Genomic DNA, 41,423 nt, shown 5'->3' on the forward strand with positions numbered 1-41,423 from the left:
CACACCCGCCCCTTGTGGCACGGCGCGAAAAGGATCAGTCTGCTCACCCGTCCCGGCCGCACGCGAAAGGGCGCCGCCATGAAAGACCGCCACCTGCCCCGCACCGACGATCCGGAGCTGACCGAGCCGCCGGGGCTCGAGTTCGTCTGCGCGGTCGGCTTCAGCGTCTCCGACATCTCGGATGTCCGAACGCTCGCGCCCGGGCGGCGCATCACGCTCCAGGTCGAGCCGGGATCGCAGATCGACGGGCCGCGCCTCAGGGGCCATTTCCTGCCCGGAAGCACCTTCGTCCAGATGGGGCGCGCCGACAATGTCGTCGAGGTCGAGGGGCGCGCCGTGATCGAGACGCATGACGGCCACCATATCGTCGCGCGTTCGCTGGGCGTGCTCTCGATGCCGCTCGACGCGGCGGCCGCGCTCGCCGAGGGCGAACGCTACACCCCGTCGCTGCTCTATGCGCGCGGCGCGATGCTGTTCGAGGCCGCCGAGGGCAGCCCCTATACCTGGCTCAACCGCGGGCTTCACGTCTTCCGCACCCATTGGACGGGCGCGGATGCCTTCACGGCGCTGTGGCGGGTGTTGTAGCGCGTGGCGGACGTCAGGGTCCAGGGATCCTGCCATTGCGGCGCCGTGCGTTTCAGCGTACCGGCGATGCCGCGCGAGGTGAAGAGCTGCAGCTGTTCGATCTGCCGCAGGCTCGGCAATCTCATGGCCTATTGCAGCCCCGAGGACTTCGCGCTCGCCCCGGGCAGTGAGGAGGCGCTGTCGGCCTACAGTCATGGCGACCGCATGATCGCCTTCCGCTTCTGTTCGATCTGCGGATGCAGCGTCCACTGGCACGCGCTCGAGAACATGGCCGCAGAATGCTTTCCCGAAGGCAGCGAGCCACGGGTCGGCTACAATGCGCGGCTGCTCGACGGCTTCGATCCGGGGGCGGTGACGGTGATCGCGACAACGGGGCCGGACTGAGACCGACCGGCACGTCCTGCGGCTCCGGGCCAAACGCGTCTCAGCCGCCGCCCAGGGCATCCCGGCTGCGTTGGGCGGTGGCGGCGTCGCGCGCGTGGCGTTCGGCGGTCACGCGCTCGGCGCGGGCGGCGAGCGCTTCCCAGACCGCCAGCGAGCGCAGGCAGCGTTCGCGCACATTGGCGAGCGTCGCGGCCTCCGCGTCGGCGCGCGCACGCGCGGCCTGCGCGCGGCAATAATCCGCCTGGCTGGGCGTATGGGGCTTCATGATGCGCGCATCCGCATGCCCCCCGGGCTTGGGCGTGCGGGGGGTCACAGCCCGCACGCCCGCCCCCAGGGCAGGGGATCAGGCTTGCTGGAGGTTCGCCGCGGCCATCTTGCCACGCTTGTCCGCCTGCAATTCGTAGGAAACGCGCTGGTCCTTATCGAGCGTGCGCATTCCGGCGGCCTCGACCGCGGTGATGTGAACGAAGGCGTCTTCGCCGCCGTCTTCAGGGGCAATGAAGCCATAGCCCTTGTCTGCATTGAAGAATTTTACGGTGCCGATGGGCATGGGTATTTCCTTGGGTAGAGCCGCGCCGCCGCCGCGAAGGACGAACGGGCACGGTAGGCCGGGGCCGGAATATCGATTGACCACTGCACCGCCCGGCCCCGGCCGGCGCAGGGAAAGCGGATCAGGTGGCGGTGAGTCCGGTCGCGCCCGCGCGCCGGAAGCGCGCGATGCGGTCGCCATAGGCGCGCGCGAGCCGTTCGTGCGCGCGGCGGCTGCACCCGTCGACGGCGGCGCGCGCGTTCATCAGCGACACCTGTTGACGATGATAGAGATAGTTGAGGTCTTCCATTGCATGCTCCGGCCGGGACAAGCGGGAGCGCGAAGGTCTCTCAGCCGCGCGATGGCTTGAGGCATTTGTCGCGCGATGGATACGCTGTAGCAGGGTTGGCGGGGAATGTCGCATGGATTCGGCCGGGGTGCCAAGGCCATGCCGCGGTGCGGCGCGGTCCAAAGGTCAGTAAGGTCAGCCATGCGGGAAAAAAGTTCATTCGCCGCCGCGCCCCGCCCTGCGCCCCGATTCCGCGTCCCCGAAATAGCGCGCCCGCGCGGCGTGCGCTTCCGCCTCGGCCGCGGCCTGGCGCGCCTGCTCGGCCTTCAGCTCGGCATCGGTGAGCCCGCGAAAATAGCCGGGCTGGCCGAAGACCTTTTCCTGGTAATGGAAAAAGCGCGGCGGAGGCGGATAGTTGGTCCACCACCCGATTTCGTCGCGCCAGACGCGGAAGCCCCCGGGGGTGCGCCCGCAACCGGCACGTCGCCAAGCGCCTCCATCGCGCCGTCCAGTCCTCGCCGAGCCTGCGGCGCTCCTTCGCCCGCCCCAGCGCCTCGCGCCCGTGGCTGAGCAGCCAGAGCAGCAGCCGTTCGGAATAGACGCGCTCCTCGGCGACGAGCTCGCCATGATACCAGATGCGCTTGACGGTGCCGTTGATCGCGCGTTCGAACGCCATCGAGGTCAGCCGCTGCAGCCCCTTTTCGAGCGCAGCCTCCCACGCGGCGTAGAAGGCGGCGGCATCGCTGCGGCGGCGTAGTCGATAGGCGCTCGCCTCGCTCATCCCCACGCGCCCCGCGGCTTCCTTGACGCAGCCGGTGTCGGCGAGATGCTCGATGAAATCGCGCTGCTTTTCTGGCGTCCAGCCGTCGCGGCGCGGCTTGACGGGGACGAGCGCGGTGGCGGGGGCGGGAAGCGCGGACGCGCGCCCGGGCAAGTCGGCATGGTCGGTCATGCCGGCAACGCTAACCTATCTGGTACGCTGTAGGACAGCGCAAATCGAGGACGTCATGCGATCCACGGGATGCCGTGCCCGCCCATCGCAAAGTCGGTCAGCGTCGGCGCCGTAAAGGTGAAGACATAATGCCATGGGTGGAATTGGGCCCAGGGCAGGGCCGGTCCGGTGAAGGACACGCCTTCCACGCCGGTGCCCAGGGCGGTGTCAACAATGAATGGCGGCAGCGGTGCGTCGCGAAACAGTACGATGTCGGGATTCCCCGTATACGGGATCACCATCGACCAGGTCCACCAGACCCGGGGAAGGACAAAGAAGAGGGGCGAAACCGGCGGCACAAACAGCACTGGGAACCAGATGCCCCAGTACGTGCCCTCTCCTTCGGTCGGCCGCAGATAGACGACCACGCTGTCCTTGAAATTGTCGGGCGTGGCGGGGGGCTTGCGGTCGCGCAGCGTGAGGATGTCGTCGAGCGATGGCGCGTCGAACCTGCGATCCCCGATATGCTTTTTGAGGAAGCACTTCGACATTTCCTCGGCTTCCTCGGCGCGGGCGCCCGGCGCGATCTCGATCTCGAAGTCCGACTTCTCGAAGGCCTCCTCGATCGCCGCGCCGGGCCCGGTGATCGAAAGCTCAAAGCGTGTGTTGCCCTTCACATCCGCAATCGGAGCGGACCAGACGGGGCGCTCCTCTCCCGAGCGCTTCAGATCGGCGAGTTTCATGGTCCACCTCCGGCGGCACCGCGCGCGTGAGTCGCGGCTCACGCAGCAGGGGAGTATATCCGAGCTTCCCGCGGCCGGCCGCACGGTGATTTCGCCCGCGTAATTTTCCGGCGGGCGCGGGCGGGCGGCGATGCTATGCTGGCGCGGGGGCGGATGGAGGCGCGCAATGCTCCAGACACTCGATACGGCCTGGCTCTATTGCTTCGTTTCGGAGCCGGGCGCGCACAACAAGACCTATTTCACGCTGTTCGTCGACCGCGAGGGATCGAACGGGCGCGAGATACTGGCGACGATCTCGCTCTCCTACCTCTATACTGATCGCGGCGGCGCGGGGGCGATGGTCAAGAGCTACACCCCGCCCTTCGGCCCGCCGTTCGAGCACAAGGATTTCGCGGTCAATTCGCTCTGGGCGCCCAACGCGATCGCGGTGACCTATTTCCTCTCGGTCAACGGGGCCGAGGCCTATGCGCAGGCCAATCTCTTCTATCTGAACTGAGGAGCGCGGGATGCAGGAGAAGGAAGACACGGACCCCGATCAGATCCCGCTGCAGGCGGCCAGACGAAACCTGATGATCGTGCTCATACTGATGTTCGCGGTCAGCGTCGCGGTGCTCGGCCTGATGTGGGCGAAGCCCCCCGCGGCTGACACGATCGGGATGGAGATCGCCAAGGCCGTGATCCAGATCGGACTGGTCTCGGTCGCGGGCGGGATCCTCGCCATGCTGAGTTTCATCCACCAGAGCGCGCGGGCGAAGGCCGATCGGGACAATGAGCGCGAGCTGAACAACCGGGAGAAGGAGCGCGACCGGTGGCGGCGGCAGGTCGAGTATCGCGATACATTGCTGCAGGCGACGCTCGAACAGACGACTGCAAGCTACAACGACGTCAAGAGCGTCCGCCGGCTCATGCGTGCACGTGGCCTGAAAGAGCGGGATGGCCGGACGCTGGTACAGGCCGCGAACTATGACGAGGCGATGGTGCTGATCAACGACCGCCAGCTCGAATTCGAGCGGCTGGTGAGTGACGTCGTGACGAGCAGCAAGGCGTTTTCCTCGGACACCGAACTGCGAGGCGCCCTCCGCCGGATGGAGGCGTATCTGGGGGCGGTGATCAAGGAGTATGAGGGCAAGAGGAAATTGTTTGCCGGCGATCCGCCCGAGCTCGCTCTTGAAGAGCTGCCGCAACTCTCGCACTTCCTGGCGCGCGCGAAGCAGGGGTTCAGCAGCGGCTTCGCACGCCACCACAGCGAGGTGCGGCGGATCATCCGCGCCGACCTGCTCCACCCGCAGTTGCCCGAAGCGCTGATCGCGGAACAGGACGGCTCACTGGAGGGCAGGACATGACGAAGTCCCAACAGAAGCGCGAGCCCCGCCCCGGCGGCATCCAGCCGCAGGCGGCGGTGATTCTCTACGCGGTGGAGGACGGCTCGATCGTCTCCACCCATTATTTCGCGGCGACCGGGCGCGGCGAACTGCCCCCGCCCGAGGCGCTGGAAAAAGCCGCCTTCGCGCAGGCGGCGTCGGACGGGATTGGTGAAGCGGGGGCGCTGGCGGCGCTCCATGTGCGGCCCGAGGCGATCGAGCGGGGGAAGGTGTATCGGGTTGAGGGAGGGGCGTTGGTGGAAATCGCAACAGCCTCTGTCGAGACTTGAAAAGAGTAAACGCAGTGCCGTTGGGCGCGCTTCTCCCTTGACTCCATTGTAACGCGCTATTCAATCACTCGCAGAACACGGTAATAGGGACAGTGGATCGAGTGCATATCGGTCCAATGGGGGGATTTAATGCGTAACACGCAGGTTGAAGAGATTACGGCTTACTCAGGCCGCAACCAAGCGATTCGACGCCTTCTTGTCCGCACTATCTAAAACGGAAGATATAAACAAGAATGTCTTTGATATTTCAAGGACGATACCAAATACTGATAGTTCTATTTCCGATATTCGTGCACGATTTGCGGCCATAGACGGACTTGTTCGTAAGCTTGATGATAAATCTGGCAATCTTGCACCTTTATCGTATTTCAATTCATTTAAATCATCTACGAACGCTGCCATTTCTAGTATGGATCAAGTTGAAACGCTCTACGGCTCGGTTCCTAGGCGGGCTTGCCGCGCCGCAGCGGGCCCGCGGGCGGTCTTCCGCCCGGCGGGCCGTGCCGGATGTTACTTGCCGAGCTGGCCGCGTACCGCGCCCGCGGGGTGGGGGGCGTTGTGGACGTTCACGTAGAACGCCGCAGGGGTCTGGATCAGCTCCTTGGCGAGCGCGCGATCGATATCGGCGCAGCCCTTGCTGGTGCCGCTCGCGGGGGCGTCGAGCGGGACCACGACCGGGCCCGCGACGTCGGGCGCGCCACGGTGGATATGTGCCGCGGTGGCGGTCTCGATGTTCTTGACCGCCAACTCGTAGCAGACCTGGGTCTGGCCGGGATTGATGCGGAAGCTGGCGGTGCCGCTGCCGTCGGCATCGCCGGGGCCGGGCACCTCGGCGGCGCCGGTCATGCTGACCGAGATCGGCCGGCCACCCTGCTGGGCGGGCGCGGCGGTGCCGGCTGCGAGCGCAACGGGCGCGAGAAGCAGGGCTGATAAGAGGATTTTCATGCAAACCTCCTTTTGCTGAAGACGGCGGGACGATCGCAATCCGCCCGCCCTTCTTTCGCTGCAACCCCCGGCGCCGCGCAACTGTTCCACGGGGGTTCTACCCGGCGCGGCGCTTGCCAGCGCGCGCCGCGGGCCAGTATCGACGGGCGGATGCAAGGCTGCGTATCTTCTCCCACCACGGGAGAAGGATCATTCGGCCGCGGCCTCGTCGAACTGCAGCTCGGTCGCAGGCGCCTTCTTGCCGCGCTCCAGCAGCGGCTTGAGATAGCCGCCGGTGAAGCTCCGCGGGTTTTCGGCGACCTTCTCGGGCGTGCCCTCGGCCACCACCTCGCCGCCCTTGACGCCGCCTTCGGGGCCGAGGTCGATGATCCAGTCGGCAGTCTTGATGACGTCGAGGTTGTGCTCGATCACCACCACCGAATTGCCTTGCTCGACGAGCGCGTGGAGGACTTCGAGGAGCTTGCGGACGTCCTCGAAATGGAGGCCCGTGGTGGGCTCGTCGAGGATGTAGAGCGTGTTGCCCGTGGCGCGGCGGCTCAGTTCCTTGGCGAGCTTGACGCGCTGCGCTTCGCCGCCCGAGAGCGTCGTCGCCTGCTGGCCGACCTTGACGTAGCCGAGGCCAACCTCCGCCAGCATCGCCATCTTGTCGCGGATCGGGGGGACGGCCTTGAAGAACTCGACCGCGTCCTCGACCGTCATGTCGAGCACGTCGGCGATGCTCTTGCCCTTGAACTTCACCTCCAGCGTCTCCCGGTTGTAGCGCGCGCCGTGGCAAACGTCGCAGGTGACGTAGACGTCGGGGAGGAAGTGCATCTCGATCTTGAGCACGCCGTCGCCCTGGCACGCCTCGCAGCGGCCGCCCTTGACGTTGAAGCTGAAGCGACCCGGCTTGTAGCCGCGCGCCTCTGACTCGGGGAGGCCCGCGAACCAGTCGCGGATATTGGTGAAGGCGCCGGTATAGGTGGCGGGGTTGGAGCGCGGGGTGCGGCCGATCGGCGACTGGTCGATGTCGATCACCTTGTCGAGATGCTCGAGCCCGGTGATCTTCTCATGCCGGCCCGCGATCATCCGCGCGCCGTTGAGCGCGCGGGCGGAGGCGGCGTAGAGCGTGTCGACGGTGAAGCTCGACTTGCCCGAGCCCGAGACCCCCGTGATGCAGGTGAAGGTGCCGAGCGGGATGCTCGCGGTGACGTTGCGCAGGTTGTTCGCGGTGGCGTTGTGGACGGTGAGCTTCCTGCCCGAACCCTTGCGGCGTTTCGCGGGGACGGGGACCTCACGCCGGCCGGTCAGGTAATCCGCGGTGATGCTCGCGGGGTTGGCGAGCACCTCTTCGAGCGTGCCCTCGGCGACGATCTCGCCGCCATGGACGCCCGCGCCGGGCCCCATGTCGATGATATGGTCGGCGTGGCGGATCGCGTCCTCGTCATGCTCGACGACGAGCACGGTGTTGCCGAGATCGCGGAGGCGCTTGAGCGTCTCCAGCAGCCGGTCATTGTCGCGCTGGTGGAGGCCGATCGAGGGCTCGTCGAGGACGTAGAGCACGCCCGACAGGCCGCTGCCGATCTGGGAAGCCAAGCGGATGCGCTGGCTCTCGCCCCCCGAGAGCGTGCCCGAAGTGCGATCGAGGTTGAGATAGTCGAGCCCGACATTGTTGAGGAAGCCGATGCGCTCGACGATCTCCTTGAGGATGCGCTCGGCGATCGCATTCTGCTGGGTAGTGAGGTGATTGGGGAGATCGAGGAACCAGGGGAGCGCGTCGGCGACCGAGAGGCGTGTGGTGGTGCTGATGTCGGTGCCCGCGATCTTCACCGCAAGCGCCTCGGGCTTGAGGCGCGCGCCGCCGCAGGTCTCGCACGGGTGCGCGGCCTGGTATTTGCTCAGCTCCTCGCGCATCCACGCGCTCTCGGTCTGGAGCATGCGGCGGTTGAGGTTGCCGATGACGCCCTCGAAGGGCTTGCGGACGTCGTAGCTCTTGCGCCCGTCGACGAAGGTGAGCGTGACGGGCTTGCCCCCGGTGCCGTGGAGGATGATCAGGCGGACCTCGCCGGGAAGATCCTTCCACGGCGTGTCCAGCGAGAAACCGAACTCGCGCGCGAGGCTCGCCAAGACCTGCATGTAATAGGGGCTGGGCGGGTTGGACTTGGCCCAGGGGACGACCGCGCCCTTCTTCAATGAGAGGTCGTGGTTGGGGACGACGAGATCCTCGTCGAAGAGCAGCTTCTCGCCGAGCCCGTCGCAGGCGGGGCACGCCCCCTGCGGCGCGTTGAACGAGAAGAGCCGCGGCTCGATCTCGGCTATGGTGAAGCCCGAGACGGGGCAGGCGAACTTCTCGGAGAAGACGATGCGGTTGTCGGGGGCGGCAACATTCTTCATGTTGCCGCCCTTCATGCCGCCCTTGAGCCCCTCCTCTTCAGGGGAGGGGCTTTGAAGCGCCGCGACCGTCGTGTCCGCCAGATCCACGTATGCCAGCCCTTCGGCGAGCTTGAGCGCGGTCTCGAAGCTGTCGGCGAGGCGCGTCTCGATGCCTTCCCTGACGGCTATACGGTCGACCACGACCTCGATGTCGTGCTTGAACTTCTTGTCGAGCGCGGGGGCTTCCTCGATCTCGTAGAAGTCGCCGTCGATGCGCACGCGCGTGAAGCCCGCCTTCTGCCACTCGGCGAGCTCCTTGCGATACTCGCCCTTGCGGCCGCGCACGACGGGGGCGAGCAGGTAGAAGCGCGTGCCCTCGGGGAGCTGCATGACGCGGTCGACCATCTGGCTGACGGTCTGTGCGGCGATGGGGAGCCCCGTGGCGGGCGAATAGGGAATGCCGACGCGCGCCCAGAGCAGGCGCATATAGTCGTAGATCTCGGTGACCGTCGCGACGGTCGAGCGCGGGTTGCGGCTCGTCGTCTTCTGCTCGATCGAGATCGCGGGGGAGAGCCCCTCGATATGGTCGACATCGGGCTTCTGCATCAGCTCGAGGAACTGGCGCGCATAGGCCGAGAGCGACTCGACATAGCGGCGCTGCCCCTCGGCATAAATGGTGTCGAAGGCGAGCGAGGATTTGCCCGAGCCCGAAAGCCCGGTGATCACGGTGAGCGTGTCGCGCGGAATCTCGACATCGACGCCCTTGAGATTGTGCTCACGCGCGCCGCGTACGCTTATGTGAGTCAGCATTCGGAACACCGACGCTTCGGTATATGTGTCAGCATGGTGGCATCTGTTCCAGATTTGTTCGCAGGGCGCAAGCGCGGGTGCGGCGGGCTGCGCGACCCTGCTGCCAGATAGTGTCAGCAGCGCGAAGGGCAAGACGTGCGGCTGGCGGGTTGGCTTAAGACCTTGCGCAGTAGCTTCATGTCGATCAGCGCGAAGTCTCGCCGCGACGCCAGACCGGCGTCGAAACCGATGGCGGTCGCGCCGCCGAGTGCTTCCAGCGGGATATCCTGCGCATAATAGCGGCTAATGTGTCGACGGAGCTTGGGCACGTAGACGTCATAATAATAGGCGGCAACGACCTGACCCGAGGGGCCCAGCGTCACAGTGGTCTCCCCTTTCGTTTTGCGGGTCACGTTTCGGCGTGCCGCGAGCATGAGTTCGATGTTCGAATCGCCGGGCAGCGGCTTTACAAGCAGCGTAAGCGGATCGTCCGGCGTGCCATATTCCCGCATGGCGACGCACATCGAGTCGGCGAACTCGACGGTCCATTTTTCCGAGGGTGAATGTGTCGCGGCCGGCTGCGGGGCGGCGGCGGCCACGAACATCAGAATCGGGCTTGTACCCATCGCCCTCCCCCGGATGCAAACGCCTAAATCGGGTGACAATTCCGCAGCCAAGCGCGACCGCCTGGGCCGACGAAGATGGAATACGTCTCGCGACGGGACGCAAGCCGCTGAAGCTGCTCGATGCTTTCAAAATGGGGCCAAAATGGCGGGTTGCGCGCCGCGTGCGCTCTGGCGCCGTGGCCCCGACGCGCTAGGCTCGCAACTGCATCGGGAGAGGAGCTTTTCGGTGCCGTGCGCTTCGGGGCGCAGCCTGTGTGGGGGCACAGGCGAAGATGATGTGCGTTGCGTCGGCCGGGCGCAAGCGTCGTTGCAGGGGCGGGTCATGACAGAACGCGCCGCAGCGACGGACACGGGGCCGAATGCGGACGTCATCCAGGCGGTCGACGCGGGCGCGGCAATGCCGCACGCAAGCCGGCGTCCGCGTCGACCCCTATTTTTTGATATTAAGGGCGTATCAGGCCCAGTGGGCGCCGCCCGCGACCGAATCACGGATCGCGAGCCACGCGTCGAACAGCGTCTCGATCCGCGAACAGCCGAGCGGGGTGAGGTGGACGATGGTGCGGCGCCGGTCGCGCCGGTCGCCCGAGAGCGTCACCAGTCCGTCGCGCTGGAGCGTCTGCAGCCAGCGATGCGCGGTGGCGGGCGGGACGAGCGAGGCGATATAGGCGTCGTTCTGATACACCGTCCGCCCCTCGCAATGGCAGGCATAGAGGTCGAGCAGCATGTCGAACGCCGCCTCGCCGAAATAGTCGCGGTTGAAGAGTTCGAGGCGCAGCTGGCGCATCTGGAGCAGTCCGCGCGCGAGCTTGAGTCGCGCATCGGCACGATCGCCCATCGCCGCCGGCACTTCCGCTACCGCCATCGGTGTCAGCGCCCCGCTCCCCTCTGCCATCGCGCCGATGTTAGCCCGAAACGCGCGCAGGGCAACCGGGTATGGCAGGGCGAAACGCAAGACGGGGGCTAGCGAGGGCAGGTTATGCGCCACGGTGCCTTTCCTCACCCTGCTGACGGTGTCGCGCAGATGATCCCGGCCGGATAATCGCCGTCTATAGGCCTCTGTCCGAAAAAGCTGTTCCAACTCGCTCGGGAACTGCCCTAGACACGGAAGCCTGACCATCGGGGGGGACGTGAATGCCGCAAGCGTGGCGGATATTGATTGCATTGCTGGCCGGTCTCGCGCTGGGCGCGGGGGCGGCATGGGCGAAGCTTGCGGGACTTGACCGTGTGGTCGCGATCGCGGGCCCGATCGGCGGGCTATGGCTCGACATGCTCAAGATGACGATCATCCCGCTGGTGGTGGCGTTGCTGATCACGGGGATCGCGAAAACCGCGGACAGCGCACGCGGTGGCGGGCTGGCGTTAAAATCGGTGCTGCTCTTCATCGGTCTGCTTTGGCTTTCGACCGCGATCGCGGCGGTGCTCATCCCCTCGCTGCTCGCGCTCTGGCCGATGCCGGGCGAGGCGGCCGCGGCGCTAAGGGCATCGCTCGGCCAACCGCACTCGGCGGTTCCGGCACCTCCCGGCTTCGCCGACTTCCTGGGCTCGATCGTTCCCACCAACCCGATCGCGGCGGCGGCGGGCGACGCGATGCTGCCGCTGATCCTGTTCACCGCGCTTTTCGCGGTCGCGATCGCACGTCTGCCTGCAGCGCAGCGCGAACCGCTCACCGGCTTCTTTGCGGCGATCGCGGATGCGATGCTGGTGATGGTCGGCTGGGTACTGTGGCTCGCGCCGATCGGCGTCTTCGCGCTTGCGCTCGCGCTGGGGATCCAGGCTGGCACCTCGGCGATCGGGGCGTTGCTTCACTACATCATCATCGTGTCGTCCGCGGGCTTGGCTGCCTGGGCACTGGCCTATCCGATGGCGGTGTTCGGCGGGCGGCTGCGGCTTGGCGCCTTTGTCCGCGCGGTCGCGCCCGCACAGGCGGTCGCGCTGTCGACACAGTCCTCGCTCGCCTCGCTGCCGCCGATGCTCAAGAGCTGCGAAACGCTCGGGGTGCCCGCAAGCGTGGCGAGCGTTTCGCTGCCGATCGCGGTTGCAATCTTCCGCGTGACCAGCCCCGCGATGAACCTCGCGGTCGCAATCTATGTCGCGCACTGGTTCGGAATGACGCTCGATCCCGCGACGATCGCGACCGGGGCAGTCGTCGCGGCGGTCACGACGATGGGATCGGTGAGCCTGCCCGGCCAGATCAGCTTCCTGACCTCGGTCACCCCGATCGCGGTGGCGATGGGCGTCCCGATCGAGCCGCTTGCCCTGCTCGTCGCGGTCGAGATGATCCCCGACCTGGTGCGCACGGTCGGCAATGTCACGATGGATGTCGCGGCGACCAGCGCGATCGCGCGTCACAGCCATGTCGCCGACGAACTGTCGGCGGCCCGCGTCACGGAATCGTAACAAACGCAACGAATCTGCCATTTCTGACGAAATATTCAGAAAGCTTTCGACGCTCGTCGATATTGATATGTCGTTCGTCGTGCTGCGAGCCGTTCGCAGAGCGTCCCGCGCCGCCCGTCGAAGTGCGCGTGAAGCCCCATCGGGACAATTGTAATCAATAGTGGCGCGGCGGGTCGACGACGTTCCCAGAGTCGACCGATCCGCCCGCACCCCCCGACGCCGCTTCCCCCCGGCGGCGCCCGACGACCCGAAGGTTTCAGGAAGGACCAGACAATGTATGTAAAGACATGTGCGGCCATTGCGGCCGCGCTGGCCGGCGCCACATTGCTTCACGCGGCGGCCTTTGCCGGCGAGACCGAACCCCTTATTGCCACCGCGCCTGCGGTCGAGACACGCTCGATTGTGGTCAGCTATAGCGACCTCGACCTGACCGAAGACAAGGGTGTCGACCGGCTCAATACGCGTGTCCGCAGCGCGGCGCGCACGATCTGCGAGGTTGGCGGGATCAAGCCCGTCAAGATGATCCAGCTCGCCGGCGCATGCTATGACGATGCGATGGGGCGCGCGAGCCGCGACATCGAGGTCGCGGTAGCCGCTGCGCGCGGCGGCGACCAGCTCGCGAGCAACGGCGCGACCGGCACTATCGGCGTCAGCCGCCAGTAGAGTCTGATCGGTTGAGGTGGAAGCGCTGCGCGCTTCCACCGAAAGCGTGAATCAGGCTCTCCTTAAAGGAGTTGAGGCCTTGATTCACGTTTCAGGCTGATCAGCCTGAAACGATCAAGGTCTAGCCCGTTTGCGGGGGGCGGCACCGCGCTTCGCCCGTCCTCCGCAGCTGCCCGCAAGGGCACACGCACGCCCCCGGCTGTCCCTTGGGCCGGGGGCGTTGCATTTCGGGGTCGAAATGAATCGACAGGCCTGGCCAGGTTCAGCCGAAACGGCTGAACAGCCGCAGCCGCTATCGTCCCGCGATCGCCTTGGCCGCGGCGAGATAGGTACGGCCGATACGCACCTCACCCTCGTCGCCCATATCCGCGAACCACACACCGCAGCCGTCGTGACGGAGTCGTGCGATGCGATCGCGCCGCACGATCGTCGAACGGTGGAGCCGGATGAATCTGGCCGGGTCGAGGCGTTCCTCAAGCGATCCGATCGTCTGGTGGAGCAGGAAGCTGCGCCCGCCGACATGAAGCCGCATATAGTCACGCTCGGCATCGATCCTGTCGATATCATCGGCGGCGATACGGACGAGTTCGGCGCGGTGCGGTACCCAGAATTCGGTCGCGAAGTGCGATTCGCTTTCGGGTGCCGGCGCTTCGCGCGCGATGCCGCGGCGTTCGGCGACGCGCCTGACCGCGCGCGCCAGCCGGTCGGGCGCGACGGGCTTGAGCACATAGTCGACCGCCTCGATGTCGAACGCCTCGACGGCGAAGCTGTCGAACGCGGTGACGAAGATGATCGCGGGGGCGCTGCTCTGCCGCGAAAGCGCGCGCGCGACGCCGATGCCGTCGAGCTCGGGCATCGCGATGTCAAGCAGCAGCAGATCGGGCTCCAGTGCCTCGACCAGCCGCAGCGCCGCAGCGCCGTCCGAAGCGGTGCCGACGACCTCGATCATCGGCTCGCGGGCGCAGATCAGCTGCAGCCGCTCGATCGCGAGAGGTTCGTCATCGACGATAAGTGTTCGCATCGGCGCTTCTCTTAGCGCCTCTTCAACCTCCACGATAGACCTCAGGCATGGTCAGCCGGACCACGAAACCGCCTTCTTCGGGCGCGAGCCATTCGATCCGCGCGGCATCGCCGAAGCGCGCCGCCAGCCGATCGCGGACATTGGCCAGGCCGATACCATTGCCCTGGATGTCCTCGCCCGCGGTGGCACCGTTGCCGTTATCGGCGACGGTGAGGATGAGCAGGCCATTTTCGGCGCGCGCGGTGATCGATACGGTCACCGGGCGACTGGCGCGCGAGACGCCGTACTTGATCGCGTTCTCGACCAGCGGCTGGAGGATCAGCCCGGGGACGCAGGCATTGAGCAGCGCCTCGGGAATTTCGATCCGCGTCTTCAATCGCTGCGGGAAGCGCACGCCCTCGATATCGAGATAGAGGCGCTGGAGCCGGACCTCTTCCTCGAGCGTGACGTCGTCGAGCGGATCGCCCGACAGCGAGGTGCGATAGAAGGTCGAGAGGTTGATGATCATCGTCTCGGCCTCGGCGCGGCTGTCCTTCATCACCAGCGAGCTCAACGAGTTGAGCGTGTTGAACAGGAAGTGGGGATTGACCTGGTAGCGCAGCGAGCGAAGCTCGGCCTGCTGCGCGGCGCGCGCATATTTCGCGGCGCGGCGCTCGGCACCCCGAACCTCGCCCGCATAGGAGATGGCGAGATAGAGCGCGGCCCAGGCCGAAAAGAAGAAGAAGCGCGAAAGCCCCTGTTCGCCGATCTCCTGCCACAGCGTCCAGCTTTCGGCCTTCATCGCGAGATCGGCCTCTTCGAACAGGCTCGACGGGTCATAGACGTTGAAGACGTAATAGTTGAATGCCGCGACCGCGATCGCACACGGGATCGCGCCCAGAAAGGCCGTCGTGATGCGGATCCACAAGGGCTGGCGGTCGAACAGCCTGAGCAGCAGATAGAGCAACCAGGTGAGCACGATACCCGCCGCGGTCACGACCATCCGGCGTTCGGCCATTTCGGCCTGCGCGGGGAAGTCCATGACGACCGCGCGGAGGCTGACGATCAGCGCATAGAACAACCAGAAGCCGATGATCGAGTAGAAGGCGATGATCGGGCGAACGGTGTGGTGCGGCTGTTCCTGTGCATGCGTTTCAAATTCCATGCGACCTTGTGCGCTGAAATCACGGGAAACACCATGTCCCCCCTTGTCGTCCGTCGAAACGGGGTTCGGCTTGGTCGAAAGCGGAACCCGGTAAAGCGCCCGTCCGTTGGTCGGTCATGGAGTTCGATCGAGTTCGAGGTGGATGATGGCCAAGACGAAGACCCCCCGCGGCGATGCCGGCACCGACAAGGCGATGGCGGAACGACTGAAACGCGATCCTGAGAGCGTGGAGGCGCGGCTGGATGCAGCGCTCGACGAGTCGATGGACGCATCGGATCCCCCGGCCCTTACCCGGGCGCAAGGTCCGCGTGGAAAGCGGCGCGATGCCCCGGCCCCGGCTGGCAACGAGGCACATCTGCGGGCACGCTGATTCCGCGCTGCGGAATCACAACTGTTGCTGAAAGGCAACGCTGATATGTCAAATATTGTGCGTTGCACCCATTTCGTCGCAAGATTCTTGTGCCGAGCCCCACACTCTGATTCGATACTGAATGGGGACGGAATGCGCCGTTAAAGCGACGTCAACCATAACCGGCGCATGATCGGATTCAGGGCAAAAGGTCTGGAGAAAGGACATGGGCACGAGGGCACGGCCGGCGGACGGGGCGCTGACATTGGCCGAGATGAAGGAGTTTGCGAGCTTTCCCGGAGCCACGCAGCGCTATATCCGGCGCTCGCTCGATGTCGGGCTCGAGCGCCACGACGCGATCGACCTCTGGTCGCGCGACGTGGTGGAGGCCGCGAGCATCAACGCGCAGACGCGTATCTACGAACGCCTTGCCGAAATCCGCGCACTGGTGCCCGACGATAGCGGGCTCGATGCGATGGAGCCGCTGATGGCGCCGCTGGTGACCGTTTCGGCGTTCGATCTGGGGCAGGATCGGCTGGTGAGCTTCGGCGCCTATCGATTCCTCTATGAAAGGCTGATCGGCGCGAGCGTGCGGCCGTGGCTGCCCGGCGCATTCTGCGCGGCGGCGGCGCTGCCGCACCTGCATCCCGACAAGCGCCGCGTACTGCTCCAGTCGATCAGCGAGGCGGCGGCGACCGCGATCGGCTGGTCGACGCGCGAGCCCTCCTTCTACCCCGAGTGGGTGGACAAGGTGGAGCCCGACGCGCTGCCCAACTAAACGGGCGTGCGAGCCAGGTCATTTGATCAGGCTCTCCCGAGGCGCGCGATTAGCGCCTCGGCTGCCGCGGGTGCGCGGAGCTTGGCGCCGTTGATCATGAAGATGAAGACGTCGCGCGCGCCCGCCGCCCAGCCGCGGGCTTCCTCCGTCCACCGGTCGAGTTCGGCGGGGTTATAGCCCGTCTCTTCTTCCGCGCGCGCATTCTGCAGCCGCGCATAGGTGAAGCCCGCGGTCTGTTCGGCGATGACGGGATATTCGGGCTTGTCCGCGAACACCACCGCCGCGCCGGCATCGCGCGCCATCGCCAGGAAGGCGGGATCCTCGAAGCTCTCGTGCCGCACCTCGAGCGCGTGGCGCAGCGCGATGCCGTCGTGCCGTGCCGGCAGCAGCTTCAGGAATGCGCCGAAGTCTGCGGGGTCGAAGCGCTTGGTCGGCATGAACTGCCACAGGATCGGGCCCAGCTTGTCGCCGAGTTCGGTGATGCCCTGCCCGACGAAGCGCTCGATCGCCTCGCCAGCCTCGCCGAGCACCTTGCGGTTCGTGCAGTAGCGCGACGCCTTGATCGTAAAGACGAAATCCGCGGGCACGGCGGACGCCCATTTGCGGAAGCTCTCGGGCTTCTGCAGGCTGTAATAGGTGCCGTTGATCTCGATCGCGCCGAGCCGCGACGCGGCATGGTCGAGCTCGCGCGCATGGGGCAGTCCGCCGGGATAGAAGGTCCCGCGCCACGGCTCATAGGTCCAGCCGCCGATGCCGACGCGGATCCTGCCGATGCCCATGACGCTCGCTCCCTGCCCGTGGCCCATGTCACCATGCCGTCGCAGGCCGCGCGTTGCAAACCGCACAGGCTTGTCGAGGTCCCTCAGGCGACGCGACCGGCAAGGACGCGGTAGTCGGTATCGGGCACGCGGGCCTCGGCCTTGTGTTCCTGCCGCAGCTCGAGCCCCGCGTCGAACAGCGGGGTCGCCGTCCGCACGAACGCGCTCGGAGTCATCGCGATGAAGCGCCGGAATTCGCGATTCAGGTGCGACTGATCGAAATAGCGCAGCGTGGCGAGATCGGCATCGCCGGGGTCGGCCATACCGCGCATCACTGTCGCCATGTCGAGAAAGCGGCTTCGTCTGAGCACCGTCTTCGGCATATGGCCGAAGCTGGCGAGGCAATGCCGTTCGAACTGCCGCTCGGATATGTGGAGCCGCAGCGCCACGTCATGCACCCGCGCCGTGCTGTCGTTGCGCGCGACCTGCTCGAAGACGCGCATCGCTTCGTTGATGCGCGGACGTCCGCGCCGCGCCAGCACCGCGGCCACCACGGCTTCGGCGGCCGCGACGATGGCATGATCGTCGCGCGCGCGCTGCGTATGGGCAAGCAGCCGGGCCGCCAGATCCTCGTCCCAAAGATCTGCCAGGGGAAGCATGAAGTCAGCAACCGCGCTTGCCGGGCAGCCGAACAAGGCGCTCCAGCCGGATGGCCGGATCGCCAGGCCGACCACATGGAACGCGCCGCGGCACCGCACGGTCAGCGGTATGCCGTTGGGGCCAAAGAACACCGCCTGGGGCGCACGATGCCACCGGCCAGGCGCCGTCTCGGCCGCCCAATCGCCGGACAGCAGGATGCTGACAAAGGCCGTCTCGGAAAGCACGCGGTCCACCAGTTCGAAATCGTCGGGCAGCGCTGCGGTAAAAACATAGTATCGCGCAATATAGGGCGCGAGGGCCACCGACGGCCGATAGCTGCGCGACAAGAGCATCGAAGCCATGCCCTGTTTCGATCTGCGACCCTGTAATGAAACTATGCCTCGTGCCGCCATGTGGCAAGTGCGGCGAGCCAGTCGCTGCCTGCGATCGGGTGAAGCCCCTCGATCGGTCGGTTCCAGACATAGCATTGCGCCGCGACCGCCGCGCCATCCGCGCGCTGCACGGAGCCGGGGACCCTCGCATAATCATGCGGCGGCGGGTCACCGGGGCCGCAGCCCTCATAGGCATCGAGCCAGGCAAGGCTTGCCGCAGGATCGGCGAGCCGCACCAGATCGCCGGCGACGGGCGCGCCGACGTCGTCGAGCACCAGCGCGGGATACCAGTCGACACGATAGAGCCGCCCGATCACTGTGGCGGGGCCGAGCCACACCGATTGCCGGGCGAGCCGCTGCGCCATCGGATGCGCGCTGCCGCGGCGCAGCGTGCCATAGACAAAGAGCAGGGCGGCGTCTGTCACGGCCCGTCGATCCCGTTCGCGATGAAAGGCCGTCTCCTAGCACGGGACGGACGCACCGATACAGGCGACCTGATCAAAGGCGCAGCAAAAAGGCCGCGGGCGCGGCGCTCTCCGCCAAGCGCGGCGACACCAGCAAGACCAAGCTGAAGGGCGCGTCGCGCGACATGTATGAATCGATGTCCGAAAAGCAGCTCGAGGAGTTCGCCGCGACGAGGCGCAAGGGCAAGCCCGAGCGCGTGCAATAGACGCGGTGCCATGCTATGTCGCGTTCGTACCGACCGGGAGGCCGCTATGCCCCGTTATCTCGTCGAACGCAGCTTTCCTGACGGCTTGGGACTGCCCGCCACCGCGGAAGGCGCCGAGGTGGTGACCGGCGTCGTCGCGCGCAACGCCGAACGGGGGGTGACCTGGGTTCACAGCTATATCACCCCCGACAAGCGCAAGACCTTCTGCATCTATGACGCACCCGACGAGCAGGCGATCCGCGACAGCGCACAGGCCAATGGCGTTCCCGTCGATGCGATCCATGAGGTGCGCGTGCTCGATCCCTATTTTCATCACTAGACCTTGATCAATCGATTAGGCTCTACCCCACGCTGGCCCTCGAACGCTGACAAGGCTAGAGCGTTGCCGCGAAGGAGATCGGTATGGCGGGCGATGATGAGGATTTCGTCTATGACGAAACGACCGGCGAGTGGATCAGCGCGGGCGAGGCGGCCGCGAAGGCCGGTGCGCATGCAGTCATGGTGCGCGATGCGGTCGGCAACCTGCTCGCCGACGGCGATAGCGTCACGCTGATCAAGGACCTGAAGGTCAAGGGCGCCAACCAGACGCTGAAGCGCGGCACCTTGATCAAATCGATCCGGCTCACGGGCGATGCGCAGGAAATCGATTGCCGCTATGAGGGGATCAGGGGCCTCGTGCTGCGTGCCGAATTCGTCAAGAAGCGCTGAACGCCGACGATGACCGCGGGGTGCATCCAGCGTGGCATAGCGGCGGTGTTCCTGGGACTGCTCGACGCGGCGGGCAACGCTATCATGCTGGCGCCGTGCGTGTCCGGATGGCAGCGCGCGGCCGAATGACGGGAATCGGAAAGCTGGATGATGCGCGCGCACTGATCGAACGCCTTGGCCTCGTGCGCCATCCCGAGGGAGGCTGGTATCGCGAGACCTGGCGCGCGACCGCCCGCGCGGGCGAGCGTGCCGCGGGCACCGCGATCCTGTTCCTGCTCGAAGCCGGACAGCGATCGCACTGGCACCGCGTCGATGCCGAGGAGCTCTGGTTCTGGCATGCCGGCGCGCCACTGACACTGAGCATCGCATCCGATGATGCCGGCCCGGTCGCGCAGCTGCGCCTCGGCGCTGACGTGCTCGGCGGTGAAAGCCCGCAGGCACGCATCCCGACGGGTCACTGGCAGGCGGCGCATACCGAAAGCGGCTGGACGCTGGTGAGCTGCGTCGTCGTCCCCGGCTTCGAGTTCAGCGGCTTCACGCTGGCGGCGCAAGGCTGGGAGCCGGGCGGGCGCTGAGCGATCCCGTATGCCGGCGCTCGATCAGCCGAGGGCCCCGCCAGTCTCAAAGCAGCCGGAACTGACCGTCTTCCTCTTCATCGCCCCCGTCGGCGCGGAAGCGCCAGCGTGCGAGCACGTCATGATGGCCGCGGCCGACGCTGGAATGGATCAGGACGAATTCTTCCGCCTGCCAGCTCACGGGCTGGATGGCCCGGCTGAAGGGCTGGCCGCTCCGATAGAACAGCGTCATGTGCGGGGTGGGACGGTAACCCTCGCGTCCCGCGATCCCGGCCCGTGCCCGCGCGGCGGCGATCGACCGACAGGCCTTTTCGAGCCCCTTGAGCTTGCGGCGGGAACGCAGCGCAACCGACGTGCCGCTCCCCGCGATCTGGTCAAACTCGACGACGCATGGCGCGGCAGCGACTGTATCGCCCGCCGCGATCAGCGCATCGGCCGTGTCGCGCGGAAAGGCGTCAAAGTCGTCGAGGATGTCCATCGTTACGTGGAGCCGATCGGGGTTTACATCAGCGCCCTCGCGTCCGAACCATATCGCGGACTGCGCGTCTTGGCGTGCCACCACCAGCGGGGGCAGTATCGCGAAGAACAGGCGATGACACAGGATCGGGCGACGCGCGGCATTCTGGGACATGGGAACCTCCGACTCGGAAATATGTTCCTATTTTGTTCTCATTTGCGATGTGAGTCGAGCCCCGCCGCGTTGGCCCGTACAAAAGCTCAGCCCTCGTTGTCGGGGCGTGGTGCGCCGCCCTGCGGGCCGCCTTCGAAATTGCCGATATTGACGGTGCCGAGCGAGCCGGACCAGCGGCGTTCCGCGGGCGTGCCGTCGCCGGGGACATCAATGCTGCCGCGTGGCGAGAACCCCCCCGAGCCGCGCGGATCGGCGAGTACCGAGCAGCGCGTGGGATAGCCTGTGCGGCTGGTGATCGTGATGACCGATTCGCCCCGCTCGACGCGGTAGCGCACGACGACGGCGTTGGGCGCCGGCCGGTCGAGGTCGGTGGGGACGAGCAACTGATGGCTGTAGCCCTGTGCGAGCGTGAAGGCGGCGCTTTCGCCGGGGGCGAGCGTGACGCGCTCGACACCGGGCTCGGCGGCGGCGAACAGCAGCAGCATGACGGCGAACAGCAACGGGCGCATGGCACTTCCCCTCATGCGAGCAGGGCCGAGTCGGCGCAGGCCGTTCCGGTGGCGCCAGTGTCGCTCTTTCGGGGGCTCGAGGAAAGGCAGCATGCGGCGATGGTTGTCAAGCTGCTGATATTCCCGCATTCATACCAATGACGGTTGGCTGCGGGGGCTGCCGATCGTCATGGGTGGCGCGCAACCGCTGGAGCGGCCGGCGCAGGGCAAGACGTAAACGGGGAGGGCATGAAACGACGGGGGATTGGGGCGGCACTGGGCGTGCTCGCCATGCTATCGGGCTGTGGCGGCGGCGGAAACGGCAGCAGCGGGGGTACCATCATCGATGCTCCGACGCCGACGCCCACCCCGACGCCTACCGCGTGCTCGTTGCGCTCGCGCCAGGACTGGGCGGCGGGGCAGTTGCAGGAATGGTATCTGTTCGCCGAGACGCTGCCGGCCGCACTTGATCCCAGCCCCTATGGCACCGTCGGCGCCTATGTCGACGCGCTGACCGCGACGGCGCGCGCGCAGGGGCGCGATCGATACTTCACCTATCTGACCTCGATCGCCGAGGAGAACGCCTATTACCAGTCGGGATCGAGCGCGGGCTTCGGTTTCCGCCTGCTCTACGACACGCAATCGCGACGCGTGTTCGTCGCCGAGAGTTTCGAGGGCACGTCGGCGCTCAGTGCCGGCGTCGATCGCGGCGCCGAGATCGTCGGGGTCGGCACCAGCGCGGCCAATATCCGCACGGTTTCCGACATCATGGCTACGAGCGGGGCGCAGGGCGTGGTCGACGCGCTCGGCCCCTCGACCCCGGGTACCGCGCGCGTGTTGCGCGTGACCGACGCCATGGGCACGCGGACGGTGACGCTGACCAAGACCGATTACAGCCTGACCCCCGTCTCGACGCGCTATGGCGCGCGGATCCTCGACGATGGCGGGCGCAAGGTCGGCTATGTCAACCTGCGCACCTTCATCAACACCGCCGATCCCGCGCTGCGCGAGGCCTTTCAGGGCTTCCGCACCGCGGGCGTGACCGAGATCATCGTCGACCTGCGTTACAATGGCGGCGGGCTCGTCGCGATCGGCGAACTGCTGGGTGACCTGATGGGCCGCAACCGCTTCACCTCCGACGTCCTGTCCTACACCACTTTCCGCCCCCAGAAATCCTCGGAAAACGAGGTCAGGCACTTCATGCCCCAGCCGCAATCGGTGGCACCGACGCGCGTCGCCTTTATCGGCACGCAGGGGACGGCGTCGGCGAGCGAGCTGGTGATCAACACCTTCATCCCCTATCTGCGCGCCAATGCCGCGCTGATCGGCACCAACACCTATGGCAAACCCGTGGGCCAGATCGCGGTCGACCGCGCCGCATGCGACGACCGGCTGCGCATCGTCGCCTTTGCGGTCGAGAATGCCGCGCGCAACGCCAACTATTTCAATGGCCTGGCGGGATCGATGGAGGCGAGCTGCCAGGCGCCCGACGACCTGACGCGGCCGCTGGGCGACCCGCTGGAAAGCTCGGTCCGCCAGGCGCTCGACTTCCTTGCCGGGCGGACCTGCACCCCGATCGCGACGGGCCAGACCGCGCGCGCGCTGACCGCGCGGCAGGAACTGCTCAGCCCGCTCCGTCCCGACACCACGCAGCGCGAAGCCCCGGGATCCTTCTGATCAGGGCATCCCGGTGGTCCGCGCGAAGGCGTAGGAGTCGAACATCTCCAGCATCTGTACCGCCTTGCCGTCTTCGAAGCGCCATATGTCGACCTTGGGGCTATCGATCTCCCTGCCGCTGGGTTTGTGGCGCCAGTGGCAGCGGCCGATCCACACCACGGTGTCGCCGTCGGCCACAACCTGCTCGGTGGGAAAGTCGATCATCTCCCAGTCGCGCGCGATGGCGTCGAAATAGCCGCGCGCGGCGTCAATGCCGACATTTGCGCCCGCGATCGGATCGGGCGTCTCGGGTGCCATCACGCTATGCATCACTATCCCTGGCGCCATCAGTTCGAGAAAATCCTCGGCCGACTGGCCCCTGGTCTGTTGCCAGCGCGCATAGGCGGCGCGGATGCGTTCGGCGGGGGAAGCATTGGCGTTCATCGAGCGGCTCCCTTGAAGCGAATGCAAGCATAGCATCGCGCGCAACCGCGCCGCAAAACGCACAAGGGGTAACGCAAGCGGAACAACCTGCCGGCAGAGACGGGCTCCGCGAAAGCTGTTAGTATCGTGCCGCTTTTCAGGGAGAGGAGGGCAAGATGGCGACTGACATGAAGGCCAGCGGGCGCCCCTGGCACCTGTGGCTGGTCGGGGCAGCGAGCCTCGTGTGGAATTGCGGCGGCGCGTTCGACTACATAATGACCAAGACGCGCAATCCGGCGTATCTGGCGCAGTTCACCCCCGAACAGATCGCGTGGTTCGACAGCTTTCCGCTGCCGATGAACGCGGGCTGGGGGCTGGGCGTGTGGACGGCGCTGGCGGGTTCGATCCTGCTGCTCGCCGCGAGCCGCTGGGCGGTGCACGCCTTTGCGCTCTCGCTGATCGGCATAGCGGTGACGACCGTCTATCAGTTCGGCCTTTCGAACATGCCCGAAAGCCTAAACACCACGGCGGGCGCAATCTTCGCGGTGGCGCTGTGGATCGTCGCGATCGCGCTGCTGTGGTACGCGATCCGCATGCGGGCGAAGGGCGTGCTGCGCTAGGCGACGGCAGAGACGCAAGGACGGCGAACTTCACGAAGCTCACGCATATGAGGAAAAACTTATACGCGTAGTGGGGCGCCATCGATCGGGCTGGCCGATCGATGCGGCGGTGATGATCTCCACGGTTCAATGAGCGGCAATCGCGCGCCCACCGTGACAGTTTCGGGGCATGTAGGACAGCGGCGAACGCCTCCGCGGCGCGAGGAAAGTCGGCGCCGCAAGCCCCGACTTTTGCATCCGATTGGGATGCGTTTCGCGACGGCGCGGCCGTGTATCAGGCGCAGATCCGGCCGTGCAGGAAGTCCCCCGCCGCGATCAGCGCGCTCACCGCGATCTTGCCGAGCCCGCCCAGCTGATCGCCGAGGAATTTGAGCACGCCCTTGATCGACGGCCAGTGCTTGCAGAAGAAATCCTTGGCATTCGCGACGTCCACCGCCTCGATCATCGCGGCGGCCGAGGCTTCGGTCAGCAACGCCTGCCCCACGATGCGCGACAGTTCCTCGCGATCGGACGAACTTAGCTCGGCCATGACAACCTCCTTGCTGGCGCGGGGCGTGCGGAGATGCGGCCCTGCGAGGCTGGGCATACAGCGCGCCGCGGACCGACGCGCCGGGAGACTGGACCGGAATCGAGCGATTAATTGGCCGGGCGGCGGCGTTCGATCAGATCCCGGAGATTGCCGCGGCGATCGACAAGCGCGATCTAGGCCACCGCAAGTGCAAGGATCACTTGGCAGCAGAGGCCGTGGGGCGCGCCGCTATGCCCCATTTCGCCGCGAGCACATCGTTGAAGAGCAGGAATGCGACGATATAGGTCAGCAGCAGCAGGGTGACGACGCCGAGCGACCAATATGCCGGCAAGCCGATCGCGGCGATCGCGGCCAGCACCGAGAGTCCTCCCAGACATTGATAGAACGCATCCTTCATGCGCTCGCGGCCCGTCCGGTGCAGCATGCGGACCATGACGGGCCAGACGAAGATCAGGAACAGCAATATGCGCAAGGCTGCGTCGGGGCTGACCCAACCAGGGTGAAGCTGCCAGCCGGGCACCAGCCCGAGCGCGACAAAGGCGCTCACCATCAGCACAATCTCGACGACATCGCCGAAGCATTCGAACCCGTGGGCATAGCGGCGGGCGATTACCCCCTCGCCATGCTGGCACATGAAATAGACCGAGAGCAGGACGCCCCAGCCCCAATTCGACGGATCGTCGATCCCGCTGAGCGCGAGGGCAACAATGAAGCTCCCGAGAAAGGCCGGGTAAAGCTGCTCATAGACCCAGACATGAAGTCGCTCGTGCATGGTTTCCCCCCGCTGGATGTGCCAAGGCATGGACAATTACGCGACCGTTATGATGGCGTTATCGCTCAATCGCGGGACGATATCCATCAAGAACGGACGGAACCGCGGACGATCCTGTGCCGGGCGAGGCAAGCGTGGCGAAACTTCGCGTGACGACGAGCCCTGAGCGCGGATGGCAGAGCGCGGGGTTCGGCGGCGTGTTCAGACCGGATCGAACGCCTTGAGGATCGGGCATGGGCCCCGCTTCCCGCCCGCGCACTCGGCGGCGAGGCGGGCGAGCGCGGCGCGCGCCTCTTGAAGCTCGGCGATCCTGGCGTCGAGCGCGACGATCCGCTCGGCAGCGAGGCTGTGCGCACGCGCGCGATCCTCGGTCGCGTCGAGCGCGAGCAGCTCGGCAATCTCGTCGAGCGTGAAGCCCGCGCCTTGCGCGCTGCGGATGAAGCGCAGCCGGCGCAGGGCATCGTCCGCATAGCGCCTGATCCCGCCCGACAGGCCCGATCCGCCGCTCCGTTCGGGCGTGTCGAGCAGCCCGCGCCGCTGATAATAGCGCACCGTCTCGACCCCCACGCCCCCCGCGCGCGCAAGTCCCGATATCGTCATCGCTTTCATCGCTTGACTCCGTACCATGGTACAGAGCGCATATAGGGCGGGCCCGATCCCGGGCAAGAAGGAGAATCGCGATGGAAAGCCAGAAGACCCCGAACGCCGCCCCCCAAAAGACGGGCGGCTGCCGCTGCAATCCCTGCACCTGCAAGACGTGCCAGTGCTGACGGGACGGGGCCGCATCCGAAAGGGTGCGGCCCATTTTTTCGCCGGCGTCATTCGACGAAGCGCGCGAGGTTCTCCAGCGAGGATTTGAGACCGGCGTCATGATCGGCCTTGGCGATTCCGTGCGGCACGTTGGCGGCGGTGACGGAGACGCGTGTGCCTTCGGACACCGCCTCGAACGCCCATGTCATCACCATCACGCCCGCAAAGGCGGGATCATCGGATTCGAATTCGACCGACTGGACGATGCGCGCATCGGGCACGAGTTCGAGGAAGCGGCCCGTGCTGATATCTGTGCGCTCGGTGGTCTTGGCCACGCCCGTATCGGGCGCGCGGTTGTAGGTCAGCTCGATCCGGTAGCGCCCGCCCATATCCGGCTCGAAGGTCAGCGCCCGGCCGGTCATGCCCTCGGGCGGAAGCCACGTCATCAGCGCGCCAGCATCGACAAAGGCGCGGTAGATCGTGTGCGGAGAGGCGCGGATCACGCGGCTGGCGGTATCGGTGCGAGCTTCGGACGGGAGCGCAGGCATGTGCGCAGCGTAGAGCCTGATCGGTTGAGGTGGAAGCGCTATGCGCTTCCGCCGAAAGCGTGAATCAGGCTCTATTCAAAGAGTTGAGACCTTGATTCACGTTTCAGGCTGATTCAGCCTGAAACGATCAAGGTCTAGTGCGCTCGGGCGCATCGCACGAGATCCCGGGGACGGAGTCCTTCCGAATTCGGGCGCATCTTCGCGGCAAAGCGCCTAGGCTGCTCACGGGCACTCCGCCCGCTTTAAGGAAAAGATCATGGCGAAGGGCCAGAAACGATCGAACCGCGAGATCCGCAAACCCAAGGCCGAAAAAGCGAAGAAGACCAACGCGTCCAATCCCACGCTCAAGCCGGGCGGACTGGGGATCGTAACGCTGCACAGCTGACCGTTGGGGGGCGGTCAGGCCGGGGCCGCCCCGGTTGCGCGCGCGACGTCCAGCGTATCGATATATTGCTGGAAGCCGATCGCCTTGCCGCCCGCGATCGTCCAGACATGCGCCGCCTGCGGGTGCATCGCGCGGCCGGTGCCCTTGAACGTCCCCGCATAGCGGCCGAGCGCGACGACACGGTCCCCCGCGTCGAGCAGATCGTCCATCACCACCGCAAAGCCATCCCATTCGCCGACGCAGCGCGCGAACACCCCCGCCGCAACGGCTTGGGGCTCGACATAGGGATTGCCATCGGCATAGGGGAAGTTCTCGGCCTCGTTCCACACGATATCGGGGCTCATCAGCCCGAGCACGGTGGGAACGTCGCCGGCGGCGAAGGCTTCGTAGATGCGGCGGACGACCGCGACATTCTCGCTGGACATGAGGGCTTCCTCTTCGGGCGGTTTTTTGTGATCTCGTTTCGAGCGTGCACCGATCGAGCCCGGATGTCACGCGTACCGGCCCTACGAATGCGCATTGCATAGTTCTGTCATCGGTCTAGACCTTGATCCTTTCAGGCTGAATCGGCCTGAAAGTTGAGTCAAGGTCGCAACTATTTGAAAAGAGCCTGATTCACGCTTTCGGCGGAAGCGCAAAGCGCTTCCACCTCAAACGATCAGGCTCTAAGCATCGCAGCGTTGCGTTGCGTCCCATGCAGTCGGGCTGCAGCATGCAAGGGCGTCGTATGCCCCTGCCCATCCCTGCGGCCATGGATCGAGGGATACACTCATGAGCCCCATCATCGCACTGAACCGCAGCGCATTGGCCGGCATCGCGCTGCTCGCCGCTGCCTGCTCGCCGTCCGCCAGCGACAACGCCGCGAACGGCACCGCCGCCGCGCCACCGACAGAGGCCGAAGCCGCCGCCGCCATCGACAAGGTCGAAGCGACCTTCACCTCGGGCAATGCGCAGACGATCATGGCGAACTATGCCCCCGGCGCGGTGTTCTTCGATCCCATGGTCGCAGAGCCCACCGACGACCGCGCGACCGCCACCAAATGGACCGAGGGTTTCGTCGCGATGAAGCCCAGCGCCTTTTCGCCCGGTGCACGCAAGATCCAGATACTCGACGCCGACACCTTCATCGCGTCGGGCGTCGGCACGGTCGACGCCATCGTGGACAACCGCCCGGCCAGATTGGGAATGCGCTATACCGACGTGTACCAGAAGCAGGACGACGGAAGCTGGCAGGTGGTGCACGAGCATCTGTCGGTGCCGCCCAAGGGCGAGGCAGCGCCCACCCCCGCGGCGGAGGCGGCGCCCGCCGCGAACGTCACCAAGGCCGAGAACGCAGCGAATGTGGCGGCGGGGAACAACGCCAGCGAGTAGCGAACCGCACCGGACGTGGACGATGAGGGCAATGTGGGCGAGTTGGGGCGTGGCGCTGATCCTCCCGGAAGTTCACAAGGTTCACATCGTCCAACGCGTGCGCGGCATCGTCGGAAGTTCACAAGGTTCACACCGTTGAATCGAGAGGCTGCGCGCCTGCTTTGCTCAATTTGCGCAAGCGGATCAGATAGTCGAGGGGTCCCGCGGCACGTCCGCCAAGCGCATCACGGATTGCGCGGTACGACGCGGAGCGGCGGGAAAAGGCCTGATCCCGCGCGGCATCCCAGGCGAGCCGAAAACCCTCTGCATCCGATCGGTCGCGAAGATTGTACGCACTTCGCCGCGACAGGCCGACGCACGCGCAAGCGCGCGCGACGGAGCCGCTGCGGGCAAGCGCTTCCATGAACGCGATCTGGCGTTCGGACGTCCACCCGTCATGACGCGGACGGCATGGCACGGGAGTGAAGCGGGGGGCGAGGCCGGGCGCGACGGTGGTGCCCGGCGCCTCGGGCGGCACGGGGACGAAGCCCGGCGAATCGGATGTGCTGCTCATCCGACAGTATAGAACATAATGGGAACATTGTAGGAAAGCAGAATCCTAAGGCGGCGTGGCCCTTCGCTCAGCCTCGCTCCGCGTATTGCACCAGATCCCAGAGATTGCCGTAGAGATCGGCGAACACGGCCACCGTGCCATAGGGCGCCTCGGCGGGCGGTCGGACGAAGACGACGCCCTTTTCCTTCATCGCGCGATAGTCGCGCCAGAAATCGTCGGTCTGCAGAAACAGGAAGACGCGCCCGCCCGCCTGGTTGCCGATGAACTCGGTCTGCTGCGGGGTGGAGGCGCGGGCGAGGAGGATGGTGGTGGCGCCGGGCGGCGCGCCGGGCGGGGCGATGACGACCCAGCGCTTGTCCTGCTCGGGCTGGTACGTGTCTTCGACGAGCGTGAAGCCGAGCTTGGCGGTGAACCACGCGATCGCCTCGTCGTAGTCGCGGACGATGAGGGCTATGTGGGCGAGCGATTGGTTCATATAGTCGAAGACACATTCCTAGGCCAGGAACAATGGAATTACCAAGAAGAGCACAGGTATAACAATGCATCCGAGCATACATACATAAAAGCTTCTCTTGGCAGATCTTTTCCTCCCTCCCACACCGAAATCGAACTCTACCTTAGGAAACATTTCCCTAAACTTATCCCCAAACGCCGCGCAAATAAAAGTAAATATTACAAGCGGAGCAACTGACCAGCTAATAACAATCTCCTTGAAATTCGGATAGATGGATTTGTCTATTTTGGATACCGCATATATGTAGGATGAAAACAGAATTAGCGACATTATTATTGCAATTGCGAGAGACGGCCATCTCTTATACAACCAAGTATGGGTCGATTCAGCATTATTAACCATTTTATCGACTAACACCCGAAGGTGATTTACATCAGATTCTTGTCCGTGAATATCATATCTTATCGATTTAGACGCCCAACCTCCGACGTTAATTTTGACATGAAGAAAGTTGTATCGACCGATCGTACCCTCGAAGGATTTTGGTTCCGACGTCTCTGACGACAAAGCTAACTTAATTTGCTCAATTTCAGTAGTTTCAATTGTTGTTCCACCTTCAAATGACAATGCATAAGAGGGATGCAAAAAATCCTGTATATACGACTGCGCTCTTCCCAAATTTTCCCAATTTTTATTATTAAAATTTACAGATCCTCCTTTCTCTAATACCTCAAGTTGCTTTTCTGTAATCTTAAACTTAATACAAGTTAATCTGCGCGCAATACTTTGAACATCTTTGATAATGTGATCTAAGGCCACAAAGAACTGACCATCTATGGTCAACGGTCCATCGTCTTGCCTAGAGTGTTTTACGAGCATACTCCCCCTCCGTGATCAGTGCTCAGCATACTCAGAGGCCGTTTGGAAAATCGGACAGGGGATTCCCGAAGCGCTGGAAGTATGATTCAGGGCGTGGATGTGAACCGAAGAGAGCCGAGGCCGGGAGGCTGCGATTGCGCGCAAGACGAAGCGCTATCCGTGTGATTTGACCGATGAGGAATGGGAGCGGATCGCGCCGCTGATGCCCAGGCCCGGACGGCGTGGCCGTCCGCGCGAGGTGGATTTCCGCGAGGTGATCAACGCGGTGCGCTATCTGGTGCGCTCGGGGTGCGGATGGCGGATACTGCCCATTCATTTCGGGCCGTGGCAGACGGTCTACAGCTGGTTTCGCGAACTGGCGCGGCGCTTCCTGTTCCAGACGATCCACGATGCTGAGATGATTCTCGACCGCGAACGGCAGAGCCGCGAACAGAGCCCAAGCGCGGCTGTCATCGACAGCCAGTCGATCAAGGCGCCTCATGCACAAGCACGGGGCTATGACGCGGGCAAAAAGATAGTCGGGCGCAAGCGCCATATCGCGGTCGACACCGACGGACGGCTCTTGATGACGTGACCCCCGCCGACATCTCCGACAGCGCGGGGGCACAGGCAATATTGGACGGCATCCGCAAGCGCTGGCCCTGGGTCAAGCAGCTCTTCGCCGATGGGGCCTATGGCCACCTCAAGCTGATGGACAAGGCCAGCTATCTCGACTTCATCGTCGAGATCATCCGCCGCTCGGATGACCAGAAAGGCTTCAGGGTGCTGCCCCGTCGATGGGTCGTCGAGCGTACATTCGGCTGGATGATCAGGTGGTGGCGCCTTGTGCGTGATTACGAGCAGTGCATCGACGTCTCGCAGGCCATGATCATGGTCGCCATGGGCGGCATCATGCCACGCAGAAACGCTCACCCGTGATTTTCCAAACAGACTCTCAGCGGCTGATGAAGCGCAAACAGGTAGGTAAGAGTATCAAGGTATGCTGCAGCTTACGTTCGGCGTTTATCGGTCCCGGAGTGCATCAACCTTGGCCGCAACGTCGCTCGACGATTTCGCGATCGGGGCAGCCATGTTGCTCGCGAACCAGCTGGCGGGGAGTATGCCTTCGGAGCGCGGCTCAGCGGTACGCGGTCGTTATCGCCGCTGAGGAAGCTCGGCGCGCTTCACTTGATTTTTGCCGGTTGGCAGCAATTCACGAACTTCCTGCGTGATCTTCATCGAGCAGAACTTCGGGGCCGCACATCAGCAGAAGTGCGCCGTCTTGGCGCCCCTCCAAAGCGCCCGGCCCTGACATTCACCCCTGCCGCCGCACCATCTCGCCGATCCACGCGGGCGCGAAGGGTGAGGTGCAGCCGGGGGACACGGGATAATCGCAATAGACGCCGAGCGCCTCGCCGATCGCGAGCGCGCGGGCGCGGTGTTCGGGGTGGTGGATGCCGATGGCGGCGAGCGTGTTGTTCATCGTCCATTGCGGCAGGGGGTGGGCGCTGGCGAGCTCGGCTTCGATCCGGTCGAGCAGCGCGGGGAGGTCGAGGCCGTCGGCATTCTTCGCGACGCGTTCGGCGGTGAGGCTCCAGCCTGCGCGGGCGGCCATGGGGTGGTCGGTTTCCATCCATTGCTGCCTGAGCGCCTCCTTGTCGGGGTGCGCCTTGACGACATAGGCATTGAGCCAGTCGGACACCTGCGCCACCGCGTTCGAGCGCACCAGCCGGTCGAGCTCGTCGGCCGACAGCGCCTTGGGCTTCATCAGCAGGATGGCGAGGAGGCGGGCATCGAGATTGCCCGTCTCCCACAGCTGCAGCGCGAGCGCGTGGTCGACCTTGATCGCCTTGGCGAGCGTGCGGATGTCGCCCAGCTTGACGCCGAACTGCGCGTCGCCCGCGCCGTTCCGGATGTTGAGCGCGCGGACCTTTTCATTGCCGAGCGCCTCGAGCTTCGCCATCGCCTCGTCGCGGGTCATCGCGGTTCTCCTCTTTCGCGCCCCGGTGATGCCCCCAAAAATGGCGCGATTCACCATTTAAACACCTGCGCAGGCTATGGGATTTCTCGTCAACTGGGGGAAAAATCGCAATGCAATTTCCCAACGAGATCCAGGCCGCGCTGCTGTTCGACGGGCGGGTCGACGACCTCGAGGCGATCGTGCGGGATTTCGTGCGGATCGAGGAGGCGCGCACCGGAGCGCGCTTCAACCTCCCCGAGGTGAATCCCGGCGTCTTCTATCGGCTTTATGGCGGCGACGAGCTGATGATCACGCTCGAATATATGGATCGTCCGGCGAATGTGGAGGTGTTCCAGCAGACGCTCGCTTCGACGATCACCGGGATCGTCTGTCCCGACATACGCGAGCGGCTGATCCGGAACCGGTCGCACATCCTGATCAACGTGTCGCACGGCGTGCTCGGCAACGCGCCGGAAGTCATGAAGCTGTTGCAGCAGATCGACTATCCGCTGGAGGGCCACTCGCTGCCCCAGTTCATGCGCCGGCTGGAGGTGTGCGCGCTGATTGCGCGGATCGTGTGCGACCATGCGCCGGCCCAGGCCATTCACTGGACGCAGAGCAACCAGCTTTTCCCCGGCGAAGCGATCGAAACGGTCGCCGCGCTGGAGACGCCCAGCCCGCTGCACGTCCACCCCTATCTGTTCGGCAATGCCGCGGCCGCGGACGGCAAGCCAAGGGTGGGCATCCGCACCTTTGGTGCGCGCCACTTCATCGGCCGCGAGATCCTGATCGAACCGCACATCCTGCCCTGGGCCGTCAATTACGAGACGATCCTCGCCTTCCTCAGGGTCGCGACGATCAGGAACGGCTATGTCATCCCGGACGGCGACAGCTTCGGGCCGGAAGATCGCAGCCTGTCCTATCGCGTGCTCCACCGGCCGGCGGAAGAGGGCGATATTCCACTCTACGAGCTTCAGCCGCTGATGCACCGCGAACACGGCTTCGTGTCGGAGGATTATGTTCCCCCCGAGCGCGTATTCGACGATCGCATGCCGCCGGCCGACCTGATGCCCGAGGACGGCGAGGCGAAGATGGAGCTCGTCAACGAATGGCGCGAAAAGCGCGCGATGGCCGAAGGCATCGGCGGCCGCTTCGAAGTGCGCGCGCGAGGCCAGAACGGCGGAGGCGCGCCTCCAGCCCGCCCCGGCGGCCCGCCCCTGCCCGGCGCGGGCTTCGCCAACCGCCCGGTCTTCGGTCGCAAGAAAGCGTAGCTGGCCGGTCGAAATCGTTTTCGCGGCTTGGCGGTGCCTCAGTCGTGCTCGCGCCCGCCCGACCCCATGTAGAGTTCGCTGCCGGTTTCGCGGAAGAGCTCGCTCATTTTCTGCATCCCCTTTTCCGCGTCCTCGGCGGCGATGAAGGTGTCAGCCTCCTGGTTCTGCTTGGCCGCGAAGTCCCTGACCTCCTGGGTGATCTTCATCGAGCAGAATTTGGGGCCGCACATCGAGCAGAAATGCGCGGTCTTGGCGCCTTCGGCGGGGAGCGTCTGGTCGTGATACTGCTCGGCCGTATCCGGGTCCAAGGATAGGTTGAACTGGTCGCGCCAGCGGAATTCGAAGCGGGCGCGGCTCAGCGCGTCGTCGCGCAGCTTGGCGGCGGGGTGGCCCTTGGCGAGGTCGGCGGCGTGCGCGGCGAGCTTGTAGGTGACGACGCCGACCTTGACATCGTCGCGGTCGGGGAGGCCGAGATGCTCCTTGGGGGTGACGTAGCAGAGCATCGCGGTGCCGTACCAGCCGATCATCGCGGCGCCGATCGCCGAGGTGATGTGGTCATAGCCCGGCGCGATGTCGGTGGTGAGCGGCCCCAATGTGTAGAAAGGCGCCTCTCCGCAGGCCTCGAGCTGCTTTTCCATGTTCACCTTGATCTTGTGCATCGGCACATGGCCGGGGCCCTCGATCATCACCTGGACGTCGTGCTTCCACGCGATGTTGGTGAGCTCGCCCAAGGTGTAGAGCTCGGCGAACTGGGCTTCGTCATTGGCGTCGGCGATACTGCCGGGGCGGAGACCGTCGCCGAGGCTGAAGGCGATGTCGTACGCCTTCATGATCTCGCAGATTTCCTCGAAATTCTCGTAGAGGAAGCTCTCCTTGTGGTGGGAGAGGCACCATTTGGCCATGATCGAGCCGCCGCGCGAGACGATGCCGGTGACGCGCTTCGCGGTGAGCGGGATATAGGGCAGGCGCACGCCCGCATGGATCGTGAAATAGTCGACGCCCTGCTCGGCCTGTTCGATCAGCGTGTCGCGGAAGATCTCCCAGCTCAGGTCCTCGGCGATGCCGCCGACCTTCTCGAGCGCCTGATAGATCGGCACGGTGCCGATCGGGACGGGCGAGTTGCGCAGGATCCATTCGCGCGTGTCGTGGATGTTGCGGCCGGTGGAGAGGTCCATCACCGTGTCCGCGCCCCAGCGGATCGACCAGACCATCTTCTCGACTTCCTGCGCGACGTCCGAGGCGACCGCGCTGTTGCCGATATTGGCGTTGATCTTGACGAGGAAGTTGCGGCCGATCGCCATCGGCTCGGATTCGGGGTGGTTGATGTTCGAGGGGATGATCGCGCGGCCGCGCGCGACCTCGTCACGCACGAATTCGGGGGTGACGAAATCGGGGATGGCGGCGCCGAAATCCTGGCCGTCTCGGATCTGGTCGCGGAGCATCTCGCGGCCGAGATTTTCGCGGACGGCAACATATTCCATCTCGGGTGTGATGATGCCGCGGCGGGCATAGTGCATCTGGCTGACGTTCATGCCGGGCCGGGCGCGGAGCACCTTGCGGCGGACATTGGGAAAGGGCGCGACGCCGCCCGAACGGTCGGGGCCGAGCTGGCCATTATCCTCGGGGCGGACCTCGCGCTGCGCGACTTCCTCGACATCGCCGCGGCCGCGGATCCAGTCGCGGCGGATCTCGGGGAGGCCCGCCATGATGTCGATCTTGGCGTCGGGGTCGGTGTACGGGCCCGAGCAGTCATAGACGCGCAAGGGCGGCTCGCCCGACGAGGGCTCGAGGTCGATCTCGCGCATCGCGACATTGAGCGGGCCGACATGGATCTTGCGGCTGCCGCGGATGGGTCCGGTGGTGACCTTGAGCTCGGTTCGGGCGGGGACGTCGGCCATTCTCTCTTCTCCAATATCGAAGGAGAGTGGCCTGCTCGCCGGTCCCCCGGACCGGCTGTGCGTCCACTCCCTCCGCCGGTGTGAGCCGGATCAGGTTCAGCGGGTCGTGGCCGTATCAGCCACCTCTCAACCGCGTGCGCGCGGTCCCCCGGGGATGGAGGCACCCTAGCCACTTTGTCATTCCCGCGAAAGCGGGAATCCATCCGGGGTGGGCGCAGGGCACCGGCATCGTCTGGATCCCCGCTTTCGCGGGGATGACACCGAGGGCGTCAGGCCGCCTTGCCTTGCAGCGCCTTTTGGCGGCGGCGCTGGACCGAGCTGCCGATTCCCATTGCCTCGCGGTACTTCGCGACCGTCCGGCGCGCGATGTCGAAGCCCTTGTCGCGGAGCAGGTCGACGAGCGTGTCGTCGGAGAGGATCTTGCGCGGGTCCTCAGCGGCGATCAGCGCGCGGATATGGCTCTTGACCGCCTCGGCGGAGACCGCGTCGCCGCCGTCAGCCGACTGAATCGCCGAGGTGAAGAAATATTTGAGCTCGTAGAGCCCGCGCGCGCAGCTCAGATATTTGTTGGAGGTGACGCGGCTGACGGTCGATTCGTGCATGCCGATCGCGTCGGCGACGGCCTTCAAGGTCAGCGGCTTCAGATGCGCGACGCCGTGCGTGAAAAAGGCCTGCTGCTGCTTCACCAGCTCGGTCGCGACCTTGATGATCGTGCGCTGGCGCTGGTCGAGCGCTTTCACCAGCCAGTTCGCGCTGGCGAGGCATTCGGAGAGCCAGGCCTTGCTGGCCTTGTCCTGCTTGCCCCCCGACAGCTCGACATAATAGCTGCGGTTGATCAGCAGCCGGGGGAGTGTCGCGCTGTTGATCTCGATTGCCCAGGTGGCGCCGCGTTGGGCCACGAACAGGTCGGGGGTGACCGCCTGGATGCGCTCGCCGCCGAATTTGAGGCCGGGCTTGGGATCATAGTCGCGCAGCTCGCGGATCATGTCGGCCATGTCCTCGTCATCGACGCCGCAGATGCGCTTCAATTGCGCGAGCTTGCCCGCCGCGAGCATGTCGAGATTGTCGAGCAGCCGCGCCATGCACGGATCGTAGCGATCGGCCTCCTTGGCCTGGAGCGCGAGGCATTCGGCAAGGCTGCGCGCGCCGACGCCCGTGGGATCGAAGCTCTGGATGACGCCGAGCACGCGCTCGACCGCGGCGAGCGGCGCGCCAAGGCGCTGCGCGATATCGAGCAGATTGGCGGCGAGATAGCCCGCCTCGTCGATCTGGTCGATCAGATGCGTGGCGATCAGCCAGTCGCCGCCCGAGAGCACCGCGCCCGCCTGTGCGAGCAGATGATCGTGGAGCGACAGATCCGACGACGCCATGGCGTCGAAATCGGGGCCGTCCTCGCCAAAGCCCGCGCCGCTGGCACCGGTGAGCCCGAGCGCGCCGTCGAGCCCGCCGCCGCTGTCGATCGCGCTGTCATGGTGGAAGGTCTCGGCGTCGTAATCGACATCGAGCGGCGCGTCGGCCGAAGCGTCGCCCGCTTCGAGCAGGCGATCGGCGGTGACGGGTTCGTCGGCGAAATCCTCGGCATCGAAATCGCCGCCGTCGCCCCCTGCATCATCAGGCGCCTCGGCGGGACCGCGCTCCTCGTCGCCATTGCTCTCGAGCAGCGGATTCTTCTCGAGCTCCTCGGCGATATAGGCTTCGATCTCGAGATTGGAGAGCGCCAGCAGCTTGATCGCCTGCTGGAGCTGCGGGGTCATCACCAGAGACTGGCTCTGGCGGAGATCGAGGCGGGGTCCTAGCGCCATCGCGCCTATCCCATCGTTGTCATTCCCGCGAAAGCGGGAATCCAGGCGATGCCGGGCATCCGCGCGGGCGACTCTGGATTCCCGCTTTCGCGGGAATGACACGAGGAAGGAGGATCACAGCTCGAAACCCTCGCCCAGATAGAGGCGGCGGACATTCTCGTCGGCGACGAGCGCGCCGGGACTCCCTGCGAAGAGTACGCGGCCGTCATAGATGATGCAGGCGCGGTCGACGATGTCGAGCGTCTCGCGGACATTGTGGTCGGTGATCAGCACGCCGATGTCGCGGCTCTTCAGGTCCTTCACCAGATCGCGGATATCGGCGATCGAGATCGGGTCGATACCCGCAAAGGGCTCGTCGAGCAGCATGATCGAAGGATCGGCCGCGAGCGCGCGCGCGATTTCGCAGCGCCGGCGTTCGCCGCCCGACAGCGCCATCGCGGGCGCGGCACGCAGCCGTTCCAGGCCGAACTCGTCAAGCAGCTTGTCGAGCCGCTCCGCGCGCACGCCCCTGTCGGGTTCGGCGAGCTCGAGCACCGCCATGATGTTCTGTTCGACGGTGAGCCCGCGAAAGATCGAGGTTTCCTGCGGCAGATAGCCGAGCCCGAGGATCGCGCGGCGATACATGGGGAGCCCGGTGATGTCGTCGCCGTCGAGCAGGATGCGGCCGCTGTCGGGCTTCACCAGCCCCATGATCGAATAGAAGCAGGTGGTCTTGCCCGCGCCATTGGGGCCGAGCAGCCCGACCACCTCACCACGCGCCACCGAGAGCGACACGTCGGTCAGCACCTGGCGCTTCTCATACGCCTTGGCGATCGAGACAATCGAAAGCCCGTTGATCACCGCGCGCGCGGCATCGGCGCTCATCGGGGCTTCCATGGTGGCAACTTCATTCATTTCCGTTCCTTGCATCGGCCGGAGTGCCAAGGATCGGTTAGCGAAGTGTGAAGTCTAAGCCAATTGGCAAGATTCGTGCATGACAAAATTTCGCCCAACGCGACGGAACGTGCGTCGCGCGGCGCTCAGTTGCCCGACTTGCGCTGCGGCACGGTGAAACGGCCCGTGACGCGCCCGCCGGTGCCCCCCGAAACGCCGCTGGTGCCGCCGACCGCGCTGCCGTCCATCACCGAACGCCCCGAATTGAGGTCGATCACGAGACGCCCGCCGCGCAGCTGGTTGTTGCCCTGTTCGAGCGTGACGCCCCCCACCATCGTGATGAGGCGGCGATTGAGATCGTATATCGCGACGCTGCCGCGCGCGGTTTCGGAGGCGCTGCGCACCACGACCCCGCCCGATGCGTCGAGCCGCTGGATGTCGACCCCGCTGCCGGCATTCGAATAGGCCACGGTCAGCCGCGCGGCGTCGAGCGCGAGCCCCGCCTGGCGCACCTTCACATTGCCCGAAAAGACCGCGCGGTCGGCGCGGTCCTGCACCTCGATCCGGTCGGCCTCGACATCGACGGGCGCGTCGGCATTGTGGTTCCTGAGCGCCTGCCCTGTCGCGGGGCCGGCGAATGCGACGAGCGCCGCGGCGCCCGTGCCGAGTGCGCCAAGCGCGCCAAGGAGAATCCGGTTCATCATCGCCACCCTATCTGACGCCGCCCTGCACGATGCGCAAGCGCGCGCGCCCGTCGAGCGTGACGGTCCGGCTCGACAGGTCGGCGCGCATCGTCGCCGCACTGAACGTCCCGAGCGGCATGTTGCCCGTCACCGCGCCCGTGCTGGTCACCTGGCGCGACTTGAGATCGACCGCGACATTGGTGGTCTGGAGCCGATAGCCATCCGCCGCGGTGAGCAGGATCGGGCCGTCGACCGCGACGGTCTCCCTGTTCATGTCATAGCGTCCCTGATCGGCGCGCATCCGCGCGGGCCCGTCGGGCAGCGCGATCTCGGCCGACAGGTCGCTGAGCCTCACCACCGGCTCGCGCGAGGTGGCCTGCACCGCCGACCCGGCATGGAGCGAGAAGGGTTGTCCCTTGCTGTCCTCACCGCGATAGATGGCGGCGGTGACGCGCATGCGCTCCTTCGCGACCTCGACCTTGTCCTTGGCGAGGACGAAGCTGACCTCGTCGCGGATCGCGAGCGGCGCGATCGCCAGGAACGCCGCGAGCACACCGATCGCGGTGGGCAGGACCCAGCCGAGAAAGCGGATCAGCCGGTCGTGCGATCCGTGCGGCACAGCCCAGTGCTGGCGTTCGGACCGGACGCGATCGGCGATCTCAGACATGGGCGGGGACTTCAGACATGGGCGAAGATATCAATCTCGGGCCAGCCCGCGAGGTCGAGCAGGGCACGATGGGGAAGGAAATCGAAACAGGCCTGGGCGAGCGCGGTGCGCCCCTCGCGCGCGAGCCGCGGATCGAGCTCGGCCTTGAGCCGGTGCAGATAACGCACGTCCGAGGCGGCATAATCCTTCTGCGCGTCGGAGAGTTCGCGGCCGCCCCAGTCGGAACTCTGCTGCTGCTTCGAAATCTCTGCGCCGATCAGCTCGCGCACCAGCTCCTTGAGCCCGTGCCGGTCGGTATAGGTGCGCACGAGGCGCGACGCGGTCTTGGTGCAATAGACGGGTTCGGCCATGACGCCGAGATAATGCTGGATCGCCGCGAGGTCGAAGCGCGCGAAATGATAGAGTTTCAGACGCGCGGGATCGGCGAGAAGGCTGCGCAGATTGGGTGCGGCATAGTCGCTGCCCGGGCCGAAGCGGACGAGATGCTCGTCACCCTGGCCGTCGGAGATCTGGACGAGGCACAGCCGGTCGCGCGGGGTGATGAGCCCCATGGTCTCGGTATCGACGGCGATGGGCCCCGGCGCGAGCACGCCATCGGGGATGTCTTCTTCATGGAAATGGACGGTCATCCCCGGGCCTTACGCCTTTCGCGGCTCGTGCTCAATCTCCCGTGTCGCGCGCGGCTTCACCCGTCCCGCGCTTTCGGGCCTGTGCGCGGCGCGACATGATGTTGAGCGTCTCGACCAGCGCCGAAAACGCCATCGCCGCATAGATATAGCCCTTGGGGACATGCACGCCGAAGCCGTCCGCGATCAGCACCGCGCCGATCATCAGGAGGAAGCCCAATGCGAGCATGATCACGGTGGGATTACGGTTGATGAAATTGGCGAGCGGATCGGCGGCGAGCAGCATCACCAGCACCGCGACGACGACCGCGATCACCATCACGGGCAGGTGATCGGTCATGCCGACCGCGGTCAGGATCGAATCGACCGAGAACACCATGTCGAGCAGCAGGATCTGGACGATCGCGCCGCCGAAATTGAGCGCGGCGGTCGCTTCCTTGTCGAGCAGATCGTGGTCGCTCGGCACGGGATCCATCGCGTGGTGAATCTCCTTGGTCGCCTTCCACAGCAGGAACAGGCCGCCCGCGATCAGGATCAGGTCGCGCCACGAGAACTGCGTCTCGAACGCGGGCTCGCCATGCGCGCCGGGCGGGCCGACGATGCCGAGATCGAAGACGGGTGCGGTCAGCCCGACGATCCACGAGATCATCGACAGCAGTGCGAGCCGCAGGATCAGTGCCAGCCCGATTCCGACGCGCCGCGCCTTTTGTCGCTGATGCTCGGGCAGCTTGTTCGACAGGATCGAGATGAAGATCAGATTGTCGATGCCGAGCACGACCTCCATGACAACCAGCGTGACGAGGGCGGCCCAGACGGCCGGGTCGGCGAAAAGCGTCGCGATGTCAGTCATGTCCGACATTTGCCCTGTGATCGCAAAAGCCGCAAGCTTCGCCGGTCCGCGAGTCGCATGAGGGAAAATGATGGACGACCCGATCAGGCGCCCGCCGCCGCACGAGGCCGCCGCGCCGAGCGCCGGTTTCGAGCTCAACCGGCCCACGATCATCGCGCTGCTCTATCTCGCGAGCTTCGTCACCGGAATCACCGCGGTCATCGGGATCGTGCTCGCGCATATCTGGGCGGGCGAGCCGGGCGCCGACTGGGAGAAGAGTCATTATCGCTACCTCATCCGGACCTTTTGGCTGGCGCTGGTGGCGGGCGTGCCTGGCGTGATTCTGACGGTCGTGCTGATCGGATTCGCGATCCTGTTTGCCGTCACGGTCTGGGTTGCGGTGCGCGCGGTGATTTCACTGGTGAAAGCACAGAAGCACGACCCCCTGACCGATCCCGCAACTTTATTGTTCTGAAGGAATTTATCCAAATTACGGCGCGCAATGATAAATTCTGTCGCCCGGCTGGAGAAATTCGGTTATGACGACTCACTGGCGGGTATTGTTTTCGCGCCAAAGTATCTGTGCCCATCGCCCGGCGTACAGGTTCTGATGATGAATTTTGGGCGACCGGGAAAGACCAACAGGGCATGAGTTTCGACAAAGGACGCCGCGGGGAACGCGGTGGGCGTGGCAGAGACAAGCGCGACAGTTTCGGCGACGATAACTTCGGCGGATTTGAAGACAGAGGCCGGTTCGGCGGCGGTTTCGGTGGGGACCGCGGCGGTTTTGGCGGCGGTGACCGATTCGGCGGCGGCGGCGGCGATCGCTTCGGCGGCGGCGGCGGGGGTGGCTTCGGC

General features: G+C 65.4%; 51 protein-coding genes, 3 pseudogenes and 1 riboswitch. Of the genes and pseudogenes, 21 read left to right on the forward strand and 33 right to left on the reverse strand.

Annotation, left to right across the window (positions count from 1 at the left end):
* Together AC3WJD_RS14775 and AC3WJD_RS14780 are read left to right on the forward strand one after the other, a co-directional pair.
* Nucleotides 1–585, forward strand: a 585-nt coding sequence (locus AC3WJD_RS14775) for a DUF3237 family protein (protein WP_492747456.1), incomplete at its 5' end; no start/stop codon positions are given.
* Nucleotides 586–588: 3 nt separating this feature from the next.
* Nucleotides 589–969: a GFA family protein gene (locus AC3WJD_RS14780; RefSeq protein WP_492747457.1), complete on the forward strand. Its 381-nt coding sequence runs from the start codon at nt 589–591 to the stop codon at nt 967–969.
* Nucleotides 970–1,009: 40 nt separating this feature from the next.
* On the opposite strand, the gene AC3WJD_RS14785 is transcribed toward AC3WJD_RS14780, so the two are convergent.
* From AC3WJD_RS14785 to AC3WJD_RS14805, 5 genes are all read right to left on the reverse strand, one after another.
* Nucleotides 1,010–1,282, reverse strand: a complete 273-nt coding sequence (locus AC3WJD_RS14785) for a hypothetical protein (protein WP_492747458.1) — start codon at nt 1,280–1,282, stop codon at nt 1,010–1,012.
* A 30-nt stretch (nt 1,283–1,312) separates the two neighbouring features.
* Nucleotides 1,313–1,519 carry a cold-shock protein gene (locus AC3WJD_RS14790; protein WP_492747459.1) on the reverse strand — a complete coding sequence of 69 codons (207 nt, stop codon included), beginning with the start codon at nt 1,517–1,519 and terminating at the stop codon, nt 1,313–1,315.
* A 121-nt stretch (nt 1,520–1,640) separates the two neighbouring features.
* Nucleotides 1,641–1,808: a hypothetical protein gene (locus tag AC3WJD_RS14795; RefSeq protein WP_492747460.1), complete on the reverse strand. Its 168-nt coding sequence runs from the start codon at nt 1,806–1,808 to the stop codon at nt 1,641–1,643.
* Nucleotides 1,809–1,848: 40 nt separating this feature from the next.
* Nucleotides 1,849–2,739 (reverse strand): hypothetical protein, encoded by an 891-nt coding sequence (locus AC3WJD_RS14800; RefSeq protein ID WP_492747461.1) that lies wholly within the window; start codon nt 2,737–2,739, stop codon nt 1,849–1,851.
* A 53-nt stretch (nt 2,740–2,792) separates the two neighbouring features.
* Entirely contained in the window at nt 2,793–3,461 is a 669-nt protein-coding gene (locus tag AC3WJD_RS14805) for a hypothetical protein (RefSeq protein WP_492747462.1), read from the reverse strand.
* Nucleotides 3,462–3,627: 166 nt separating this feature from the next.
* Here AC3WJD_RS14805 and AC3WJD_RS14810 point away from each other — a divergent pair, with 166 nt between their 5' ends.
* From AC3WJD_RS14810 to AC3WJD_RS14820, 3 genes are read left to right on the forward strand one after another with little or no spacing between them, the layout of a single operon-like run.
* Nucleotides 3,628–3,957, forward strand: a complete 330-nt coding sequence (locus tag AC3WJD_RS14810) for a hypothetical protein (RefSeq protein WP_492747463.1) — start codon at nt 3,628–3,630, stop codon at nt 3,955–3,957.
* A gap of 10 nt (nt 3,958–3,967) precedes the next feature.
* Entirely contained in the window at nt 3,968–4,804 is an 837-nt protein-coding gene (locus AC3WJD_RS14815; protein ID WP_492747464.1) for a hypothetical protein, read from the forward strand.
* Complete coding sequence (locus AC3WJD_RS14820; RefSeq protein WP_492747465.1) at nt 4,801–5,112, forward strand: hypothetical protein; 312 nt, start codon at nt 4,801–4,803, stop codon at nt 5,110–5,112. Before AC3WJD_RS14815 ends, AC3WJD_RS14820 begins: the two co-directional genes overlap by 4 nt.
* A 510-nt stretch (nt 5,113–5,622) precedes the next feature.
* Here AC3WJD_RS14820 and AC3WJD_RS14825 read toward each other — a convergent pair.
* The 4 genes from AC3WJD_RS14825 to AC3WJD_RS14840 form a co-directional block, all read right to left on the reverse strand.
* A complete protein-coding gene (locus tag AC3WJD_RS14825; protein ID WP_492747466.1) occupies nt 5,623–6,057 on the reverse strand; it encodes a CHRD domain-containing protein in 435 nt (144 codons plus the stop codon).
* Between the two features lie 189 nt (nt 6,058–6,246).
* Nucleotides 6,247–9,219, reverse strand: coding sequence for an excinuclease ABC subunit UvrA (uvrA, locus tag AC3WJD_RS14830; RefSeq protein ID WP_492747467.1), 2,973 nt, complete (start codon nt 9,217–9,219; stop codon nt 6,247–6,249).
* Nucleotides 9,220–9,332: 113 nt separating this feature from the next.
* Complete coding sequence (locus AC3WJD_RS14835; protein WP_492747468.1) at nt 9,333–9,824, reverse strand: hypothetical protein; 492 nt, start codon at nt 9,822–9,824, stop codon at nt 9,333–9,335.
* A gap of 454 nt (nt 9,825–10,278) precedes the next feature.
* Nucleotides 10,279–10,686: a MarR family transcriptional regulator gene (locus AC3WJD_RS14840; RefSeq protein WP_492747469.1), complete on the reverse strand. Its 408-nt coding sequence runs from the start codon at nt 10,684–10,686 to the stop codon at nt 10,279–10,281.
* A 269-nt stretch (nt 10,687–10,955) separates the two neighbouring features.
* Here AC3WJD_RS14840 and AC3WJD_RS14845 point away from each other — a divergent pair, with 269 nt between their 5' ends.
* Together AC3WJD_RS14845 and AC3WJD_RS14850 are read left to right on the forward strand one after the other, a co-directional pair.
* On the forward strand, nt 10,956–12,221 hold the full coding sequence (locus tag AC3WJD_RS14845; protein WP_492747470.1) for a dicarboxylate/amino acid:cation symporter: 1,266 nt from the start codon (nt 10,956–10,958) through the stop codon (nt 12,219–12,221).
* 273 nt (nt 12,222–12,494) lie between these two features.
* Nucleotides 12,495–12,884 carry a UrcA family protein gene (locus AC3WJD_RS14850; protein WP_492747471.1) on the forward strand — a complete coding sequence of 130 codons (390 nt, stop codon included), beginning with the start codon at nt 12,495–12,497 and terminating at the stop codon, nt 12,882–12,884.
* A gap of 292 nt (nt 12,885–13,176) precedes the next feature.
* Here AC3WJD_RS14850 and AC3WJD_RS14855 read toward each other — a convergent pair whose 3' ends face one another.
* Both AC3WJD_RS14855 and AC3WJD_RS14860 read right to left on the reverse strand, forming a co-directional pair.
* On the reverse strand, nt 13,177–13,905 hold the full coding sequence (locus AC3WJD_RS14855; protein WP_492747472.1) for a LytR/AlgR family response regulator transcription factor: 729 nt from the start codon (nt 13,903–13,905) through the stop codon (nt 13,177–13,179).
* Between the two features lie 22 nt (nt 13,906–13,927).
* Complete coding sequence (locus AC3WJD_RS14860) at nt 13,928–15,049, reverse strand: sensor histidine kinase (RefSeq protein ID WP_492747473.1); 1,122 nt, start codon at nt 15,047–15,049, stop codon at nt 13,928–13,930.
* Between the two features lie 142 nt (nt 15,050–15,191).
* Here AC3WJD_RS14860 and AC3WJD_RS14865 point away from each other — a divergent pair, with 142 nt between their 5' ends.
* Nucleotides 15,192–15,419, forward strand: coding sequence for a hypothetical protein (locus tag AC3WJD_RS14865; RefSeq protein WP_492747474.1), 228 nt, complete (start codon nt 15,192–15,194; stop codon nt 15,417–15,419).
* Between the two features lie 205 nt (nt 15,420–15,624).
* Complete coding sequence (locus AC3WJD_RS14870) at nt 15,625–16,176, forward strand: hypothetical protein (protein WP_492747475.1); 552 nt, start codon at nt 15,625–15,627, stop codon at nt 16,174–16,176.
* A gap of 26 nt (nt 16,177–16,202) precedes the next feature.
* Here the strand turns inward: AC3WJD_RS14870 and AC3WJD_RS14875 are convergent, their stop codons facing one another.
* From AC3WJD_RS14875 to AC3WJD_RS14885, 3 genes are all read right to left on the reverse strand, one after another.
* Nucleotides 16,203–16,955 carry a DUF72 domain-containing protein gene (locus AC3WJD_RS14875; protein WP_492747476.1) on the reverse strand — a complete coding sequence of 251 codons (753 nt, stop codon included), beginning with the start codon at nt 16,953–16,955 and terminating at the stop codon, nt 16,203–16,205.
* Nucleotides 16,956–17,038: 83 nt separating this feature from the next.
* Nucleotides 17,039–17,935: a helix-turn-helix domain-containing protein gene (locus AC3WJD_RS14880; RefSeq protein WP_492747477.1), complete on the reverse strand. Its 897-nt coding sequence runs from the start codon at nt 17,933–17,935 to the stop codon at nt 17,039–17,041.
* 32 nt (nt 17,936–17,967) lie between these two features.
* Nucleotides 17,968–18,390 carry a gamma-glutamylcyclotransferase family protein gene (locus tag AC3WJD_RS14885; RefSeq protein WP_492747478.1) on the reverse strand — a complete coding sequence of 141 codons (423 nt, stop codon included), beginning with the start codon at nt 18,388–18,390 and terminating at the stop codon, nt 17,968–17,970.
* Between the two features lie 86 nt (nt 18,391–18,476).
* On the opposite strand from AC3WJD_RS14885, the pseudogene AC3WJD_RS14890 reads away from it, so the two are divergent.
* The 4 genes and pseudogenes from AC3WJD_RS14890 to AC3WJD_RS14905 form a co-directional block, all read left to right on the forward strand.
* A pseudogene (locus AC3WJD_RS14890) lies at nt 18,477–18,635 on the forward strand (DUF3008 family protein); the annotation flags it as partial.
* Between the two features lie 46 nt (nt 18,636–18,681).
* Nucleotides 18,682–18,954, forward strand: coding sequence for a DUF4242 domain-containing protein (locus AC3WJD_RS14895; RefSeq protein WP_492747479.1), 273 nt, complete (start codon nt 18,682–18,684; stop codon nt 18,952–18,954).
* A gap of 83 nt (nt 18,955–19,037) precedes the next feature.
* Nucleotides 19,038–19,343, forward strand: coding sequence for a zinc ribbon domain-containing protein YjdM (locus tag AC3WJD_RS14900; RefSeq protein ID WP_492747480.1), 306 nt, complete (start codon nt 19,038–19,040; stop codon nt 19,341–19,343).
* 125 nt (nt 19,344–19,468) lie between these two features.
* Complete coding sequence (locus tag AC3WJD_RS14905; RefSeq protein WP_492747481.1) at nt 19,469–19,918, forward strand: cupin domain-containing protein; 450 nt, start codon at nt 19,469–19,471, stop codon at nt 19,916–19,918.
* 46 nt (nt 19,919–19,964) lie between these two features.
* On the opposite strand, the gene AC3WJD_RS14910 is transcribed toward AC3WJD_RS14905, so the two are convergent.
* Nucleotides 19,965–20,549 (reverse strand): 2'-5' RNA ligase family protein, encoded by a 585-nt coding sequence (locus AC3WJD_RS14910; protein ID WP_492747482.1) that lies wholly within the window; start codon nt 20,547–20,549, stop codon nt 19,965–19,967.
* Between the two features lie 86 nt (nt 20,550–20,635).
* Entirely contained in the window at nt 20,636–21,058 is a 423-nt protein-coding gene (locus AC3WJD_RS14915) for a hypothetical protein (RefSeq protein ID WP_492747483.1), read from the reverse strand.
* A 228-nt stretch (nt 21,059–21,286) separates the two neighbouring features.
* On the opposite strand from AC3WJD_RS14915, the gene AC3WJD_RS14920 reads away from it, so the two are divergent.
* A complete protein-coding gene (locus AC3WJD_RS14920; protein ID WP_492747484.1) occupies nt 21,287–22,714 on the forward strand; it encodes a S41 family peptidase in 1,428 nt (475 codons plus the stop codon).
* On the opposite strand, the gene AC3WJD_RS14925 is transcribed toward AC3WJD_RS14920, so the two are convergent.
* Nucleotides 22,715–23,137: a nuclear transport factor 2 family protein gene (locus AC3WJD_RS14925; protein ID WP_492747485.1), complete on the reverse strand. Its 423-nt coding sequence runs from the start codon at nt 23,135–23,137 to the stop codon at nt 22,715–22,717. It lies immediately after the preceding gene.
* A 155-nt stretch (nt 23,138–23,292) separates the two neighbouring features.
* Here AC3WJD_RS14925 and AC3WJD_RS14930 point away from each other — a divergent pair, with 155 nt between their 5' ends.
* Nucleotides 23,293–23,736, forward strand: a complete 444-nt coding sequence (locus AC3WJD_RS14930) for a hypothetical protein (RefSeq protein ID WP_492747486.1) — start codon at nt 23,293–23,295, stop codon at nt 23,734–23,736.
* 274 nt (nt 23,737–24,010) lie between these two features.
* Here AC3WJD_RS14930 and AC3WJD_RS14935 read toward each other — a convergent pair whose 3' ends face one another.
* The 4 genes from AC3WJD_RS14935 to AC3WJD_RS14950 all read right to left on the reverse strand — a co-directional run bounded on the left by AC3WJD_RS14935 (nt 24,011) and on the right by AC3WJD_RS14950 (nt 26,335).
* The gene (locus tag AC3WJD_RS14935) at nt 24,011–24,265 is read right to left on the reverse strand and encodes a hypothetical protein (RefSeq protein WP_492747487.1); all 255 of its coding nucleotides are present in this window, start codon (nt 24,263–24,265) and stop codon (nt 24,011–24,013) included.
* A 196-nt stretch (nt 24,266–24,461) separates the two neighbouring features.
* Nucleotides 24,462–25,037: a hypothetical protein gene (locus AC3WJD_RS14940; RefSeq protein ID WP_492747488.1), complete on the reverse strand. Its 576-nt coding sequence runs from the start codon at nt 25,035–25,037 to the stop codon at nt 24,462–24,464.
* A gap of 201 nt (nt 25,038–25,238) precedes the next feature.
* Entirely contained in the window at nt 25,239–25,646 is a 408-nt protein-coding gene (locus AC3WJD_RS14945) for a MerR family DNA-binding protein (RefSeq protein ID WP_492747489.1), read from the reverse strand.
* A gap of 209 nt (nt 25,647–25,855) precedes the next feature.
* Nucleotides 25,856–26,335, reverse strand: coding sequence for an SRPBCC domain-containing protein (locus tag AC3WJD_RS14950; protein ID WP_492747490.1), 480 nt, complete (start codon nt 26,333–26,335; stop codon nt 25,856–25,858).
* 256 nt (nt 26,336–26,591) lie between these two features.
* On the opposite strand from AC3WJD_RS14950, the gene AC3WJD_RS14955 reads away from it, so the two are divergent.
* Nucleotides 26,592–26,720 carry a hypothetical protein gene (locus AC3WJD_RS14955; RefSeq protein WP_492747491.1) on the forward strand — a complete coding sequence of 43 codons (129 nt, stop codon included), beginning with the start codon at nt 26,592–26,594 and terminating at the stop codon, nt 26,718–26,720.
* Nucleotides 26,721–26,734: 14 nt separating this feature from the next.
* Here the strand turns inward: AC3WJD_RS14955 and AC3WJD_RS14960 are convergent, their stop codons facing one another.
* Complete coding sequence (locus AC3WJD_RS14960) at nt 26,735–27,145, reverse strand: nuclear transport factor 2 family protein (RefSeq protein WP_492747492.1); 411 nt, start codon at nt 27,143–27,145, stop codon at nt 26,735–26,737.
* Nucleotides 27,146–27,491: 346 nt separating this feature from the next.
* Here AC3WJD_RS14960 and AC3WJD_RS14965 point away from each other — a divergent pair, with 346 nt between their 5' ends.
* The gene (locus tag AC3WJD_RS14965; RefSeq protein WP_492747493.1) at nt 27,492–28,091 is read left to right on the forward strand and encodes a YybH family protein; all 600 of its coding nucleotides are present in this window, start codon (nt 27,492–27,494) and stop codon (nt 28,089–28,091) included.
* A gap of 127 nt (nt 28,092–28,218) precedes the next feature.
* Here AC3WJD_RS14965 and AC3WJD_RS14970 read toward each other — a convergent pair whose 3' ends face one another.
* From AC3WJD_RS14970 to AC3WJD_RS14980, 3 genes are all read right to left on the reverse strand, one after another.
* Nucleotides 28,219–28,644 (reverse strand): hypothetical protein, encoded by a 426-nt coding sequence (locus tag AC3WJD_RS14970; protein ID WP_492747495.1) that lies wholly within the window; start codon nt 28,642–28,644, stop codon nt 28,219–28,221.
* Between the two features lie 67 nt (nt 28,645–28,711).
* Nucleotides 28,712–29,119, reverse strand: coding sequence for a VOC family protein (locus AC3WJD_RS14975; RefSeq protein ID WP_492747496.1), 408 nt, complete (start codon nt 29,117–29,119; stop codon nt 28,712–28,714).
* Nucleotides 29,120–29,137: 18 nt separating this feature from the next.
* Nucleotides 29,138–29,977, reverse strand: a complete 840-nt coding sequence (locus AC3WJD_RS14980; protein ID WP_492747497.1) for a hypothetical protein — start codon at nt 29,975–29,977, stop codon at nt 29,138–29,140.
* 202 nt (nt 29,978–30,179) lie between these two features.
* Between AC3WJD_RS14980 and AC3WJD_RS14985 the strand changes: the two are divergent.
* Nucleotides 30,180–30,895, forward strand: a pseudogene (locus AC3WJD_RS14985) (IS5 family transposase).
* Nucleotides 30,896–31,271: 376 nt separating this feature from the next.
* Here AC3WJD_RS14985 and AC3WJD_RS14990 read toward each other — a convergent pair.
* Nucleotides 31,272–31,937: a DNA alkylation repair protein gene (locus AC3WJD_RS14990; protein ID WP_492747498.1), complete on the reverse strand. Its 666-nt coding sequence runs from the start codon at nt 31,935–31,937 to the stop codon at nt 31,272–31,274.
* Between the two features lie 110 nt (nt 31,938–32,047).
* Here AC3WJD_RS14990 and AC3WJD_RS14995 point away from each other — a divergent pair, with 110 nt between their 5' ends.
* Nucleotides 32,048–33,187: a hypothetical protein gene (locus tag AC3WJD_RS14995; RefSeq protein ID WP_492747499.1), complete on the forward strand. Its 1,140-nt coding sequence runs from the start codon at nt 32,048–32,050 to the stop codon at nt 33,185–33,187.
* A 38-nt stretch (nt 33,188–33,225) separates the two neighbouring features.
* On the opposite strand, the gene thiC is transcribed toward AC3WJD_RS14995, so the two are convergent.
* The 7 genes from thiC to AC3WJD_RS15030 all read right to left on the reverse strand — a co-directional run bounded on the left by thiC (nt 33,226) and on the right by AC3WJD_RS15030 (nt 40,586).
* Entirely contained in the window at nt 33,226–35,085 is a 1,860-nt protein-coding gene (thiC, locus tag AC3WJD_RS15000) for a phosphomethylpyrimidine synthase ThiC (RefSeq protein ID WP_492747500.1), read from the reverse strand.
* A gap of 49 nt (nt 35,086–35,134) precedes the next feature.
* Nucleotides 35,135–35,246: riboswitch (TPP riboswitch) on the reverse strand.
* Nucleotides 35,247–35,354: 108 nt separating this feature from the next.
* A complete protein-coding gene (rpoN, locus tag AC3WJD_RS15005) occupies nt 35,355–36,887 on the reverse strand; it encodes an RNA polymerase factor sigma-54 (protein WP_492747501.1) in 1,533 nt (510 codons plus the stop codon).
* Nucleotides 36,888–37,001: 114 nt separating this feature from the next.
* Nucleotides 37,002–37,781 carry an LPS export ABC transporter ATP-binding protein gene (gene lptB, locus AC3WJD_RS15010; RefSeq protein ID WP_492747502.1) on the reverse strand — a complete coding sequence of 260 codons (780 nt, stop codon included), beginning with the start codon at nt 37,779–37,781 and terminating at the stop codon, nt 37,002–37,004.
* Nucleotides 37,782–37,906: 125 nt separating this feature from the next.
* Entirely contained in the window at nt 37,907–38,464 is a 558-nt protein-coding gene (locus AC3WJD_RS15015; protein WP_492747503.1) for an LptA/OstA family protein, read from the reverse strand.
* A gap of 7 nt (nt 38,465–38,471) precedes the next feature.
* Complete coding sequence (gene lptC, locus AC3WJD_RS15020; RefSeq protein WP_492747504.1) at nt 38,472–39,110, reverse strand: LPS export ABC transporter periplasmic protein LptC; 639 nt, start codon at nt 39,108–39,110, stop codon at nt 38,472–38,474.
* Nucleotides 39,111–39,121: 11 nt separating this feature from the next.
* Nucleotides 39,122–39,739 carry a ribonuclease D gene (locus AC3WJD_RS15025; protein WP_492747505.1) on the reverse strand — a complete coding sequence of 206 codons (618 nt, stop codon included), beginning with the start codon at nt 39,737–39,739 and terminating at the stop codon, nt 39,122–39,124.
* 31 nt (nt 39,740–39,770) lie between these two features.
* Entirely contained in the window at nt 39,771–40,586 is an 816-nt protein-coding gene (locus tag AC3WJD_RS15030; protein WP_492747506.1) for a TerC family protein, read from the reverse strand.
* 67 nt (nt 40,587–40,653) lie between these two features.
* Between AC3WJD_RS15030 and AC3WJD_RS15035 the strand changes: the two genes are divergently transcribed.
* Both AC3WJD_RS15035 and AC3WJD_RS15040 read left to right on the forward strand, forming a co-directional pair.
* Complete coding sequence (locus AC3WJD_RS15035) at nt 40,654–41,040, forward strand: DUF4870 family protein (protein WP_492747507.1); 387 nt, start codon at nt 40,654–40,656, stop codon at nt 41,038–41,040.
* Nucleotides 41,041–41,213: 173 nt separating this feature from the next.
* Nucleotides 41,214–41,423 (forward strand): annotated as a pseudogene (locus AC3WJD_RS15040) (cold-shock protein); the annotation flags it as partial.

The organism is Sphingobium sp. FW306-1B-F04DB, assembly GCF_058781925.1.

Excerpts from the sequence above, each read along its gene's own strand:
- AC3WJD_RS14790 (WP_492747459.1), bottom strand. The coding sequence starts at position 1,519 with ATGCCCATCGGCACCGTAAAATTCTTCAATGCAGACAAGGGCTATGGC.
- AC3WJD_RS14795 (WP_492747460.1), bottom strand. The coding sequence starts at position 1,808 with ATGGAAGACCTCAACTATCTCTATCATCGTCAACAGGTGTCGCTGATG.
- AC3WJD_RS14800 (WP_492747461.1), bottom strand. The coding sequence starts at position 2,739 with ATGACCGACCATGCCGACTTGCCCGGGCGCGCGTCCGCGCTTCCCGCC.
- AC3WJD_RS14805 (WP_492747462.1), bottom strand. The coding sequence starts at position 3,461 with ATGAAACTCGCCGATCTGAAGCGCTCGGGAGAGGAGCGCCCCGTCTGG.
- AC3WJD_RS14810 (WP_492747463.1), top strand. The coding sequence starts at position 3,628 with ATGCTCCAGACACTCGATACGGCCTGGCTCTATTGCTTCGTTTCGGAG.
- AC3WJD_RS14815 (WP_492747464.1), top strand. The coding sequence starts at position 3,968 with ATGCAGGAGAAGGAAGACACGGACCCCGATCAGATCCCGCTGCAGGCG.
- AC3WJD_RS14820 (WP_492747465.1), top strand. The coding sequence starts at position 4,801 with ATGACGAAGTCCCAACAGAAGCGCGAGCCCCGCCCCGGCGGCATCCAG.
- AC3WJD_RS14825 (WP_492747466.1), bottom strand. The coding sequence starts at position 6,057 with ATGAAAATCCTCTTATCAGCCCTGCTTCTCGCGCCCGTTGCGCTCGCA.
- uvrA (WP_492747467.1), bottom strand. The coding sequence starts at position 9,219 with ATGCTGACTCACATAAGCGTACGCGGCGCGCGTGAGCACAATCTCAAG.
- AC3WJD_RS14835 (WP_492747468.1), bottom strand. The coding sequence starts at position 9,824 with ATGGGTACAAGCCCGATTCTGATGTTCGTGGCCGCCGCCGCCCCGCAG.
- AC3WJD_RS14840 (WP_492747469.1), bottom strand. The coding sequence starts at position 10,686 with ATGGCGGTAGCGGAAGTGCCGGCGGCGATGGGCGATCGTGCCGATGCG.
- AC3WJD_RS14845 (WP_492747470.1), top strand. The coding sequence starts at position 10,956 with ATGCCGCAAGCGTGGCGGATATTGATTGCATTGCTGGCCGGTCTCGCG.
- AC3WJD_RS14850 (WP_492747471.1), top strand. The coding sequence starts at position 12,495 with ATGTATGTAAAGACATGTGCGGCCATTGCGGCCGCGCTGGCCGGCGCC.
- AC3WJD_RS14855 (WP_492747472.1), bottom strand. The coding sequence starts at position 13,905 with ATGCGAACACTTATCGTCGATGACGAACCTCTCGCGATCGAGCGGCTG.
- AC3WJD_RS14860 (WP_492747473.1), bottom strand. The coding sequence starts at position 15,049 with ATGGAATTTGAAACGCATGCACAGGAACAGCCGCACCACACCGTTCGC.
- AC3WJD_RS14865 (WP_492747474.1), top strand. The coding sequence starts at position 15,192 with ATGATGGCCAAGACGAAGACCCCCCGCGGCGATGCCGGCACCGACAAG.
- AC3WJD_RS14870 (WP_492747475.1), top strand. The coding sequence starts at position 15,625 with ATGGGCACGAGGGCACGGCCGGCGGACGGGGCGCTGACATTGGCCGAG.
- AC3WJD_RS14875 (WP_492747476.1), bottom strand. The coding sequence starts at position 16,955 with ATGGGCATCGGCAGGATCCGCGTCGGCATCGGCGGCTGGACCTATGAG.
- AC3WJD_RS14880 (WP_492747477.1), bottom strand. The coding sequence starts at position 17,935 with ATGGCTTCGATGCTCTTGTCGCGCAGCTATCGGCCGTCGGTGGCCCTC.
- AC3WJD_RS14895 (WP_492747479.1), top strand. The coding sequence starts at position 18,682 with ATGCCCCGTTATCTCGTCGAACGCAGCTTTCCTGACGGCTTGGGACTG.
- AC3WJD_RS14900 (WP_492747480.1), top strand. The coding sequence starts at position 19,038 with ATGGCGGGCGATGATGAGGATTTCGTCTATGACGAAACGACCGGCGAG.
- AC3WJD_RS14905 (WP_492747481.1), top strand. The coding sequence starts at position 19,469 with ATGACGGGAATCGGAAAGCTGGATGATGCGCGCGCACTGATCGAACGC.
- AC3WJD_RS14910 (WP_492747482.1), bottom strand. The coding sequence starts at position 20,549 with ATGTCCCAGAATGCCGCGCGTCGCCCGATCCTGTGTCATCGCCTGTTC.
- AC3WJD_RS14915 (WP_492747483.1), bottom strand. The coding sequence starts at position 21,058 with ATGCGCCCGTTGCTGTTCGCCGTCATGCTGCTGCTGTTCGCCGCCGCC.
- AC3WJD_RS14920 (WP_492747484.1), top strand. The coding sequence starts at position 21,287 with ATGAAACGACGGGGGATTGGGGCGGCACTGGGCGTGCTCGCCATGCTA.
- AC3WJD_RS14925 (WP_492747485.1), bottom strand. The coding sequence starts at position 23,137 with ATGAACGCCAATGCTTCCCCCGCCGAACGCATCCGCGCCGCCTATGCG.
- AC3WJD_RS14930 (WP_492747486.1), top strand. The coding sequence starts at position 23,293 with ATGGCGACTGACATGAAGGCCAGCGGGCGCCCCTGGCACCTGTGGCTG.
- AC3WJD_RS14935 (WP_492747487.1), bottom strand. The coding sequence starts at position 24,265 with ATGGCCGAGCTAAGTTCGTCCGATCGCGAGGAACTGTCGCGCATCGTG.
- AC3WJD_RS14940 (WP_492747488.1), bottom strand. The coding sequence starts at position 25,037 with ATGCACGAGCGACTTCATGTCTGGGTCTATGAGCAGCTTTACCCGGCC.
- AC3WJD_RS14945 (WP_492747489.1), bottom strand. The coding sequence starts at position 25,646 with ATGAAAGCGATGACGATATCGGGACTTGCGCGCGCGGGGGGCGTGGGG.
- AC3WJD_RS14950 (WP_492747490.1), bottom strand. The coding sequence starts at position 26,335 with ATGCCTGCGCTCCCGTCCGAAGCTCGCACCGATACCGCCAGCCGCGTG.
- AC3WJD_RS14955 (WP_492747491.1), top strand. The coding sequence starts at position 26,592 with ATGGCGAAGGGCCAGAAACGATCGAACCGCGAGATCCGCAAACCCAAG.
- AC3WJD_RS14960 (WP_492747492.1), bottom strand. The coding sequence starts at position 27,145 with ATGTCCAGCGAGAATGTCGCGGTCGTCCGCCGCATCTACGAAGCCTTC.
- AC3WJD_RS14965 (WP_492747493.1), top strand. The coding sequence starts at position 27,492 with ATGAGCCCCATCATCGCACTGAACCGCAGCGCATTGGCCGGCATCGCG.
- AC3WJD_RS14970 (WP_492747495.1), bottom strand. The coding sequence starts at position 28,644 with ATGAGCAGCACATCCGATTCGCCGGGCTTCGTCCCCGTGCCGCCCGAG.
- AC3WJD_RS14975 (WP_492747496.1), bottom strand. The coding sequence starts at position 29,119 with ATGAACCAATCGCTCGCCCACATAGCCCTCATCGTCCGCGACTACGAC.
- AC3WJD_RS14980 (WP_492747497.1), bottom strand. The coding sequence starts at position 29,977 with ATGCTCGTAAAACACTCTAGGCAAGACGATGGACCGTTGACCATAGAT.
- AC3WJD_RS14990 (WP_492747498.1), bottom strand. The coding sequence starts at position 31,937 with ATGACCCGCGACGAGGCGATGGCGAAGCTCGAGGCGCTCGGCAATGAA.
- AC3WJD_RS14995 (WP_492747499.1), top strand. The coding sequence starts at position 32,048 with ATGCAATTTCCCAACGAGATCCAGGCCGCGCTGCTGTTCGACGGGCGG.
- thiC (WP_492747500.1), bottom strand. The coding sequence starts at position 35,085 with ATGGCCGACGTCCCCGCCCGAACCGAGCTCAAGGTCACCACCGGACCC.
- rpoN (WP_492747501.1), bottom strand. The coding sequence starts at position 36,887 with ATGGCGCTAGGACCCCGCCTCGATCTCCGCCAGAGCCAGTCTCTGGTG.
- lptB (WP_492747502.1), bottom strand. The coding sequence starts at position 37,781 with ATGAATGAAGTTGCCACCATGGAAGCCCCGATGAGCGCCGATGCCGCG.
- AC3WJD_RS15015 (WP_492747503.1), bottom strand. The coding sequence starts at position 38,464 with ATGATGAACCGGATTCTCCTTGGCGCGCTTGGCGCACTCGGCACGGGC.
- lptC (WP_492747504.1), bottom strand. The coding sequence starts at position 39,110 with ATGTCTGAGATCGCCGATCGCGTCCGGTCCGAACGCCAGCACTGGGCT.
- AC3WJD_RS15025 (WP_492747505.1), bottom strand. The coding sequence starts at position 39,739 with ATGACCGTCCATTTCCATGAAGAAGACATCCCCGATGGCGTGCTCGCG.
- AC3WJD_RS15030 (WP_492747506.1), bottom strand. The coding sequence starts at position 40,586 with ATGACTGACATCGCGACGCTTTTCGCCGACCCGGCCGTCTGGGCCGCC.
- AC3WJD_RS15035 (WP_492747507.1), top strand. The coding sequence starts at position 40,654 with ATGATGGACGACCCGATCAGGCGCCCGCCGCCGCACGAGGCCGCCGCG.